This window comes from Mesorhizobium sp. KR1-2 (assembly GCF_040045035.1).
Classification (GTDB): domain Bacteria; phylum Pseudomonadota; class Alphaproteobacteria; order Rhizobiales; family Rhizobiaceae; genus Pseudaminobacter.
Map to the genome: position 1 here is coordinate 166,890 of NZ_JBDZDS010000010.1, position 45,409 is coordinate 212,298.

Below are 45,409 nucleotides of genomic sequence, written 5' to 3' on the forward strand. Positions count from 1 at the left end.
CTGGCCTCGGATAGGCTGATACCTTCGTTCAAAATCGGCGACACAGTTTGTGCCAGGAAGTCCACGTTGGTGCGGAACTCCTTGCAGCGTACAGGTCATCTAGCCGCACCCGCCCGCCCCGCTGTCCACATGCCGCTAGGATAATATTCCTTTTCCCTTGACACCGCACCCTGATGAGAACATGTTGAGAACATCGCCAGCCAACAGGTCGGCGATGCACCTCTGCACATCATGATTCTCGCGCCTGTCTGGCGCCACGGGAGAGCTTTGCCTTGCGTAAACCGGAGACCATCGAAAGGCTGTATCTGGATTTCGACGGATTCTTTGCCTCGGTCGAGCAGCAGGCAGACCGGCGCCTTCGGGGCCGTCCGGTCGGCGTCGTTCCATTCGAAGGCACCGACCGAACCTGCGTCATCGCCTGCTCGCGCGAAGCCAGGGCATTCGGCGTCAAGAATGTGATGAATATCGCGGAGGCGCGCGCGCTGTGTCCCGACCTGGTGCTGGTGCCGCAAAAGCCTGACCTCTATCGCCGCGCGCACAACACACTCTTGGCGGAAATTGAAACGGTGATCCCGATCGACACCGTGAAGTCGATCGACGAACTCACCTGCCGTCTGGACGAAGCCGGCCGGAACGAGCCGCTGCAGCTGGCCGCGCGGCTGAAAGGCACGCTGGCGCGCAATGTCGGCCCCTACCTGACCTGCTCGATCGGTTTTGCTGCCAACCGCCAACTCGCCAAGATGGCTTGCAAGGCCGGCAAAAGCGCCGGCGAGAATTACGGCGACGGCTGCATGGTGTGGCGGCCGGAAGACCTGCCCGCCCCTCTCCTCGCCCTGAAGCTTTCGGACATTCCCGGTGTCGGTGGCAACATGGAACGTCGACTGATCCGCGCGGGCATCGATACCGTCGAGGATCTATACCGGCTGCAGCCGAAACACATGCGCAAGCTCTGGAACAATGTCACGGGCGAACGGCTCTGGTACGCCCTGCATGGCTATGACGCGCAGGCGCCGGAGGCCGAGCGCGGTATGTTCGGGCATGGGCGCGTGCTACCACCCGAAAGCCGATCCCTGCCCGGCGCCTATGAAATCTGCCGACTGCTGCTAACCAAAGCCGCTCGACGATTGCGCCGCGCTGGCTACTACTGCAACGGCCTCTGGCTGTGGCTATCCGTGCGCGACGGCGAATGGTCGGGCAAGCTGAAGCTTCCAGTGGTCAACGACGATCAGGCTATGCTCGCTGGGCTAGCAAAGCTTTGGCTGCTGGTGAAGGACAAGTTTCCACGCGGCGTGACCGTGTTCCGTGTCGGCGTGACCCTCTTCGAGCTGAGCCCGGCCGACCAACGTCAGATCGACATGCTGCTCAACGACGATCGGTCGCGCAAGCGATGGGAGAATGCCAGCGGCGCGATCGACAATCTCAACACCCGCTATGGTCGCACCGTCGTCAGTCTCGGCATAGGAAGCCACCGGCCGGAGGCCATGTTGGCGGCAAGATCAGCTACACGCGCATTCCGTCTGCGGAGGATTTCTGGTGAGCACCTGGAAAGAAAACTTGCAGGTCCGCGACTTAGACGATGGCCAGCGGCTGGAAATCACCTGCAAGAGCTGTGGCCACGTCCACTATCTGACGCGCAAGCTGATCGGCACGTCGCCCGAGCGCGAATTCCTCTAACCTCGACGAGATCGAGCGAGAGACCGCTTGCAAGGCGCGCGGTTGCCGCGGTGCTGTCCGGCTGGCGATGGTTCGCAGTGGCGACACCAGCGCGTTCGTCGGCGGCCTTGCCTAGCATCCGAAGTTGCCATGAGCGGCCAGGGAAGCCCACACGACACGCATGCGCATGCGCCGCATCTTACACCGTCGACATCTTATGGTCACGAAATGACCCGGAAAGTGGTCGGCTCTGGACGCATTGTCGTTGTGAGGTAGTCGGCTGGCGGGGGCCAATTGGAAAGGGATACCCATGCGTAAAGCTATCATGCTGGCAGCGAGCATCACCTTCATCAGCGTCTTGGCGGCGAACGCGCAAGAGACACGAGAACCACAGCCGCCGAAGCAAGCACCGGTAGCTACCGAGGCACCAGCGATTCAGCGCATCAATGTTATCGATGTCAGCGAATTGCCTCAGGAGGCACAAAAGCAGGTCGAACAAGTTGCGGCACAGGCCGGGGACGCCAATCTCCAGCAGCTGCGCACTAGCATCGATGCCACCCCGGAAGCGAAAGCCGCGCTCGACGCCAAAGGGGCGACATCTGCACAAGTGGTAGGCACAAGCATGAACACAGATGGAACGCTGACGCTAATCACGAAGAAAAATACCTAATTCGGTTCTCTACGGCCCCGGTTTCTGCCGGGGCCTTTTTTGAGCTTAGCCAGCGCGGGCTCGAAGTTCACGATCTGCTTACGGCGCGATCCATCTGGCGGCAGGACGCCCCAGCGGCAAGCCCTCACTCTCGCCTTTCTGCGCGGGTATGCCTATTCTTTCAACAGAGGCTCGACGGGCAACGAGCCTCAAGAACGGGCTGCAAACATTCCTCAAAGAGGCGCTGCTCCGAGACGCTGAGGTCATTCATGGAGCGAAACATAAGGCTCTGCGCAAGGTGATCTTCTGGCCGATGCTCGTTGAACAGTCCCTCGTCGATTAAGTCTCGAAGGACATCGAGATAGTCCATATGAAATTGCCAATCCCAGACGTCGTCGTCCTGACGAAACACGGACACAGCGGCTTGGGTTTCGCGCGGTACATGGGTGGTCGCCGTATCGGGTTCCTCAACACTGCCTTCCCTATAGAACAAACTGAGAACAAATGAGTCAAGAGGAACGTAGCGGAGCGTTCCTAGCGAGGTCGGCGTGGATCAAGCATTGTGTCGCCGCAGCAACCTGACTGCTTCCAGGGTCCAAGTAGCCGGATCGCCTGTAGGGGTCTTTACCTCGAAGAGCGGTCCGCCACGGGGGCAGGACGCGGAAGTCGTGCCTTCATCGTGTTGCTTCGACGAGAGTGTCAGACAACGCCGCCCTTCGATGAATTTCGGAGGTCATTTCCCGAGAAATAGCCTCCCCGGGGACCTGTCTCGGGCATGCGGCGGTTGCGAACGAACCGGAAACAGAGTTCATTCCGAGACATGAACGTTGCCCTTCGCGATTCGTCAGAACTGACCGCCGACGGCGAGGATTACCTTGCCGCGCTGAATGCCGAGCAGCGTGGCGCGGTCGAGCATGGGGACGGCGAGGTCGCCGGGCCGCTGCTGGTGATCGCCGGCGCTGGCTCCGGCAAGACCAATACGCTGGCGCACCGCGTCGCGCATCTGATCGTCAGGGGCGCTGACCCGCGTCGCATTCTGCTGATGACCTTCTCGAGGCGAGCAGCGTCGGAGATGAGAAGCCGAGTCGAGCGCATCGCCGCGCGAGTGATGGGCGACAAGGCCGCGGTGCTGACCGAAGGCCTCAGCTGGGTCGGTACCTTTCACGCCGTCGGTGCGCGACTGTTGCGTGACTACGCGCCGGAGATCGGGCTCGATCCGGCCTTCACCATTCACGACCGCGAGGATTCCGCCGACCTGATGAACCTGGTGCGGCACGAGCTCGGCCTGTCGAAGACCGAAAGCCGCTTTCCGGCCAAGGGGACCTGCCTTGCGATCTATTCGCGCGTGGTCAATGCACGGACCGAGCTGGAGCCCGTCCTCGCCAAGAGCTTCCCCTGGTGCATCGGCTGGGCCGAGGAGTTGAAGCAGCTGTTTGCGGCCTATGTCGACGCCAAGCAGGCACAGAACGTCCTCGACTACGACGACCTGCTTCTGTGGTGGGCACAGATGTGCGCCGAGCCTGCCATCGCCGAGCATCTCGGCAGCCGCTTCGACCACATCCTCGTCGACGAATATCAGGATACCAACCGACTGCAGGCGTCGATCCTGTTGGCGCTGAAGCCAGCCGGGCGCGGACTGACGGTCGTGGGCGACGATGCCCAGTCGATCTACTCGTTCCGTGCGGCTGAGGTGCGCAACATCCTCGACTTCCCCCGGCACTTTCCGGAGCCTGCCCGGATCGTCACGCTCGACCGCAACTACCGCTCCACCGATGCGATCCTCGAGGCGGCGAATGCCGTCATTGGCGAAGCGCCAGAGCGCTTCACCAAGAACCTGTGGACCGAAAGGCGCTCGGCCGAGAAGCCGCTGCTCGTGACCGTACGCGACGAAGCCGAGCAGGCGAACTATGTCGCCGACAATGTTTTGGAAGCGCGCGAGGAAGGCATAGCACTCAAGCACCAGAGCGTCCTCTTTCGAGCGTCGCACCATTCCGGTCCGCTGGAGATCGAGCTCACCCGCCGCAACATCCCCTTCGTCAAGTTCGGCGGGCTGAAATTCCTCGACTCTGCCCATGTGAAGGATGTGCTCGCCCTGCTGCGGTTTGCCGAAAACCCGAAGGATCGGGTCGCGGCCTTCCGGGTGATGCAACTCATTCCCGGCATTGGCCCGTCGGCCGCCGCGGCAGCCATGGACGCGATGGAGCGGGCGCTCGATCCGGTTCTCGGCCTGCAGTTCTTCCGCGCGCCGGCGCGCGCGAACGCCGACTGGCCGGGCTTCGTCGACCTCTTTTCAGGTCTACGCTCACGCTCGGCCTGGCCTTCCGATCTGGAGGGGGTGCGGCTTTGGTACGAGCCGCATCTGGAACGTCTCCACGAGGAGCCCTCACCCAGGCGAGCCGATCTGCTGCAACTTGAACAGATCGCCGCCGGCTACCCTTCGCGAGAGCGCTTCCTCACCGATCTCACCCTCGACCCGCCGGACGCGACGAGCGACGAAGCCGGGCCGCCGCATCTCGACGAGGACTACCTGATCCTCTCGACCATCCACTCCGCCAAGGGCCAGGAATGGACCAAAGTTTTCGTGCTCAACGGCGTTGACGGCTGCATTCCGAGCGATCTTGCCGTTGGCGAGCGCGACGAGCTGGAGGAAGAACGCCGGCTGCTCTACGTCGCGATGACGCGTGCGAAGGACAGCCTTCACCTGATCACGCCGCAGCGCTTCTTTGTCCACGGTCAGGCTTCTCGCGGCGACAGGCATGTCTACGCCTCGCGCACGCGGTTCATTCCAGACCACATCCTCGACCGCTTCACGCGGACATCCTGGCCGCCACCCTCTCAAGCTGCCGGCGGTAGCGCACCGCAGCCCGACATGCGCGTCGACCTCAAGGCCAAGATGCGCGGCATGTGGCGGTAGGGTCGGTTGCTTGGCGTCGGACCATTTGTAGATGTCAAGCTCGAGGAGCCGACACTTTCCTCGAAGGAGCCCGTCCAGGCGTTGCTGTAATAGCTACGGGTCCCGCGAACGTGAATGTTCGGATTTCTCCGGCAGCTTAGCGGCCGAAACCTGCCGTTCCGCTTTCGAAAGAGATTTGGCTAAAGCGGACGCTCGGCTAACGGCCCGCTGTGGCCGGTCAGCAGGCAATCTCGCGGCAGACTTATCATGGGCCATGGGCGTTCGGGAGAAAGAGCTACTGGCCGTCGATCTTGTAGGCGGCGATTGCGGCTTCTCCCTCGGGGAGATCAGCCAATCGACGAATGCCTGCCCGAGTTCCGCTTTTTGCATCGGGATGTTTGGCCGGGTTGACCAGCATGAAACCGTATTGGTTGAACAACCGCTTGTCGCCCTCGACTGCAATGTCGAGATCACCTTTGATTCGTCTCGAATTGTTCCAACATCAAAAGTAGATCAGTCAGTTTCTCGCGGCCTCCGGTTCACAATCTTCCCCGGATTCAGCAGGTTTTTCGGATCAAGCAGCGCCTTTACCGAGCGTGCCAACTCTAGTTTGACGGGATCGGCGTGACGCTCATAGGCGTCTCGCTTGTCGATCCCCACACCATGCTCCGCCGAGAACGAGCCACCCATATCGCGCAGACCTGCATAGAGCACTTCCTCGATGGCCGAATGCCGGTCGGGTGCAAGCGGCCCGTCCGTGTTGATGACGATGTGCAGGTTCCCATCCGCCAGATGGCCGAACACATAAGCGTCAAGGCGTGCATCAAGGGTGCTCAGGCCTGTGCGAATTCTACTGACATAGTCATCCAACGCCCCGCCCGGCACCGAAACATCGAAGGAGGGCGGATGGCTGTGACGCCGCTCAAGTTGTTCAGTCTCTTCGCGCAGACGCCAGATGGTCTGGGCTTGCTGCAGCGAATTGGCGATGATCCCGTCGCGGATATGCGCCTCGCTCCAGATCTCCGCCAGCCCCTCTTCCAGTTCGCGCGCCGCATTTTCGGGTGTGTCGCTTTCCAATTCCAAAATGAGCAGACAGGGCGCATCAAGCGGCAGCGAAGTCGGGTCGATGCCGAGCATCATGGCCATGGTCTGGGAGAACTTCTGCCACATGATCTCGGCTGCGCGCAGGCTGGCTCTGCCAAGGAAATGCCCCACGACCCGTTGGGCACTTGCAGCGTCATCAACGGCAATCAAAGCGATTGCCGAAGCGCCGGGAACCGGCTCCAGCCGGATCGCAGCCCGGGTAACAATGCCCAAAGTGCCCTCGGCGCCAACAAAAACTTGCTTGAGATCATAACCCGCGCTCACCTTCAGAACGCGCGTGAGATCGTCAAAAACGCGGCCATCCGGCAGCACGACTTCCAGGCCAAGGATGCGATGGCGCATAGTGCCGTTGCGGAATGCCATGATTCCCCCCGCATTGGTCGAGATCATGCCGCCAATGGTGCAGCTGCCGCGTGCGGCCAGATCAATCCCCGGATCTAGCCCGTAGGCGCGAGCCGCCTCTTGCACCGCAGCCAGTGATGCCCCTGCTTGCACCACCGCAACGCGGGCAAGCGGGTCGATGTGCTCGATGCGGTTCATTGCACCAAGATCGCAGATGATCTGGTCGCCGGTTGTCGCGGCGCCGCCCGCAAGCCCGGTGCGCCCACCCTGCGCCACCAGCGAAATTCCGTTCTCCGTACAGTAACGCAGAAGCGCCACGACGCCTTCGACATTGGCTGGCCGCACCAGCGCCAGCGCTTCGAAATTGCGGCTGTCAAAACCGGGGTCCCGGCTCGCCAGTTCCGCACGATCCCAGACTACTGCGGCTCCCACAGCCGCTTTTAATGCGTCGATGCTCATGGCCAGAGACGTCACCGTTCCGTTTCATCTGCGGCCTCGCAGGCAAGACACCCGCGAGGACGCATTTAACCTCTCCTCAAAGCATTCAGCCTCGTCGCCACTGGCGAAAACCGAAATGCCCTGCATTCAAAAAGTGCTCAAATCGCCTTCTCAAGCTGGGGCAGCACAGAGAACAGATCATCAACGATGCCATAGTCCGCGACCTCGAAGATCGGCGCCTCGGCATCCTTGTTAATCGCCACGATGATCTTGGCATCCTTCATGCCTGCAAGGTGCTGGATCGCGCCGGAGATTCCGCAGGCGATATAAAGCTCGGGTGCGACCACCTTACCGGTTTGACCGATCTGTAGATCATTCGGCGCATAGCCAGCGTCAACTGCCGCACGGCTGGCGCCCACGGCAGCCCCAAGCTTGTCGGCAAGCGGCAGCAACACTTCCTGGAACTTCTCAGCAGAGCCAAGCGCCCGCCCACCAGAGACGATGATCTTCGCCGAGGTCAGATCGGGGCGATCATTCTGCGACAGCTTGTTTTGAACGAAGGCCGAGAGGTCCGGATTTGGGCCTGCCGCGATGCGCTCCACCGCGGCGGCACCGCCCCCGGCGGCGGCCTCGAACGAGGCCGTGCGCACGGTGATCACCCTCTTCGGATCGGTCGTCTGCACGGTCTGGATCGCATTGCCCGCATAGATCGCGCGCTTGAATGTATCTGGAGAGACGACCGCGATGATCTCGGAGACCTGCGCCACATCCAGCAAAGCCGCGACGCGCGGCGCGATGTTCTTGCCGGATGAGGTAGCCGGAGCAACGATCGCGTCATAGCCTCCGGCCAGCGAAACAATCAGCTCGGCCATCGGCTCGGCCAGTCGTTCGGCCAATTCATCGGCCTCGGCCAAGAGAACCTTGCGGATACCCTTCAGCTTCGCGGCCTCATCGGCGGCATTGGCCGCACCCTTGCCTGCAACCAGGACGTCAATGTCAGAGCCCATTAGCAAGGCCGCGCTCAAGGCATTGGCGGTCTGCTCTGAAAGCGAGGCGTTGTTATGTTCGGCGATAAGAAGAATTGCCATGTCTATGTCCTTTCCGCTCGCTTACAACACGCCGGCTTCGTTGCGCAGTTTCTCGACCAGCTCGGCGACCGAGCCGACCTTGATACCTGCCTTGCGGGTGCCGGGGTCTTCGGTTTTCAGCACCTTCAGGCGGGGAGCGAAATCGGCCGTGAAATCTGCCGGGGTCTTTTCTTCAAGCGGCTTCTTCTTAGCCTTCATGATATTGGGAAGCGTCGCATAACGCGGCTCATTCAGCCGCAGATCTGCGGTCACGATGGCAGGCAACTTCAGTTGCAGCGTCTGGAGGCCGCCATCGACTTCGCGGGTCACATTGACGAGTTTGCCGTCGAGTTCGACTTTGGAGGCAAAGGTCCCCTGTGCCCAACCCAACAAGGCCGCAAGCATCTGGCCGGTCTGGTTCGCATCATCGTCGATGGCCTGTTTGCCAAGAATGACAAGACCAGGGGCTTCGGCCGCGACCACGCCCTTCAGAACCTTTCCAACTGCCAGAGGCTCTACGGCCTCATCAGTCGCGACCAGGATGGCACGATCAGCGCCCATCGCCAGAGCTGTCCGAAGGGTCTCTTGCGCAGCCTGCGGACCGATGGTGACCACGACGATTTCATCAACCTTGCCCGCTTCCTTCAGACGGATCGCCTCTTCGACGGCGATTTCGTCGAAGGGGTTCATCGACATCTTCACATTGGCAAGCTCGACACCCGAGCCATCTGCTTTGACACGAACCTTAACATTCGCGTCCACAACCCGTTTGACTGGGACAAGAACCTTCATTCTACCCTCTATGATTGGAAGCACCCCTTGGCCCCTCGGTCCGGCAAGGTCCGGCGGCATTGGGTTGGTTTGCTGTTCGATGCGCCGTGTTACCGGCGCACCTTAAGGATTGAGCGATCGGGAGTTGAATGCATTCGCAGCCGGCGATCAGTTCGGGCTGAGATAGATCGTTTTCTTGCGCATATAGGTTTCAAAGCCGTAGCGCCCATCATCGCCGCCAATGCCGCTTAGACGGTATCCGGTGTGATAGCCGTTGATCGCTTCCGGGCCGACGCGGTTGACGTAAACCTCGCCGAACTCCAGCTCATTCATCGCGCGCATGACGTTCTGGTAGCTCCGCGTAAAGAGATAGGCCGAAAGCCCATAGTCGGAATCATTGGCCTGCTTGAGCGCATCGTCGAAATCCGAGAAGGATAGAAGGCTAGCCACGGGACCGAACACTTCTTGGCGCACGATATCCATCGACGGCGTGAGGTTGGTGAGAACGGTAGGCTGGAACCAATAGCCACGCTCAAATTCGGCGCCCTCCATCCTGGAACCGCCGGTAAGCACCTCGGCCCCCTGCTCTACCGCGCGGGCGACCATCATCTCGACTTTCTCAAGCTCGGGCCGGCTCACCTTCGGGCCGACATCCGGATCGTTACGGGGATCACCGACGCGCAAAGACTGTACGCGGGCCAGAAACTTCTCTTTGAATTGCTCGAAGATCGAGTGATGTACGTAGGTCCGCTCGTTCGAGGTGCAGACCTGACCGCAATTGCGGAAGCGGGCAAAGACCGCGCGTTCAACGGCATAGTCCAAATCGGCATCGTCGCAGACGATAAACGGGGCCTTGCCGCCAAGTTCCAGCGAAACCTGGCTGATATGATCGGCGGCGCGGCGCATTACTTCGCGCCCTGCCCGCACACTGCCCGTCAGCGTTATGAGGTTTGTCTTGCTGCTGCCAACCAATGCTTCACCAAGCTCAAGGCCGGTGCCGGTCACTACGTTGAGAACGCCGCGCGGCAGGCCGACTTCCTCGAAAAGGGCCGCCAGCCGCAGTGCCGAAAGCGGAGTGACTTCATGGGGCTTGATGACGACCGTGTTTCCGGCAACCAGCGCCGGAGCAAGTTTCCGCGCAGTCACCGTCAAAGGATAGTTCCACGGGATCAGCCCCACGACCACGCCGTAAGGCACACGCAGCATCAGGATATGCTCGCCCGCATTGTCCGAGGCGACCGTATCGCCTTCGATACGGCGCGCCCATTGCGCGTGATACTCCAGTTGCACCGCGGCCCCGGCCACTTCTCCGCGCGCCTGGGTCAGGGGCTTGCCCTGTTCGGCCATGATGGTCTCGGCAAAGCTCTCGCTGCGTTCGCGAAGCAGGGTGGCCACCTTCTGCACGTAAGCAGCGCGCTCGACGGCCGGGGTCCGTGCCCAGGCCTTGGCAGCCTCCGAGGCGGCATCCAGCGCGCGTTCTGCCTCGGCGCGGCCGCCGGCGGGAACGGTCGCGATGATTTCGCAATTTGCCGGGTTCTCGACCGGAATAACGCTATCCGGCTTCGCCACACACCATTCGCCGGCGATAAAATGACCGGTGTTCATTTCACGTCCCATAACAGGTTCCTTTCATTGCCGCATGCCGGGTTTCCCGGAGGTGTCGCCGCCTGTCCGCAATGGGGTGCTGTCGTCGCACCCCGGTTGTGGACATCAAACTTTTCGCCTTCCCGGAAAGGCACGAATTGGGCGTCACGATGCAGCCGCCGCTCATCTGGCGCTCGATGGCCAGACCGGAAGAGAATTCTGCGGAAAAGTGTCGTGACACCAGGGAGTTGCCACGTGGCGTGGCGTCGGACCTAGTGCTTCCTTCAGGGGTTAGCTAGTCATGCCTCACGCCCTTTGACGAGACGCATGACCAGCAGCAAGAACAGGCTGAAAAGGATCAGGATCGTCGCAACTGCAGCAATCGAGGGGCTGATATTCTCGCGAATGCCGTCCCACATACGCCGCGGCAAGGTGAAGATACCGCGGCTTGTGATGAAAAGGGTGACGACCAATTCATCCCATGAAGTGATGAAGGCAAACACCGATCCAGCCAACACTCCCGAGCGGATATTGGGAAGGACAACCTGGAAATGCGTCCTTGCCCATCCCGCGCCAAGATTGCGGGCGGCCATCGCGATGCTGGGGTCAAGCCGCGACAGAGCCGCCGAAACCGTGATGAACACGTAAGGCACGCTGAGGATCGCATGGGCCAGGATGGTTCCCGCCCAGCTGTCGAATAGGCCCAGCCATACCCAGCTGCGGTAAAGCGCCAGCGCCGAAACGACGGGCGGAACCATCAGTGGCAGCAGCGCAAGGACACGCACCGCCGTGGCAGCCGCAGTGCTCAGCTTCGAGGCCCCGATCGCAGCGGAGGTTCCCACGGCTGCCGCAACTATGGTCGAGCAAAGTGCGATGATCACGCTCTGCCCCATGGAGCGATACCAGTCCGGGTCCAGAAAGAGCTGATGATAGTGACGCAGGGACAAGCCACCTTCCGGGAAGGAAAGGTAGCTTGTCGGCGTCAGTGAAACCGGCACCACCACGAAGATGGGGGCAATCAGGAACAGGAGGGAGCACCAGGCTATGATGTTGAATGGGATGGAATAGCGAGAGCGTATCGTCATGCGGAGAAGATCCGGCGAAGGTCGACGGCGCGGGCCGCGAGCGCGATTGTCACGAGCACTGTCAGCATCAGCAGCATGGCAAGAACCGAGCCAATGCCCCAGCGGGAGATGAGAAGGATCTGCGTGCTGATATATTCACCGATCATCACCACACGCCCGCCGCCGAGAATGATCGGCGTCACGTAGAAGCCAAGCGCGAGCACAAGGACGAGTACAGTGCCGGCAAAGACCCCAGGCAAAGTCAGAGGTAAGTAGACCTTAAGGAAGGTATACACCGGTCCGGCACCCAGTCCGCGCGACGCCATCATCAGCCGCTCATCGATACCCGCCATGCCTGCAAGAATGGTCAGTGCCGCATAGGGCACCATGTAATGCGCCATGCCGATAATGACGCCTATTTCACTGTGCATCATGGCAAGCGGGCTGAAGCCCAACGCTTGTATCGCCGAATTGACCGGCCCGTTGTCACCCAGGATCATCAGCCACGCGAAGGTCCGGATAAGAACCGAAGTCCAGAGCGGCACCACGATGAAGAGCATCATCAGGCGCTGCGAACCTTGCGATGCATTGTTGTAAGCATAGGCCAGAATGTAGCCGATCACGATACTGATGATCGTGGTCAGAAGGCAGATTCTCAAAGTGGTAAGCGCCACCTTCCCGATCGCTACATTCTGTAGCACCTTTTGGTAGTTGCCGAGCCCCAGTTGGGGCTCGGTAACGCTGATTGTCAAAACCCCGAAAAGCGGGACCAGATAGACGACCCCCAGAAGAATGATAATGGGGACGACAAGTGCTGCGTAGCGGGGTTGATCATTCATTGCTGAGGTCCTTAGCCAGCAATCAAGTCGGTATAGGCCGCCAATGCGTCGTCGTAATTTTCCGACCACCATTGCGCATCCATCAGGACCTGAAGCTTCCAGTTCTCCGGATCGGTCGGATTAAGCCGCCGCAGATCATTTGGAACCTGGCCGTTGGCTTCCGTCGTGACCGGGCCCGCCGCATTCACCGCCAGCAGACCGATCTGCTTATCGACGTCCTGCATCGAGGCGATGAAGGGCCAGACCAGATCGCCAGCCGGATTGTCCTTGGGAACGCTCCAGGTGTCGCCATAGGCCACGGCTTCGTTCCAGTGGAAGGTAATGCGGCCCTCGGTCTCCTTCTCCAGGGCGAAGGCTCGGCTGCTCCAGATACAGGCCATCGAGACATCGCCGTTGCGCAGAAGTTGTTGGCTTTCGGCGCCGGAATCCCAATACACTAGGTGATCCTTGATCTGTTCGATCTTGGCCAAGGCGCGCGGAATATCGATGGGGTAGACTTGCTCCTTGGACACGCCATCCGCCAGTAGCGCAGCGTCAAGTGCGCCGGTGAGCCACTTGTAGAGCGCGCGCTTGCCGGGGAACCTTTCAACATCCCAGAAATCAGCCCAGGTCTGCGGCGGGCCATCGGGGAACTTCGACTTGTCGTAAGCGATGACATAGGACATGACGTAGGCAGCGACGCCATGATCAAACGAGGTACCTGGAACGGTATCGCGGTTGACGATCGAGTAGTCGATGGGCCGCAGATAGCCTTCCTTTCCAAGCTTGATCGCCGAGAAATTGTCGATATCCATCACATCCCAGATGACATTGCCGGCATCGACCATCGCCTTGATACGGCCTTCCAGCGGGCTGGTGTCGACATGGATCGGGATGCCCGTCTTCTCGGTATAGGGAAGTGCAAAGACCTGTTCCTGAGCTTTGCCCGAATCCCCACCCCAATTCGACAGAATGATTTCCCGTGCTTCGGCCCAGCCTTTCCGGCCGGTCAGCCCAAGAAGCGTTGGGGCAATACCAGCCACCGCACAGCTTTTGATAAAATTGCGGCGGGTTAGCTCGTTGCGCAGCATCTTGCTGGCAACGCCCAGTTGCTGGGCCTTTAACGTCTGAAACCTAGTCGGTCGCATTTCTTCCTCCCTCATGCGATTTGCTAATCTTTTACGACCCGCCAGACAGCGCTGGCGTTGCACCGGACCCAGACCTGATCGCCCTGGGAGGGTGCTCTTGGAACTTCTGAGGTGCGCCGGCGTGAAATGATCACGCCCGCATCCGTCGCGATCTGAACGCGGTAGTCCGCCCCGACGAACGTCACATCCGTGACACTCCCCTCGAGCAGGAGATCGCCGTTTTCTTGGGCCGGTTCGACAAATTCGAACGCGACATGCTCGGGCCGGATGCTCAGGCAGGCCTCGCCTATCCCCGTCTCCGCGCCGTCCGCCACGAATTGACGACCGGACAGAGTGATCACGCTCCGCTCGCCTTCCATGGCGACGACCGACGCGTTCAGAATGTTGCTTTCGCCCAGAAAGTTCGCGACGAAACTGGTGCGCGGGCGAGCATAGATGACCGCCGGTTCACCAACCTGGACGATGCGACCGTCCCGCATAACGACGACGCGGTCCGACATCGACATCGCCTCTTCCTGGTCATGCGTGACGCATATGAACGTCGACCCTAGCCGGCGGTGCAGCGCTTTCAACTCATCCTGCAGGCTGGCGCGAAGCTGCCGGTCCAATGCGCCTAGGGGCTCGTCCAGCAACAGGACCTTCGGATCAAAGACCATGGAACGCGCAAGCGCGACCCGCTGCTGTTGGCCTCCCGAAAGCGCCTTGGGCATGCGATTGGCATAAGCATCCATATGGGTCAGCTTCAGCGCGGCCAGCACCTTCTCCCGCACTACCTCTTTGGGCAACTTGCGCAGGCGCAGCGGGAAAGCCACGTTGTCAAACACACTCAGATGCGGGAACAAGGCATAGCCTTGAAACACCATGCCGAAGTTGCGCTTCTCAGGCGGCAAGGCGGCGACATTCGCGCCTGCCATCACCATCTCACCCGATGTCGGCGCGACAAAGCCGGCGATCATCATAAGAAGAGTCGTCTTGCCCGACCCCGAAGGGCCAAGCAATGTCAGGAACTCTCCTTCTTGGATATCCAGGCTGATATCATTGACCGCGTAAACGCTTGCATATTGCTTGACGACGTTACGCACGCCAAGGAGTACTGGCTTCTGACCGTTCAGGCCGGCGGCGCCTGCTGCTTTTCCAGAGCCAAAGTTATGATCTGCTTGCATAATCTCTCGCATTGCTGTGGCCGCCATCGAAGAACGCCCCTCCCCAGACGCGGTGGCTGTTGCCATCACCCCTGCTAAATCCCCGCAGCGATGCGCAGACCATCGTAGATCGCCTCTTCCGCGGTACGCGGGGACAGGCAATCGCCGATGACATGAACCTGAGCAGGATAGCCCTCCAGCGCAGTCGCCAGATCACTGACCGAGCGGTGGCCCGTGCACAGGACCAGAGCGTCAACCTCATCCAAGACGATCGGCTCGTCGTTCACCGTGTCTTGCAGGTAAACCGTTGAATCGTCATGGCCATAGAGACGGGCATAAGGGATGACATTCACGCCAAGCTTGCGCAGTTCGGCATTGGACTGGTCGCGGACATAGACCGGGATGGTTTCGCCCGGGATCGTGCCATTGACCGCCAGATGAACCCGGCTGCCGTTGCGGGCGAAGTTCACGGCCATGCCAATGCCAATCCAGTCACAGCGCCAATCGGCCACAACGATCGACCCGCCAACATTCGCCTTGCCCGTGAGAACGTCCCAGGCATCGACGACCTTGAGGTCGCCACCAGCCTCCATCGGCGGATAATACGGCAGCGCTCCGGTGGCCAGAATGATGGTATCCGGCGCGAAATCTTCGACTACGGCGCGATCGACCGGGCTATTGCGTCGAATCTCGACCCCGGCCAGCTCAAGCTCGCGCTCAAGATTGGTGACAAGGCCGCCGAACTCCATCCGGTCGGGCAGAAGCTGGGCCAGCAGCGCCTGACCGCCCAGACGACCGGACGCCTCGAACAGGGTTACGTCATGACCACGCCCGGCAGCCACGACAGCCGCCTTCATACCGGCCGGCCCGCCTCCGACGACCATCACCCGTTTGCGCTGCTCTGCCGCAGGCATCTTGCCAAAGACAAGCTCGCGGCCGGTGACCGGATGCTGGATACAAGAAATCGGCGCACCCTTGTGGAAGTGACCGATGCAGGCCTGATTACAGCCGATGCAGGCCCGCACATCATCAAGCCGCTGCTCGATAACCTTGTTGGGCATTTCCGGATCGCAGATCAGCGCGCGCGTCATGCCGCAAACATCCGCCTGCCCCGCCGCAATGATGGCATTGGCATCCTGCGGCTGGTTGATGCGGCCCGTCACGAAGACCGGGATCGACACCTGCTTCTTCACCCTTTCCGAGAAAGGGGCGAGATAGCCGTTCGAGATGGACATCGGAGGAACGATATGCACAGCACCGCCGCTGGAGGCTGAGGTCCCCGAGACGACATGCACATAATCGATCTCCCCTTCCAGGGCCTTGATCGATTCAAGCGCCTCATCGGAGGTGATGCCCTGCTGGTCACGCTCGCCGCCCGAGATCCGTAGACCGACGACGAATCCTTCGCGTGTCTTGGCCCGCACATCAGCCAGCACTTCGCGCGTGAAGCGCAACCTGTTTTCCAGGCTGCCGCCATACATGTCCGTCCTGATATTTACGCGCGGGCTCATGAACTGTGCGGGAAGGTAGCCGTGGCTGGCCACGATCTCGACGCCATCCAGACCAGCATCCTGCAGGCGGCGCGCCGCATCCCCAAAACAGGACACGATCTCGCGGATCATCGCCTGCGACAGCGGGCGCGGCATCACATGGTAGCGCTCATTGGGCACTTCAGAGGGCGCATAGGCCACGGCAAGCAACCCACCCTGGGCTTCGGTGATCTCGCGACCGGGATGAAAGAGTTGCCCGAAAATCGTGGTGCCATGGGCATGCACGGCCTCTGCCAACCGCTTGTAGCCCGGTATGCAATCATCGCGCGATGCCATCAGGATGTGATTCGTGTAGCGGGCAGTCTCATGAACCCCAGCCACCTGCACGATGATCAAGCCCGCACCGCCGCGGGCCCGAGCCTCCTGATAGGCAATCAATGCGTCATTCACCAAAGCCTCAGTCGGAAGTGTCGTGTCATGGCCGGTGGACATGATGCGGTTTTTCAGCAGGGCGCCACCAATGGCAAGTGGCTCCAACAACGCGCCACAGCTACTCAACCCCATGCTCATATCCTCCCCCTTCGCACTTGAAAGCCTTTGATGCGGCAGTGCTACAAAATTGTCGACAAGTTTGTCAATGATCTTGTCGACTATCTTTCGGTTGTGTAGAAGCCACCCTGCAGCGAGGTGGTTTGCGTATGGAATGGAATACGAACAGCGAAGAGCGGGTCGACACCGTGGTGATTGGCGCAGGGGTCGTGGGCCTTGCCGTTGCTCGCGCGCTTTCACTGTCCGGACGTGAAGTCATTGTTCTTGAAGCCGAGATAATGATCGGCTCCGCAACAAGTTCGCGAAATTCCGAAGTCATTCATGGGGGCATCTACTATCCGCCTAAGTCACTGAAGGGGCAGCTTTGCATAGAGGGCAAGGCCGCCCTCTATGACTATTGCCGCGAGCGCGGCATCGGCCACGCGAGGCTGGGGAAGCTATTGGTCGCCTGTGGCGAAGATCAGATTTCCAAGCTGCACCAGATCAACGAGAACGCGATCGGTGCCGGTGTATCCGATCTTGTCATGCTTTCTCGGGCGGAAACGCGCGCGCTGGAGCCTGATCTGGAATGCCATGCCGCCCTGCTTTCTCCCTCGACGGGCATCGTCGATGTGCATGAGCTGATGCTCAGCTATCAGGGCGATCTGGAGAACTCGGGCGGCATGCTCATTCTCGGTGCCACTGTCATCGCCGGCAAGGTGACGGATCGCGGCGTCTCGCTGCTGATCGATCAGGATGGTCAGTCGGTGCTGTCGTGCCGCACGGTCGTGAATTGCGCTGGCCTGTCTGCGCAACGGGTGGCCTCTTTGATCGAAGGCTATGCCACAAATGCGATCCCGCGTCAGTATCTGGCAAAGGGAAATTACTTCAAACTCGCGCCCCGCCCACCATTCAAGCATTTGGTCTATCCGATGCCATCCAACGGCGGGATGGGGGTTCACCTGACGCTCGATCTTGCCGGGCGGGCCCGCTTTGGGCCAGATGTGCAATGGGTAGAAAATATCGACTATGGTGTCGACGAAAGCCTTCTGCCGCTGTTCGAAGAGGCAATCCGCACCTATTGGCCGAGCCTGCCCTCGGGCGCGCTGACACCGGACTACAGTGGGGTCAGGCCGAAACTTCACGGCCAGGGCACCCCGGCTGCAGATTTCATGATCCAATCGGGCGCGGAACACGGCACCCCTGGGCTCATCAATCTTTTCGGCATAGAATCACCAGGTATCACCGCTTCACTTGCGATCGGAGAATATGTGTGTCGGCTGGCGAATCGTGATGATCGCCAACACCACTCAACACGGCTAGCATCCCCGTCCGAAGCTCAAGCGGAGGGACGTACATGAGCCAACAATCCAATCAGAAATCCGAAACTGAAGTAGTCGAGACGATCCACGAGGCGATCGTCTTTGGCCGGCTGCGCCCAAGGGAACGCCTTGTTGAGGAAGAACTGAGCGAACAGTTCGGCGTCAGCAGACATGTGGTCAGGGCGGCGATGTCGACACTGGAGCAACGCGGGCTGGTGACGCGCCGTCCGAACCGCGGCGTCGTGGTGCGCGATTTTTCCGTCGAAGAGGTCGATGAGCTGTATGAGTTTCGTGCCATCCTTCAGGCCGAAGCTGCCCGAAGAATTCCTCTGCCGGCCCCGCAAGAGTTGATTGAAGAACTACAGCGTATCCACGCCGAATATTCCGACTGCGTCGACCGGATGGATCTGAAACAAACGGCCGCTCTGAATAACGTCTTCCACGAGACCCTGTTCAAAGCCAGCAACAACCGCTTTCTGGCCGAAGCGATTGAAACATCCTGGACCCGGGCAACGGCAATCCGATGCTATGCCATAGGCGATCCTGTCATGCTTCAGCAATCGCGAGAAGAGCATCGCAGCATGATTGATGCGCTCATCAACCAGGATCGCGACGGCCTCGTCAAGGCCTGTGTCAGCCACATCTATCCGGCTCTTGAAGCGTATAAACGCGCGCATGGTGGATGGAACGCGCGCTAAAAAACGGCGCCGGCGCCGCTGACAGACATAAAAATTCTGACCAGAGAGGAGAATGGATCGCAATGGGGCATGAGCTTCAGTTTTATATTGATGGCGGCTGGGTCGAACCGTTTACGACGACCACGCTGGAAGTCATTGATCCCGCAACGGAAGAGGCATTCACACGGATCGCTGTCGGCACGCCCACGGATGTGGACCACGCCGTTCAGGCCGCACGACGGGCCTTCCCGGAATTTTCGCGGACCAGCCAAACCGAACGCCTTGCCCTGCTACGCCGCATTCTTGATGCCTACAACGCGCGTTACGAAGACATCGCTCAGGCCGTAAGCCGCGAGATGGGTGCCCCCATCGCTTTCGCGCGCGAGGCGCAGGCCTATGCCGGTCAGGCGCATCTGATGGCGACTATTGAGGCGCTCGAAGCCTATGAGTTCGAGCATCAGCGCGGCAGTACCCGCATCGTGCATGACGCCATTGGCGTCGTCGGCATGATCACCCCCTGGAACTGGCCACTGAATCAGATCGTTTGCAAGGTGGCCCCTGCCCTTGCTGCAGGCTGTACCATGGTTCTCAAGCCCAGCGAGATTGCACCGCTGAGCGGCATCCTCTTTGCCGAGATTCTGGACGCCGCCGGGGTTCCAAAGGGGGGTTTCAACCTTGTGAACGGCACCGGCCCGGATGTCGGGCAAGCGATTTCCTCGCATCCCGACGTAGATATGATCTCGTTTACCGGTTCAACCCGCGCGGGCGTGAATGTAGCCAAGCTCGCAGCGGATACCGTCAAGCGCGTGTCGCAGGAACTGGGGGGCAAGTCTGCCAATATCATACTGCCCGACGCCGATCTGGACAGCGCGGTCCGCACCGGCGTATCGTCCTGCTTTGCCAACAGCGGCCAGTCCTGTGATGCGCCGACGCGGATGCTTGTACCCCGCGACCGCCATGCAGAGGTGCTGCAGATTGCAAAGGCTGTAGCCGAGGAAACCATCGTCGGCGATCCGCAAGCCGCGGACTCCGCGCTAGGCCCGGTCATCAGCCGCGTTCAGTTCGACAAGATACAGCGGCTGATCGAAGCCGGCATCGCCGAAGGTGCGGAGCTGGTGGCTGGCGGCACTGGCCGTCCGGCAGGCCTCAATCGGGGCTATTTCGTCAAGCCGACCGTTTTCGGCAATGTCACGCCGGATATGACCGTGGCCCGTGAAGAAATTTTCGGTCCGGTCCTGGTGATCATGCCCTATTCCGACGAGGAAGAGGCAATCCGCATCGCCAACGACACCCCCTACGGTCTGGCAGCCTATGTGCAAAGCGCAGACCTGGATCGGGCGCGTCGTGTCGGGCGGCAGCTTCGCGCCGGGACCATCAACCTCAACTACCCAGATTGGGATCTGCACGCCCCCTTCGGCGGCTACAAGCAATCCGGAAACGGCAGAGAGTACGGCGCCTTTGGGATCGCGGAATTCCTCGAGACCAAGGGAATCGTGGGCTTCGGCCACTGATCCGTCGCAAGCGAGATGAGCTTGCCGGTCACCTACCACGCTCCAGAAAGATAATCTGAATGAAGACCTTTGGTACATACCTGGTTGAATTGCTGCGCGCCTATGATGTCGATACGGTGTTCGGCATTCCCGGAGTGCATACAATCGAACTTTACCGCGGTTTGCCCGGCAGCGGCATCCGCCACATCACCCCGCGCCATGAACAGGGCGCGGGCTTCATGGCCGATGGTTATGCACGGGCAAGCGGTAAGCCGGGTGTCTGCTTCATCATTACTGGCCCCGGGCTGACCAATGCCGCAACGGCAATGGGACAGGCTTACGCCGATTCCGTGCCTATGCTTGTGATTTCCGGCGTCAATGCGCTTGGCCATATGGATTCTGGCGAAGGCTATCTGCATGAACTGCCCGATCAGCGGCAGCTCATGAAACAGATCACCGCCTTCAGCCACACGATCCGGAAAATGGAAGAGCTGGAGCCGGTGCTGGCCCGTGCCTTCGCGGTGTTTGCCTCAGCCAGGCCGCGCCCCGTTCATATCGAAATTCCGATCGATCTGATGGCTCAGGATGCGGACCGCCTGCCCCCGGCCAAGCGTGCGGCAGCCCCCACCCGGCCTGGCCCCATTGCCTCGGCGATCAGCCAGATCGCGGATCTGGCAAAGGGCGCCAGCAAGCCGCTGATCATAGTCGGCGGCGGTGCCGCCGACGCTGCGGCACCGGTGCTTGCACTGGCCGAGGCGCTGGATGCGCCGGTTGTCATGACCGTGAACGGCCGGGGCATCCTGCCCGAAGGCCATCCGCTTGCAGTGCCCTGCACACCCAGCCTGAAGGGCTGTGCCGAATTGGTTGCGGAATCGGATGTGGTCATTGCGGCGGGCACCGAAATGGGTCCCACCGATTTCGACCCGTTCGGAACCGGTCGCCCGGGTTTCAACGGCCGTCTTGTCCGCATCGACATTGATCCCGAACAGGCAATGCGCGGCAACCGCGCCGATGTGGCGCTGATCTCAGATGCGGCCGCAGCGCTTACCGCGCTGAGCGCTGCTGTCACACCGATAGGCGAGCGCAACGGGTCGGCACGGGCTGAACGTGCGCGAAGCGAAGTCCGTCGCAATCTAGATCCCATGATGAGCGCAGGTCTGCAGGTCATGGAAGCGATACGCGAAGCCCTTCCCGATTCGGTCATCGTTGGCGATTCCACCCAACCCGCCTATGCCGGTTGTCTGGCCTACAACGCCCCGCAGCCAAGATCCTGGTTCTGCGCTTCTACCGGCTACGGCACGCTTGGCTACGCATTGCCCGCCGCGATTGGCGCGGCTCTCAGCGTTAAGGATCGCCCAGTGGTCTGCGTGATCGGCGATGGCGGGATCCAGTTCACCCTATCGGAACTGGGCTCTGCCATCGATGCCGAGACGCCGCTGATCGTTCTGCTGTGGAACAATTCCGGCTATGGCGAGATCAAGACCCATATGCGCAATCTCGGTGTCGAGCCGCAGGGCGTTGTTATCTTCACGCCGAACTTCCAGGCGCTGGCTCAGGCGTATGGCTGGAACTCGGTCGTACTTGATCATCCGCAGTCCCTGATCCAGACGCTGAAATCCGCTGCCGAAATGCGACAAAGGATTCTCATCGAGATCAATGAAGCGCAGTTCCTGCAATTGCGGGGCTGACCCGGTCCGAGTTTGCAGCCTCGCCTGCTCGTGCGGCCTGTTGGTCTAGTGCATAACCAAAAAACGGAATCGATTTCTTGGTTATGCGCAGTTTCAAAGTGTCCGTTGCGCGCCCAATTGGGCGAGCGGCGCTGTGACAGTCACGCACCCAAACACGTGATCAGGCGAGACCAGCAAATGGCTTCGACGAATTAGTCCCGCTTTCAAGCCAAGGCCCTCAAAGACACAGGCCCGATCCTTTCGGGCCGCGCAACTTCAGTTTGCGTCAAAGTTGCATGTCCTCAAGCTGTCAGGAGATCGAAATGACTGATGCACTGACGATTGCCGATTTCAAAGAACGCGCACGGCGGCGTGTGCCGAAGCTGTTCTTCGACTATGCGGATTCCGGCTCGTATACGGAAAGCACCTATCGCGCCAACGAAGATGATTTCCAAAAGATAAAGCTGCGTCAGCGCGTGCTGGTAGACATGACCAACCGCGCGCTGGAAAGCGAGATGATCGGCCAAAAGGTCGCGATGCCTGTCGCACTGTCTCCAACCGGTCTGACCGGCATGCAGCGCGCCAACGGCGAGATGCTGGCGGCAAAGGCGGCCGAGGACTTCGGCGTGCCCTTCACCCTTTCGACCATGAGCATCTGCTCGATTGAGGATGTTGCATCGGTGACGAAGAAACCGTTCTGGTTTCAGCTTTATGTGATGCAGGACCGCGACTTCGTGCTGGATCTGATTGATCGCGCCAAGGCCGCCAAGTGCTCTGCACTGATCCTGACGCTTGATCTGCAGATCCTTGGCCAGCGCCACAAAGACTTGCGAAACGGACTGACCGCCCCCCCGAAATTCACGCCAAAGCATATCTGGCAAATGGCCACGCGTCCCCTCTGGTGCCTGGAGATGCTGGGTACCCAGCGCCGCACATTTGGCAATATCTATGGCCATGCAAAGGGCGTCACCGACCTTGCGACACTGAACGCATGGGCTGATGAACAATTCGATCCACAGCTGTCCTGGAAGGACGTCGCCTGGATCAAAGAGCGTTGGGGCGGAAAGTTGATCCTCAAAGGTATCCTGGACGAAGAGGATGCGACAATGGCGCTTTCGACCGGCGCCGATGCGATCATCGTCTCAAATCATGGGGGACGCCAACTGGACGGCGCGCCCTCATCGATCAGCATGCTGCCCCGCATCATCGATGCGGTCGGTGACCAGATGGAAGTTCATCTGGACGGCGGAATTCGATCGGGCCAAGATGTGCTGAAGGCGCTCTGCTATGGCGCGAAGGGCACTTATATTGGACGTCCGTTCCTTTATGGCCTTGGTGCCGAGGGCCAGTCTGGCGTGACAAAAATTCTTGAGATCATCCGTAAAGAGCTTGATGTAACCATGGCCCTTTGTGGTGAACGGAACGTGCGAGATCTGTCCCGCCATAACATCAGCAAAGGTTTAGCTCAAGCATCTGGCAGATAGAAACGTGCGTGCGGCTTACCACCACCTCAGATCACCGACAGTCTTTAACACTTTCCGGTCATGCCCAGCAGGAATGAACTCGCATAAGCTATAAGCGGATTTCGGGAGCTGCCGACCAGGATTGGTGGAGAAGTAGAGGGCGGCTCACGACGATGTGCCGCTCGTATGTCACTGCAGCGATCCGGCGAGAGCAACCAGCGTAATGACGTCCGTTTATGGCGCGACCTCGTCCGTCGGCCTAGCCTTACGTCATGTAGTGTCTGCTTATGGGCAGTGGCAAAGTCGCCCGCTACGGCCAACATCGGGCGCGTTGCCGACTGGCAGCTTCGGGCCGCACAGCGGACGGGGGGAAAATTCTAGCACAGCTCGACCTACCGATTGGCCCTCGCATTTCGCTGAAATGGATCCAAATGCCACCGTTCGCTCCCTCATGTCCGTATCACGAGCGGTGAGTATCGGCGCAGATTCCTTACCAATACCTCACCAGAAGCCGGGGCTGCCGGGGTCGGTTGCGCCTGTGGACGACGGCTGGTTTGCTGCCTTTGCAATTGGTTCGCGCAGCGTTGTCCCGACAAGCGACGGCGGTGTCGGCCCGCCGGTCGCCCAATCGAGCAATTCGACCGTGTGCACGACAGGAATCCGGGAATGGCGCTGGATCTGGATGATGCAGCCGATGTTTCCGGTAACGACGATATCGGGGTCGGTACTGGCTATATGCCCGGCCTTCCTGGCCCCGAGCTGGGCCGCTGTGCCCGGCTGCAAAAGATTATAGGTTCCCGCCGATCCGCAGCAGAAATGCCTTTCCGGGATATCGAGTACCTCGAAGCCGGCCTCGCGTAGCAAGGCCCGCGGCTGGCGTGCCACCTTTTGGCCGTGCTGCATCGAGCAGGGGTCGTGATAGGCGACGCGATAGGCCGGCTTCTTGTCCGCTACCGCGAATCCGAGTTCGGCCAGCACCTCGCTGACATCCCTTGCCAGCGACGCGATTGTGGCCGCAGCACTGCTCAGTTCCGTGTCGCGCGCCAGCAGATGCCCGTAGTCCTTGACCGTGGTTCCGCACCCCGACGCATTGATGACGACGGCGTCTAGGCCATAAAACTCCTTTTCCCGCAGCCACGCCTCGATGTTTTGCCGGGCCAACGCACGCGCGGCATCCTCCTTGCCCATGTGGAGCGAAAGCGAGCCGCAGCATCCCGCATCGGTCGCGACGACGACGTCGCATCCGAGCCGCTGCAGGAGCCGGATGGTCGCGGCGTTGATGTTGCCGTTGAGCGCCTGCTGCGCGCAGCCGGCAAGCAGGGCGACCCGCTTCCTTGCCGGCCTTGTGCCGGCAAAGACGGCGGGGTCGAGGAACTGTCCTGCCGCACGGCTCGGCAGCATGTCGAAGAGCGGCGCGAGGCGGGCCGGCATCAGGCCGCGAAAGGGTTTTGCGGCTTGGCCGAGCGCAAGCGCGGCGCGGAACAGCCGCGGTCTCGTGAGCACAGTGGCGAGGCTTGCGCGCATTAGCCGATCGAAGAACGGGCGGCGGTGATGCCGCTCCACATGGACGCGAGCCCGGTCGATCAAATGGGCATAGTCCACCTTGGCCGCACAGGTCGACATGCAGGAAAGGCAGGAAAGGCAGCTGTCGAGATGGCGCACCGTTTCGGGCTTCGGCGCACCGCCTTGTTCGAGCATCTCGCGGATCAGGTCGATGCGGCCGCGCGGGGATTCATTCTCGTCGCGCGTCAGCACATAGGTCGGGCAGGTGTTGGTGCAGAAGCCGTAATGCACGCAAGTCTCGAGGATACCGTTTGCCTCCCCGATTTCGGGATCGCGAAGCTGCTCGGGCGTGAAGGAAGTCCGCATGTCGTCCTGCTTGTCCGTGGCGCGGCCTGTGTCGGCCTTTCAGGAATCATTACCCCGGCCAGGGGGAGCGATCTCGGCCCAGCGTGCATCGCGGCTTGTTCGAGCCTGCAAAACCGCCCTTGCGGTTCAGCGGGCTACTTGTTTTAGGTAGGTGCCGTCGCCATAGAGCAGCGGGTCGTGGTCGGGCCGCGTCATCACTTCGACGACACGTCCCAGGATCACGTCGTGCGTGCCGACGGACAGACTGCGGACAACCTCGCAAAAAACGTTCGATTGGGCGTCTTCGAGGAACGGCATCCCGTCGCGCCCCTCTCGCCATCGGCCGGACCGGAAACGACTGTCGCGGTGCCTGGAACTGGTAAAACTCCACATCAGGTCGTGATGCTCCTGATGCATCGCGTTGATACAGAAGCGGCGCGAGGCCAGGACGGCCGAATGGAGCGTGGTGTCTCGGTTAACGCAGATGAGGCAGGTCGGCGGCTGGAGCGAGACGGAGGTCACCGCGGTCGCCGCCATGCCGCGCCATTCGCCATCGGCCGTGCAGCTCGTGACCAGCGATACAATGCCGGTGAACTTTCGCATCGCAGTTCGGAAACGATCCTCCATCGAAGCCGGCAAAGCTGCGGCGTCATCGGGAGAAACCGTCTGCAAGGCGATCGGGGTCATGGTCGCTCCTCCTGCGCTGTCCCGGAACGGCCTGAAGCAACGATCAGGCCCGAGGAAAGCGTCCGTCACCTGGGCGAAAGGGTCAATCGAGGGCGCTGCGCCTGACGCAAGGCATGGCGAAATCGCCGGCAAACGCCTCAAAGCTGGCTGGCACAGCCGCGCCCCTCGCGCTGCAGCGCCTGACGGAAGAGCTGGCGGTCGCTTTCCGAGCGCTGCCTTTCGAAGCTGATGGCGATTGCCAGCTTCTCGTCGCGGTTGCGGTGCCGCAGCGGCGTTGCAAAGCAGCTGAGCTGCAGATCGAGCTCGCCTTCCTCGACATGGATGCCGTCGTGGCGCGCCGCTTCGAGCGCGGCCGACAGCTCCGCCCATCGCGTCTTCGTACGCGGCGTGAAGGCCGGAAACGGGTCCGCCGGCAACAGGGTGGGTCGCAGGACGTTCGGCACGGAGGCCAACAATGCGCGACCGGCCGCCGATGCCCACAGCGGATAGGTCGGCCCGACCTCGACATCGATCATCGCGCGCCGGCCGCCGGCGAGCCGGGCCAGCGTGACCGCCTCGTTGCCGATGAGCTGGACGAGATAGACGGTTTCGCCGCAGGTATCCGCGACGCGTGCCATGGGCGGGGCGGCCACCTGGATCAGCCGGTCGACCCAGGCGGTGGCGAGGCGAAGCGAGCGGGTGCCCAGCGTATAGTCGCGGTTCGGCAAGCGGCTCGCATAGCCATGCGCGACCAGCGTTGCCAGGAGGCGGGAGGCGGTAGCCGGGTCGACCCCGAGCTGGTCGGCCGCGTCGCGCACGCGGATTCCGGCGGGCGCCCGTCGCTGCATGATCTCCAGCAGCTCGAGGGCCCGGCCCACCGAACGTATCTCCGCGCGATCATGTAGCTCGCGCCCCATCCCGCTTCTCCCACCCGTTCCGGCCAGTCCCCTTTTGTCTGGCCGTCCGCCTATTTTCAGGCTGCGGCTTTGTCGGCGAAGCTCGGTATTACTTCTTCGCCGAACAGCCGGATCGTCTCCAGCATCCGCTTCTGCTCGGTAATTCCCCCATACATTATGAAGATCATGTATTCGACGTCCAGTTCCTCCTTCAGGCGCTGGATCTGTTCTCCGACAGCATCCGGCGTTCCCACCAGTTGGAAGCCGCTCTCGACCATCTGCTCGAAGGTCTTCGGGACGGGGCCTTCCTGGCCTTTCATGCGCAAGGCCTCGAAGAACCCGAATTCGCCCAGCCAGTGCGTCCAGAAGGCGGAACCCTGGCGTGCGGTCTCCATCGCTTCCTCATGCGTCCGGCCGACCGCCAGGTTGCGGCACAGCACGACGCCGCCGCCTGTCGAATATTCACCGAAGCGGAGCTCGCGGCCGTGCTTGGCGGCCTCGTCCATGTAGCTCTGGAAGACCCAGCGCACGATATCGAGATTGGCTGCGAGCGTGACGACCGAGCTGCCGATGCGGGCGGACCAGTTGAGCGTCTCCGGGCTCTGCGTCAGCGTGGTGAAGAGCGGCGGGTGCGGCCACTGCCTGGGCTTGGGCACGGTCGCCACCTGATGGAGCGCCCCGTTGCGCACGCCGGCCTCAAGGCGCGCGGAGATCGGATGGTTCCACTGCAGGCCGCGCGGAGGCACGTTGATGAATTCGCCCTCGAAGTCCCAGAGGTCTTCCGTCCAGGAACGCCGCATCACCTCGAACCACTCCTCGACGATCCTGCGGTTGGTGGCCTCGATCTCGGCACGGCCGGTGCCGGCGGCATTGGCATGATAGTGCTGGCCCATGACGCCGACCGAACGCGGCTGGTATCCACGGCTGAGACCGATATCGAGGCGGCCGCCGGTGAGATGATCGGCCATGGCGATATCCTCGGCCAGCCGGAGCGGGTTCCAATTTGGCAGGACGAGCCCCATCTGACCCTGCCGTAGCCGCTTCGTATGCTGGGCAAGGTAGACGTTGAGCATCAGAGGATTGGGCGTGACGTGATAGCCCTCGATTTCGAAGTGGTGCTCGGCGAACATCATCGAGGTCCAGCCGGTTTCGTCGGCGCAGATCGCCTGCTCGCGCAACTCGTCGATGGTGTTGGCATAGCGGCTGCTGTCGAGGCCCCAAAGGCCCTTGCCCAACTCGGCTTCCGACGCGACCGCGACGGGATAGAACATTCCAAATTTCACGGCGACACCTCCCTGGCGGACCGGTTCGCGCGCCCGTCGGCCGCCTCGTCGGTCCATGCCGCCCGAGTAGCGGCTGGGTTGCCGTGAGGGTCAATGTGGGTGATTGCGCCTGCCGCAACGCGTGCTGAAAAATACTTTGGGCGGCGCGATCAGTGCCCAGGCCGCGGAAGCATGCAGGCCCGATGATCCCGGGGGGAAACGCCGTAGCTCCGTTTGAAGGCCTTGCTGAAGTGGGAGATGTCCCGAAAGCCGCAATCGAACGCGATTTCGGAAATGCTCTGCCGGGCTAGCGTCGCGTTTTCGAGGGCGCGCCGGCAGGTTTCCAGCCGCTCGGCGAGAACCCATGCGCCGAATGTCGTGCCCATCTGCTGGAACCGCAGATGGATGGTTCGCACCGACACCCTGAGGTGGAAGGCTGCCATGCGCGGCGAAAGCTCCGGCTGGCGGAGATTTTTGCGGCAGAAGGCCAGCACCGTCTCCGCCGGCACTCCCGCGATCTCCCGGCCAAGCTCGCCAGGTGCGGTTGCCAGAGCCAGCAGGTTGCAGATGTTCTCGACGAGCAGGTCGGCCTCGCTCGAACTGTTCATGGGATGATCGCTCAAGCAGGCCAGATGCTCGCAGGCGAGCCGGCCAAAGACCTCGCCGGCTCCAATCCTGGCCAGCGGCGCACGCCGAAACCATGGCGCTCTCTCTTCGAGCGGGCGTCGCGGGATCAGGGCGAGCGTTCTGCTGACCGGTGTCGGGAAGTCGACGTGGAATGACCGCTCGACATCAATGATGCCGATGTCCCCGGCCTCGAGGCTGATGGACGCATCGCCCTGCATGATCTGGCTGCGGCCTGCCTTTTGCCAGCTAACTAGATAACCGCTTTCGCCGGACCGGGCGACATGGCTGCGATTTCGCACGATCTGGTGAGGTTTAGAGACAAAGCAGGCGAGTTTGGCGCCACCGAGTACGCGGCCGGAGATCTGCGCTTCGAAATTCTCCGCGCCTTGCGGTTCGGCGTCGACGTTCAGGATCGCCTGGCACACGGCGTCGCGCCAATAGGAAAAGCGGTGGCGGCTTTCCACGTCGGATGTCGACCAAACACTCGTCACGGCCTGGAACCTCCCTCCGGGCTGAAGATCGGCAAGCAGGCTAACGCAAAGTGCAGCCTTACTCCACCGCATGGCCGCGACGAAAATGCCCGCAGCGCAACGGATGCCGAAAAGATGCGCGCAGGACCAAGCCGGCTTGCGCGCCAAGACAAGACGTCTCGTTCGCAACGACCTAGCCTCCGGTGATCGCGAGGCCGGGCCAAGGACGGAGCAAGGATGATGAGCAACGGACAGCCGAATCTGGGAGCATTCCTGGCGGAGGCGGAAAAGGCGCTCAGCTCCGGCGGCGTCAACCGGAGTGAGGAGACGCTTCGGCGTTATGGCGAGAACACGCTTCCCGGCGGGGACAGGCTGCCGGCCGCGGTCGTCTATCCCGGTTCCACCGCGGATGTGCAGGCGATCGTGCGCGCGGCGAACGCCTATCACGTCCCGCTTTATCCGATCAGCACCGGCAACAATATCGGGCTTGGAAGCCGCTCATCCAACGCGGCGGGGCAAGTCGTCGTGGACCTCGGCCGCAGGATGAACCGCCTCCTGGAAATCGACGAGACGCTCGCCTATGCCGTGGTGGAGCCGGGCGTGAGCTATCAAGCGATGTATGACGAGCTCGTGCGGCGCGGCAACCGGCTCATGCTCGACGTTACCTCGGGGCCGCCGCAGGGCGGCATGCTGGGCAATGCCCTGGACAAGGGTGCCGGCTACACGCCCTATTTCGACCATTTCGGCTTCGCCTGCGGCATGGAGGTCGTGCTGCCCAACGGCGAGATCCTGCGCACCGGCGACGGGGCGCTCGACAGCACCGACATCTCCAACTGGCACACGTCCAAATATTCGTTCGGGCCGATCCTCGACGGCCTGTTTGCACAATCGAACTACGGCATCGTCACCCGCATGGGCATCTGGCTGCTCCCGAGGCCGCCGGCGATCCGCTCCTTCCACTTCGCCTATGACAACGATGACGACCTCGAGGAAATCATCGATCTTTGCCGGCCGCTAAAGCTCTCGAATTTCGTGCCGACGCTGTTTCGCGTCACCAACGACCTTTATCTGTGCGGCTCCGAGGGCGAGAGCGCCGAATACAGGACTTCTGCCGGCAGACGGTCGATCTCCGACGAAGGCCGCAGGGCCCTGCGCGAAAAGCATGGCGTCGGCGCCTGGACCGTTTCGGGCGCGTTCTACGGCGCCAGTGACGCGGCGATCGAGCCCATGATCCAGCGCGTGCGCAGCCATTTCGGGCAATCCGGCAAGGCCCGCTATATTTCGCACGAGGAGGCGAGCGAGATCGCGCCCCTGCAGGTGGCGATCAACGCGTTTGCCGGCGTGCCCAGCCTCGGCGAGCTCGGGCTCCTGAAATGGCGCCCCGGCGGCGGCAACAGCTGGTTCCTGCCCGGGACGCCGATGGTCGGCAAGGTCGCCAATGAATTCCAGCGCCTCTGTCGCGGCATCTACGAAGAGCATGGGCTCGACTACACGGTCATGAATGTTTGTGCCGCCCGCTTCAGCCGGGGGCTGCACGTACTCTCCTTCAATCGCGAAGACGAAGAGGAGAAGGAACGCGCCAGATCATGCTACCGCAAGATGGCGGAGGAGGTGGCGCGACGCGGCGTATTTGTCGGGCGCTCGCCGGTCGACTTCCAGGAATTCCACATGTCCCAGACGATGCCCTCGTTCAGGGGAGCCTGCGCTTCGATTAAGCAGGCGCTCGACCCGAACGGAATTCTTGCTCCGGGACGTTATGGCATCCATGCGGGATAACACCAGCCACCACAGGAGGCGATGAAGCCGGCGTTGCGAAGCCCCCAGAGCGTGCCGAAGGCCAGCCCGTAGCGTGAGCCTTTCGGCGGTCAGCCCATCGGCGAGCAGCTCGCATCCGAACGGGCCGCAAGTATCTTCATCATAAACTCCGCTGCGGCAAAGGGCGTTGGGCGTCCCTACCGCAGCGCGGCATCGGCGTGATCGACGGCAGCTTGGGGGCCGACAGCGGACCGTCTTGTTTCGGATCGGCCCCATCAGAAAGCAGACATTCCGGCCCGCCCGCATTTCGGACAGAAGCAGCTCTCCGATGTTGCCCAAAGACGGACACTTGAACGCAACGTGCTGTTGTCAGCTTCGCGCCAGATATCGACTTTCTCGCCGCCTGGCAAAATTCTCCTCAGTTCTAGAGGGCGAATTCAGCCCTGCGGTGCCTGTATCCGCCTTCAATTGGACGTGCCTTCGACGAAGATCCGCTTCCAATCCCGCTTCATGCTGATGACCAGCCAGCCATTGGTCGTGGCCTCGTCGTAGAGCTCCTGGGTGAACGTGCCGACCTTGGTGTCGGGCAGGCCCTGCGCGGGCCCATAGGCATATTCGCGCTCCGCATCGTCATGCAGCGCGAGCATGCCGAGCCGTCGCCCCTCGCCTGCCGTGGTGTACTCCAACATCTGCCTGTCGCCCGTAGAATTGCCGACTGCGACCACCGGGCGACGCCCGATCATGAGGTGGATCTTGCCGGCGTCGTTGTCGTTCAACAGGAGCTTCGGCTCCTTCGTCAGGATCGGCCGGCCGTCCTTGTCGTAGCCGAACTTCGTCCCTCCTGCCGTACCGACCACCTGCTCCGGCGGGATGCCGTAGGTGGCCTCCGAGTAGACCCGGACAAAGTCCTGGCCGCCGGTGACGATGTAGGTCTTGTAGCCGTTGGCGCGCATGTAGCTCAGAACCTCCTACATGGGCTGGTAGGTGAGCTCGGTATAGGGGCACTTCCAGCGCGAATCCCTGGCGGACGCGAGCCACTTCTGGACCTCGGCCTTGAAATCGTCGACGGTCATACCTGTCAGTGTGGCTTCAAGGACCTTTTCCAGCTCCGCCATCGCTTGGCGATCGCATCGCGGTCGCCCGTCAGCACCGTTTTGAACGGCTCGACCTCTTTCAGTTCCGGCTTGGCGGCGACCAGCGCCGGCACGCGGTCGAGGTAGAAGATCACCTGGCTGTACATCGGGTGCTCGACCCATAGCGTGCCGTCCTGGTCAAAGGCGGCGATCCGGTCGGCCGGCGGCACGAAGTCCGGACTGCCCTCCTGGCTGGTCGCTGCCACGAAATTGTGGATCGCCTGTTTTACCGGCCCGTTGTTCCAGGACGGCAACGGGTCTTGCTGCGCCTGCGCGGGCCATGCCGACCACATCGCGCCGGTTGAAACCAGCACCGCCGCCAGCGTCATGATCAGCTTGCGTCGAGTGATCTCAAAGCGACGGAGCATTTCCATGTGACGCCTCCCTGTCGGTCGTCTGCGGCCACCCTGGACCTCTCATCCTTCAACCACGCCCCCGGCGGCTTTGATCAGGTGCGGTGCGACTACAACGCCCCTCGCCCGCTGGCGATCGCGGGGCATGGCTGCACGCCAGCACACGTCTGGTGAAACAGGTTCTTTATAATTGTCCCAGGTCGACGCGGGCAGGTTGGCGACCACGAGCGCCGAGCAAACGGAAATCTAGTCAGCTCTCACGAAGCCCATATTGTCACCGATGACGGTCGTCGGGCCAATCGGCAGTGGCTCGGGATTGCTGATCTCAAGCTCGACGAATTCGAGCTTGTCCTTCCATGCCTTCTTCAGAAAATCCGCGAAAGCAAGAATGGTGAGTTGCTCGCCAGGACACCGCCGGTAGCCGAAGCCAAAGGGCGCAAAACCCGCATAGTCACAGACGACAAGCGGCTTGCCGTCGACCTTCCCAAACACCGTCCCGAAGGCACTGTTTTCCATTGTGCCTTTGCGGCCATCCGTCAATTCGAAGCTCGTCTTCTCGAACGGGCATTTCGCGAAGCCCATGGAAAGCACCTTGGCCTCGTCGATGTCCTGGCTGGTTGGCTGGTGCTCGTAGCGAGACGGATCGAAGTCGGTCGGGTTCTTCCAGTGGACCGGGTCCTTGCTCGTGGATGTGTGCGGGGTCACGATGTAGCCATGCCGATCATAGTAGGGCGGCCGGGTTTCGGTGAGTGCGGAAATGCTGCCGCCATTGGGCGAGATGGTGCGAAACAGCTCCATCGTGAAGCGCTCCAGCGGCGTGAACGGAGCGCCGTTGGCGTTGTCGAAATCGCCCTCCATGGTGGACTTGAACCATGACCTGGCTTCCGGGTCGCCGGTCCCAGTGCCGAGTTTCCGCATGATGTTGTAGAGCGTGTTTCCCCACTGGCTGAACGCCACGAAGTTATGGAAGCACTCGAAAACGACGTCCTTGGGAGCGAAATACTCGCCGTCCCCGGCGTTCTTGATCCAGTACCAGGCAAAGGTCTTGTCCGGATTCTGGATCTTGCCTCCCTTGATGTCGGCAATCTTCTCGTCGATCCAGGCCTTGAGATAACCCAGGTTCGAATGGACGACCATGTAATTGTCGTAGACGATCCGCGTCGTCGGGTCGCGATAGGCAAGCACGGTATTGAAGGCATTTCCGATCTGGCGGATGCGGTCCGGCACCTGGTCATGCGAGACGCCGAGATGCAGGTCCCAATAGAGATCCCAATAGGCCTCGAGATAGGGCCGCATCAGCGGCTTCCCGGCATTCTCGTCCGACATCAGCCTGTCGAAAAATGCCGTAACTTTCCCACCGTATTTCTCACGATAGAGATCGGGCGTCACGGCCGACATGTAGATGCGCTTTCTGCGATTGTCCGGCCCGCGCTTTTCGAGCCCCTGCAGGAACACCGTCACGCCGTGCTCGGGCGCCGGCTGCCAGGTTTCGCTCAACAGGCCCCAGAGGTCGTAAGGCAGCGCGTTCTCTTTCGTGAGGGCCACCCCGATCATCGGGAGCATCGGCTCTTCGCCGTGATAGGTGCTCACGAGAAAGTATGGAACGATGACGTTTTCAAAATAGGCGGGATCGAAAGTGCTGGCGAACTGGGCGCGCAGACGCGCCGCAGCCGACGCGGCGTCCGCCGGTGACAAGGGTTGGCCTGCTGCTGGCGGTGATTGTGGATGGGCAACATTTGCCGACAAAGCAGCGGCGGCAGCGGTTGCACCGCCGGTGAGGAACGTACGCCTTCTCATGGTCGGCTCCTCTGGGACGAGTGAGAGGTCACATTTCGCCTTGAAAACCTGCCAAGTGCTGTCAGAGAACTAGGCAGCTCTCTCGGTCCGACAAGCTACAACCGCGGTAGCCTCCAAGGGGCGCGACGCCGCCCGGCAGTTTGGGGCCGCTAGCGGCTGGGCCGCTTTTGAATGACAAGGCTTACAAGCAGACGTTCGGATCATAAGGCGTCATGACGGAGGCTGCCACTGATAGGCGATAAGAGCCTCGGATGAGACGACGGGCCCGTCAGCATTTGCGCGCACCCGCGAAAACTCGCTAAACGGCACGAGCCGACTCACTTCGCCGGCGTCCCGAGGCGGGAGGCCGATTCAGTACAGTTGCGGCACCGCCACAGGGGCCGCCGAGCCTCAATGAAGATTGCGGCCGTATGCATGGGGACGATCTACGGCATGCACGTTCGAGTGAGAGGGTCGGGGGCGCGTGATGCCGTGGGTTCTTTTGTATGTCTTGCCGTATGTCCTACCGCCTACTGTGCGGCCATTATGGTAATTGGTGGAAGCCGTGATCCCCGTTGCGCCGCCAACTCCCGTCGTCGACGTAAGAGCCATGAGGTTTATGAAAAGCGAGAAAAGCAACGTGCGCATGGCCGTCACCTCCTTAGCCTTTGTTCCGCAAAATGTGCCTCGGGCGCGCCAGTCAAGAAAGCGCGCCCGCCCGTCAGGTGGAAGCCGACGGGCGAGAGTTTAGCCATTTGATCGGTTCCAAACGATCGAACTGGAATCAAGGTTCCTGGAGTACGAAAAAAGCCCGCCCAGGGAACCAGAGCAGGCAATTCACGCAGCGAACCAGCTTGTTCGCGGCGACAGTTTAGCTCGAGCTCGTCTGCGGACACTGCGGACAGGTGCGGACACCTCTTTACTGTCCGCACCTGGAGACACTTTGCGCCGCCGTCCCTCCCGCATTGCACTATCGTCCAGGAAAGCCCCCGTTGAAGCCATGGGGCCTGTGTCCAATCCTTCCCCCGGAAGCTTTTGCGTCGATCGGCGAACGTTTTCCGTCGGGCGGAGCGAGCGGAACGATTGAGGCGCGCAGCCGTTCTCCAACCGTGTTGGAGTAGCGTGTCATGAGTACCGTGCGGGCCCTGTGGAAGGGCTTCCTTCGGCTTGGCAACGTCACCTGCGGCGTGAGACTGACAGGTGCTTGGACCGCGGCAGAGGCGACCCACTTCAAGACCCTGAACCGCCAGACCCGGGAGCCGGTGAAAGCCGCCTACGTCGACGAGCAAGATTTTCTGCTCCTCGAGGCCGACGAAATGGTGGCCCTTAAGCCGCTGCCCGAGCACGTCATTATTCTAGAGGGCTTCGTCTTCAGGGCCGAGGTCGACCCGATCGATTTCGAGAAGCCATATTACCTCTCGCCGGTCGACAATCCGTCGACGGAGCCGTTCAGCCTCCTCCGCGATGCCATGAGGAAGAGCGACATGGCCGCGCTTGCAACGGTCGTGCTCTTCCAGCACGAACGCCACGTGCTCCTCGAGCCACTCGACAAGGGCATCCTGTTGACCATCCTGCGCAGCGCCAAGGAAGTCGTGCCGGCATCGAAGGTTGCGCCGCCGAAGGGCAAGAAGCCCAAAGCCAAGACGACGCACTAAAACGCGACAAAGTGTTTATCCTGCATGAGGCATGCGAGGGGCGGGGCAACGTGTGACACCCCAGGTCGATGGTGCATGGTTCGGACCGTGGCATTCCCGTAGGGACCAAGGCTGGTCCAGCGTGCATGGGGTAATGATCGCGCCGGCCACTCCATAGATGGATGGTCATGTCCAGCATCACCCCAGCAGAAGATGCCGAAGCTGATCGTGGTCGTGGCGTTCGACCGCGATGAGGACGGCGAGCCGACGACGCTGTTCGTCAGCGGCGAAGTGCCGGATATGGAGTGATGCGGTCAGACTAGCCGACCTTGGCTTCTACCGCAGATCGGCTTCCGTCAGGACATAGAAGCTCTTGTCGCAACGAGCATATGCCTTCTGTGCTGCATCAAGGATTGGAACTCGCGCGGCGTCGAAGGCCGCCAGACACTTTTCTTCGGTGTCGATCAATGGAACTATCTTCAAGAGTGCTCCAACTTCGATCGAGAAAGGTATTTGGAACGTTCCGTCATATCCAACGAAGCGTACGCGTTTAGCGGCTCCATCATAGCTTCGGCTGCGATTGGGAAAGTTGAGCATCATGAGCCCCCCGGACCTGATCGAACGACCTCTGCCTCCCTTGCTGCTTTGCACTTTTGAGCATTGCGCGCATTGAGATGAACCATGGTGGCGGTGGCTTCCGTCCGTTCCAGTCCGGTCATAGGCCGACCTTCCAAGACCGCAGGGACGCCCGTGAATACGTGGTAGATCGTCCACGATCCATCCGCCTCAACGCGGCGGCCATAGTTGTGGTAGATGCTGTGCTGCGCCAGCGCGCCACCCTCATTTTCCCAGACGGCGATATCGAAAGCGTCTCGGCCTCTCTTGGTTTTTTGCTCGTTCACCTGCATGGCGACGCTCCTAACGATCAGAGGGTCGTTCAATTGTTCTCTGTCGGCGACCTCTTCGTCCGCCTACAGCAGCCTGTTGCGCTCCACGAGTTCACGAATACGCCGAAGGGTGCCGTCACAGTCGGATTTCTTGCGGCGCAAAAGCTCGGCATTATCGCCAGGTTGGATGCGGCCATCAGGCATAAGATCCGGTGTCGGGTATGGTATAGGCCGCTTCGGGCCGGAGGCTATTGTGATGTGTGTCATTGTTGCTGCCCTTCGCGAATGAACTGCCGTTTGGATAAAGCCGCTTCCTTCCAGACTGGCCTCACTGTCGCGCAGTAGAGTTTGCACCCCAGATCGTGGTTGATGCTGACGATGTCCGGATCCTGCGGCATATCGAGCGTACGCAAGAGCGATCTGGCCATTCCGATCGCCGCGTCAGTATCGAGCACGTCGCAGGTCACGCGACCGAGAAGCGCGTGCGCGTTGTCCAGTTCCCGAAGTCGATAGAATTCAATGACGACTTTCATCTGGGTTACCTGTCGTAAGAGATTGCGCGCACAACGCTCATTTCTTGGGCGGGCGCTGCCCTGCTTTGCCGTTGTCAGCGAGCCTGATTTGCGAGCCAAACGGCGTCTCGACCTTGGCTGGCGCCTTTGTCTTCTTTGGTTTCCTGATTTCGCGGTTACCGCGCAGCTGGCCTTTTGCCATGGCACTCTCCTGTCAGTTGACACAGATTGCGACCGGCGGCGTGTCGACGAGCACAAGGGTGTTCTCGGTTGTCACACGCTCATGCCGCTCGCCATCGTTGCGAATGCGGTATTGAGGCGAGTTGTCCCGTTCCGGCAGCGTCGCGATGATGCGGTAGGTCCCTGCCGTCGTGTCTGACTGGTTGAACCTGTTCTTGAGGTGAACCGACTGTCCTATGGCGAAACGATGGGGTGACATTTTCTTCTGTCCTTTGGTTTCACCCGTGCCAGATTTCAGCGCGAGCTTGGAACTTCATGGTTCCTGTTCATGATCCTGCTTGAGTACGGCTTCCAATTCAGAGGGATCGATCTCTACCAGTTGTGCGGTCATCTTGTTTGTTGAGACGGCTGGCAGGTGGATGAAGGTTGCGACGCGGCGCCAGGCGAGCCAGGACGCGCCGTCGATGAGATCCTCATCTTGATCGATGGCGTAGTCACCCGGCGGCTGCACCTCGTCGACGCCCCTCAATGCGAAGGGCGCGAAGAAGTGGACAATGGATTGGATCGTGCGTGTCGACATGTTCATGTCCTCGCGAAACAAAAGACTGGGATTTGAACCCGCTTCCTTGCTCCGCCGTTTTCGGACCTCGATTGAGATCAAGAGCTGTCGGTACCGTCCGTTTGGCCCTCGACGATCCGCCAGGCCGGTGCGCTCTAGCACTGGCATGGACGAAAACATCCGTGTTGCCATCGCGAAGCAAAGCCGTGCCACGCGCTCAAGCATCGTAAATCTGGATAGAGATTGGCGGGTCGAGAACGACTGACGCCGCGAGAGGCCAAATCAGGCCAAATAGACGAACAAACACCCTATAAGGAGATTACGGTTTATCTAAGGCAGGAAACTCTCGAGGCTCCACCATGTCTTTCCGGTATGCTTTTGGTATGCTGTCGATGTCAGGCATGAGTGTGAAGGCGTATAGCTGCTCGTTTGGCAATGACCGTTGCGGATACGGATGTTGTGGAGGACGTCGGCGACGACGTCACCGTGCAGCAGTCCACAATCCTCCGATCTCGCCTATGCTTCGCCGCCAGCCAGCCATTCTGTCGCCTTGGGCTCGATGTGGGTGCCAATTGCCGTGTCGGCCGCAAGCTCACGGGATCTCCGGCGGCGATTTGGGCGCGTTACACCCAAAGCCCGCTGGTTGCGATCGACGGGCGAACACTCGGCGGCCGCTTGTTTTGCCCCAGATCTGGTGCCGTGCCGTCTGTGCGTATTATGGCGTGGCGCCGTACATGGCCTGCAGTTGGCCATGGGCGAAGGCGAGAGCCGGTGGCATGTCCATCTTGCCGGCCATGATTTCGATATAGGCGCCGGATTTGCTGGCGCGGGCCGACTTCATCGCTTCATCAAGTTCGCCGAGCGTGGTCACACGAGCAGTGAACCAGTCGGTGCAACCGAGTGCCTTGGGCAGTTCGGCGTAGTTCCAAGGCGCGAGGTCGTTGTAGGTCCAGTTCGGATTTTCCTCCAATGCCCGCTCGACAAGGTAACCACTGTTGTTGAGCACGAAGACGATAACGTTTGCGCCGAACCGCCCCATTGCGCCGATGTCGTTCGCCGTCAGTTGATGCGAGCCTTCGCCCGTGATCAGAATTGTCCGCCGGCTCGGGTCGGCAAGCGCGACACCAAGGGCGGCCGGGGTCGCCCAACCGATGGAACCCCACAGAACTTGCGCTTCCACCCGCACACCATCCGGAAGGATGGTTGGCGTCATGCCGAGGCTTGAACTCCCGGTCTCGAGAACGACCGTGTCCCCGGCGCGCAGGAATGCCGCATAGCGCGGATAGAGCGCCGCCATCGTGATCTTGTCGGACGGGTCGCCGTTTACCGGTGCGAGCCCCTGCGGTTTTCCCCGGTACGGCGCCGATGACCCTTTGAACTTGGCCAACTCAGACAGAACGTCCGCAAGTCGGACATTGGCGATAACTTCGTCTCCGATCCTGACGTCGTCGAGGCCGACGGTAATGAACCGGGACAGATCGAGGTGGCTGGAATAGGCGGCCGTGGTGATGTCGTTCAGATTGACACCACCCAGATCGAGGACGAGCTCGGCGCCTTCAACGATTTGCCGCGTGTTCGGTTCTGACACCGCCCCGGCATACATGCCGGCAAACTGCGGATGACCCTCGTCGATCGAGCATTTTTCCATGAGCGTCGTCACAAAAGGACAGCCCAACGCTTCGATCGCCTTCTGGGCCTGTTTTTGTAGGCCAAGCCGCGAAACTGTGGCCGCCGGAATCGCGACGACGGATTTTGCCTTGTTGAAACGCTCGGCGATGGCCGCCATCGCCTTTTGTAACGCTGCTTCGTTTGATCGAGGCACGATCGGCTTCACGTCAGCCGACACGACCGGGGATAGCGCGTAGTCCGACGGCACGGCGATATAGGCCGGCTGATTGTTGCGGTGCGCCTCCGCGATGAGGCGCTCCATTTCGACGACGCAGTTCTCCGGATTGATGACCGCGTGACAGCAGGCCGCGTCAGCGGACAGCGCAACGAAATTGCCGAACACGCCGTCGCCGAGCGTGTGATGGGCGATCTTGTGTACGCGCTGGTTCTGATAGGATGGCATTCCGACGATGTGAAAAACCAGGGAACGTTCCGCCTTGGCCCCCATTACGCCGTTTATGGCCGAGAGCTCGCCGACGCCATAGGTCGTGACCAACATCGCTGCGCCCCGGATGCGCGCATAGCCGTCAGCGGCGTAAGCCGCATTCAATTCGTTGGCACAGCCGATCCACTTCACTTTGGGGCTGCTATCAACCGCATTGCAGATCGGGAACACATAGTCGCCGGCAACGCCAAAGCAGTGTTCGATCCCTTCTGCCGCAAGTCGATCGATGATGTAGTCGGCGACACTCATCGCCTTTGCCGTTTTCGACGACGCGTCGGATTGTCGAGCTGGCATGGTCATGCTCCTCTTCGTTTTGCTGACGTCGTTGATTGGGCGAAGGTCCTGGTCTCAGTGTCCCGCCGATGTGCATCGCCAGCGCGTACGTCGCCCCGGAGCATCAAGTTTGGCTGAGCTTCTAAGCCCCGCGGAACATGATGCGGGTGCGCGCCGTAAACGCCACCCGGCTTCGGCGGTTCCAACGGGCACCCGAATTATTCTTGGATTAGCGGTGTTCGATTTCTTACATGCGGCCTAACTTTTGCGGTCGCCATGGAGCCGGTACCGGATTCGGGCTACTGCCATGAAATTGCTGTCACAATCGCCGCAGTCTGCGGGTCCGATGTCGGGCCCCGATCTCGATTGCCTATCGAGACAGGTGGCCCAATTCCCGCAGACCGGTCATCCAATCTTCGGTGTGCCAGGTACGAACGATCTTGCCGTTCTCGATTTCGTGGATATCGACAGCCTGAATCCTCATGGATCGCCCTGTTGCGGGCAGACCGGCGAAAGCTTGGCGCTGGGTTCCAGTGATCGTGGACCGAACAACGACCTTGTTTCCGTCCTGGATGAGATCCTCGATCTTGATGTCGAAATCGGGAAATGCGTTCACCAGCATGGCCATTGCCGCTTTTGCAGCCTCGGGTCCGTGCGGAGCGTCGGAAGGCGAAGGTATGTCGACCCAGCTCGGCGCCAGTATCTTCTCAAGCAGTGCCGCATCATGGTGTGCAAAGGCCTCGTACCACTGCGACGCGATTTGCCTCGGTTCGTTCGCCGCTGGTGTGGCACTCGCCTGAACTGCGAAAAACGAACCGGCGATCGATGCGATGAGCGACTTCATGGCGTCCACCTCAAGCTATGTGTCCGAAAGACCGGCAGCATGCCACATTGGGGGCAGCAAAGTCGCTTCGACATGCGTTAGGCTGCTTTAGCCATTTGGTTGAGGCCGCCCGTCAACACCTTATCGGTCTCGGTCTCTTCCGACAGGGCTTGATCCAAGAGTTTGACTGCATCCTTCAGCCCGAGGTTTGCGCCGCCGAAGAGCACGGAAACGCCAAGTCGCCGGCCTGAAACGCAAAAAGAAGCCCGCCGCCTCGGGTGAGACGACGGGCTGGGGAAAACACCAAGTAGGTCAGCAACCCAAACAGTAATATCGCCCGCGCTGCCGCCTCACCCGCATTGCCTCCTGGCCTTGGAAGGACCCAACACGGTGGTGGAGATGGGCTTGAAGGATTGACGGTTTGTGAGATTCTGCGCACCATTTCCGCACACGGGGAGTGGAGTGGGGGAATGACCGACATTGTCGAGGATCTTCGCGCAATGGCGGCGAACCCTGGCGGCTACGCAAAGGCCGAAGTGGTAGAGCTGCTTATGAAGGCCGCCGACACGATAGAAAATGACAGGGCGGCGCTGGCCAAAGCCAGAGGTGGTATCATCGAGGCGATCGGCCACCTGGACAAAGCAATAGGAAGGCGAGTCGACGAGGGCGCATGACAGCTATCTGGGCGAAGGCGGTCTTGCCTTCATGAAGGTATGCGGACCAGCACCGGACTGAGCCAGGCCACCCATCGTATGAGCGGCCGAAGGCCAATTGACCGGGTGCCATTACCGTCGCCACCGCTGGACTGTTCTTATAAAGACCGGAATATTCCCAAATACCTATCGTGAGATCGATGGCATCGTAGGAATACCCCATCAGGCGCCGATCCGGCCGCCTAGGCCGGCGCGCTTGGGGCATGATCGCGCCGGCCGCTCCACCGAGTGATATCAAGGCTAAGCCGCCTGCCCGGCGCGCACGGGCGCTCGCCGCACCAGACGACCTCGTACGGACCCGTTCCAGCCGACTCGCCCCCGAGGCGGGAACGCGGGAACTCAATGCTATGGATGTGAAGCGCCGATCGTTCAGAAGATAGCCAGGTATTTCAGCAGCGAAACAATGCCGATGATGATGACGATGATTTGAATGATCTGTCGTAGACCGGAATCTATTGGCAGGCGCTGAACAAGGTACAGCACCAGAACCACGACTAGAAAAGTGATCAGTACGCCGATGATTGCTGATGAGCCCACGGCGGAACTCCTTGGAACCTGCAAGCCTGAACTCAGGGCAGAGTTCTCAGCCCCAATAGCTACGGCGGCCTGAACTGTTGGTCGTCATGCCTATGGCGACACCAATCGTGAAACCGAGCAATGCCGCCATTCCAAACACAAAGGTAACTGTGACTGGACTCTCACGAGCGACTTCGGACACTGATTGCGTCTGCGCACTAAGCCGCTTTGCGGCACGCGAAGCTCGGGCCGATGCAGTTTCGATCGCTTCGCGGGCCAGCCTAGCTCCCCTTTCCTCAATAGAATTGTTGATCTTGCCTATCTCGCCGCGCAGTTCTGCGATCTGCTTTTCGAATGTCTTTTGAACGTCTTCGATATTCAGGCCCACTGCCTTGGGAGCATTAGCCATCGCCTTATCCTTCGCACATATCCGCTAGAACGGTGCGGAAAGCCAAACGTTCCGCCGCGTGACAACGAGATCGTCAGGCGCGCGTCCAATGAAGTTTCCGCTCCGGAGCGGAAACTATTCAGTATTTTCAGCCGGGAGAGTCGCGCAGAGAATTCAAGCGGCGAGCGGAGGAGTTGTATTAGGCCTCATGTTGATGCCGCTTGCGGCAAAGCGGCATCAACACCAAGCGTCATGAAGTTCCGGCCTGGAAGCCCTTTTTCTGCGGCCACTCGGCCGCAATCACCGTTTCCAGCGGCCTTCGTACTTGAACTCCGGGGCCGCCTTGAGCTGATCTTTGGACGCGTCCATCGTCGCCATCCACTTCTTGTCGTTCTCGTCGTAGTCGATCTTCACCGCTTTAGGGCTGACCACGACGTAGTGTTCGCCTAGGCCGAGGACTCCACCAACGGAGACGATGTAACCTGACAGCGTGCCATGCGAGAGAACGAGGTCTTTGATCTCCCCCACGTCTTCATTCGCGCCGTTTTTGATTTTGAGCCCAACGAGATTGTAACTGAGCACGTCCGTCGGCTTTGCGGCTACAAAGGTCTCAGCGCTGGTGCTTTCAGCATTTTGCGCGTGAGCCGCGCAGATCAAAGGAACTGTCGTGGCTAATGCGATCAGGATCCTGCGCATGACTTTCGTCCTTTCTTCTCTTCCTGCCAAATGCCAGCGTTAACCCGGACGTCCAGTTGTTGTTCCAAGTCACCTAGGCGACTATCGCTTGAAGGGTCGACTGTTCTCACATCCGGAAGCACGGCCGCGTGCCTTCACACGAGCTACAAAAAACTAGTCACGATCATCGCCATCGCCGTCAGAGTCATCACCGCCGTCGAAAGCCAGCCAACTGCGCGAAGCCAGGCGCCGATGGTGTTCCTGCCCATGATGCGCGATTGCACGGCCATCAGCATCATCATCGCCATGATCGGAGCCGCCACGACGCCATTGATGACGGCACTCCAATACAAGGCCCTGATCGGATTGATCGGACTGAAGTTCAAACCTACGCCGATCAACGTCGCGATCGCAATCGTCGCGTAGAAGGCCTTTGCCTGCCTGGGCTTCCGATCGAGCCCGGTCGGCCACCGCAAGGCATCGCCGACCGCATATGCGGCCGATCCCGCGAGGACTGGCACCGCCAGGAGCCCTGTGCCGACAATTCCCAGGGCGAAAATCGTTTCGGCCATCGCTCCGGCCAGCGGCCTGAGCGCCTGCGCTGCCTTGGCGGAGCTGTCGATCTGGGTAATGCCGTTCACATTGAGCGTCGCAGCGGCCGTCACCATGATCGACAGCGCAACGACGTTCGACAAGCCCATGCCGACGAAGGTGTCCTGATGTATCCGGGCCGTGGCATCTTCCGTCTGCTCGGGTGCGCCCTTGAGCGCTTTCCTTTCGGGCACGGCCCGGATGTCCTCCACCTCCTGGGAAGCCTGCCAGAAAAACAGGTACGGACTGATGGTGGTGCCAAGGATGGCAACGATGGCAGTCAGATAGTTTTTATCGAAGGAGACATGCGGAAAGAAGAAGTTCAGCGCCAGAGTGGACCAGTCGACTTTCACGAAAAACAGGGTGACGACATAGGCAAAGAGCGCGAGCGTCAGCCATTTCAGGACGCCGACATATCGATCGTAGGACAGGTAGACCTGCGTCACGACGCAAATGACGCCGAATGTCAGAACGTAGACGATCTGCGGCCCTCCGATCAGCACCCGCACGGCGTCGGCCATGGCTCCTATGTCGGCGCCGACATTGATGATGTTTGCTACCAGCAGCAGCGCGACACAGACGTAGACGACCGGGTTCCGGTAGAACATTCGCAAATTGCCGGCGATCCCCCGACCCGTGGTGTGGCCGAGCTGTGCGCTGATTATTTGGATGGCGACCATCAGCGGATAGGAGAACAACAGCGTCCAACTGGGCGCATAGCCAAACTGCGCACCCGTCTGGGAATAGGTGGCGATTCCGCTTGGGTCGTCATCCGAGGCGCCGGTAATCAGGCCGGGGCCTAGCACCTTCAGTAGGTGCGGCATGGTCGGCGCCACGGCGTGGACGGCCGCCCGGTTGTCCGCTTTTGCATTCTTGGCCATCGACGAGATTTCAGCGTGGTGGATTGAAGGCAACCAACTCGCCAATCATGCTGTGGTTCCAGCCTTGGCCTGGCTTCTGACAGGCTTCTCGGTCCCGATCTGCTTCGGCGTCTCAGAATGTCGGTCGTCGAGCGTAGCCGTTCCTATGGATATGAACTGCGGTGTCCAGAATCTCTTCCAGGCTGCGGTTGCCCATCGAGTAGAGCGACAGGATCCTTGCCGCGATCTCGTTCCGCTCGCCTGCTTCCACGAGGTGCAGCGTTTTCGCTGCGCGCCGGACCAGTTCATCGAGCCTGTCCAGTTCCTCTGGATAATGAGGGCCGCCTTGATGGGGGTTGTGGGAAAGATATTTGCGCATGGCTCGCCCTCCCGCTCAGGCGTCATGTCTGAGGGCTCTGGCAAGCGCCTCAACTCTGATATAGCCGGCCTTGAAAAGGTCGAGGGCTGTTGATTTCCGCCAGGAACTGACCCGGGATTTCCGCCGAGAATTGACCCGCCTTTCAGGTATGTTTCGGTTCGGTGGTGGTGGTCAAGGTCCTGCTTTTCTCCTTCGTGGTTTTGGTCTCAT

At 60.7% G+C, this 45,409-nt stretch carries 41 protein-coding genes and 1 pseudogene; 11 read left to right on the forward strand and 31 right to left on the reverse strand.

What is annotated here, in order from left to right:
- Positions 1-272 precede the first annotated feature (272 nt).
- The 3 genes from ABLE85_RS19500 to ABLE85_RS19510 all read left to right on the forward strand — a co-directional run bounded on the left by ABLE85_RS19500 (position 273) and on the right by ABLE85_RS19510 (position 5,216).
- Positions 273-2,069, forward strand: coding sequence for a hypothetical protein (locus ABLE85_RS19500; protein WP_348794370.1), 1,797 nt, complete (start codon positions 273-275; stop codon positions 2,067-2,069).
- Entirely contained in the window at positions 1,964-2,323 is a 360-nt protein-coding gene (locus ABLE85_RS19505) for a hypothetical protein (RefSeq protein ID WP_348794371.1), read from the forward strand. The genes ABLE85_RS19500 and ABLE85_RS19505 overlap by 106 nt, the downstream gene beginning before the upstream one ends.
- Before the next feature lie 799 nt (positions 2,324-3,122).
- Positions 3,123-5,216 (forward strand): ATP-dependent helicase, encoded by a 2,094-nt coding sequence (locus ABLE85_RS19510; protein ID WP_348794372.1) that lies wholly within the window; start codon positions 3,123-3,125, stop codon positions 5,214-5,216.
- A gap of 274 nt (positions 5,217-5,490) precedes the next feature.
- On the opposite strand, the pseudogene ABLE85_RS19515 reads toward ABLE85_RS19510, so the two are convergent.
- From ABLE85_RS19515 to ABLE85_RS19560, 10 genes and pseudogenes are all read right to left on the reverse strand, one after another.
- Positions 5,491-5,673 (reverse strand): annotated as a pseudogene (locus tag ABLE85_RS19515) (substrate-binding domain-containing protein); the annotation flags it as partial.
- A gap of 35 nt (positions 5,674-5,708) precedes the next feature.
- A complete protein-coding gene (locus ABLE85_RS19520) occupies positions 5,709-7,100 on the reverse strand; it encodes an FAD-binding oxidoreductase (RefSeq protein WP_348794373.1) in 1,392 nt (463 codons plus the stop codon).
- Between the two features lie 137 nt (positions 7,101-7,237).
- Positions 7,238-8,167 carry an electron transfer flavoprotein subunit alpha/FixB family protein gene (locus tag ABLE85_RS19525; protein ID WP_348794374.1) on the reverse strand — a complete coding sequence of 310 codons (930 nt, stop codon included), beginning with the start codon at positions 8,165-8,167 and terminating at the stop codon, positions 7,238-7,240.
- Between the two features lie 21 nt (positions 8,168-8,188).
- On the reverse strand, positions 8,189-8,938 hold the full coding sequence (locus ABLE85_RS19530) for an electron transfer flavoprotein subunit beta/FixA family protein (protein ID WP_348794375.1): 750 nt from the start codon (positions 8,936-8,938) through the stop codon (positions 8,189-8,191).
- 147 nt (positions 8,939-9,085) lie between these two features.
- Positions 9,086-10,534 (reverse strand): aldehyde dehydrogenase, encoded by a 1,449-nt coding sequence (gene aldA, locus ABLE85_RS19535; protein WP_348794376.1) that lies wholly within the window; start codon positions 10,532-10,534, stop codon positions 9,086-9,088.
- A 266-nt stretch (positions 10,535-10,800) separates the two neighbouring features.
- Positions 10,801-11,586 carry an ABC transporter permease gene (locus ABLE85_RS19540; protein ID WP_348794377.1) on the reverse strand — a complete coding sequence of 262 codons (786 nt, stop codon included), beginning with the start codon at positions 11,584-11,586 and terminating at the stop codon, positions 10,801-10,803.
- Positions 11,583-12,404 (reverse strand): ABC transporter permease, encoded by an 822-nt coding sequence (locus ABLE85_RS19545; protein ID WP_348794378.1) that lies wholly within the window; start codon positions 12,402-12,404, stop codon positions 11,583-11,585. Before ABLE85_RS19545 ends, ABLE85_RS19540 begins: the two co-directional genes overlap by 4 nt.
- Positions 12,405-12,415: 11 nt before the next feature.
- The gene (locus tag ABLE85_RS19550) at positions 12,416-13,546 is read right to left on the reverse strand and encodes an ABC transporter substrate-binding protein (protein ID WP_348794379.1); all 1,131 of its coding nucleotides are present in this window, start codon (positions 13,544-13,546) and stop codon (positions 12,416-12,418) included.
- A gap of 8 nt (positions 13,547-13,554) precedes the next feature.
- The gene (locus ABLE85_RS19555; RefSeq protein ID WP_348794380.1) at positions 13,555-14,721 is read right to left on the reverse strand and encodes an ABC transporter ATP-binding protein; all 1,167 of its coding nucleotides are present in this window, start codon (positions 14,719-14,721) and stop codon (positions 13,555-13,557) included.
- 47 nt (positions 14,722-14,768) lie between these two features.
- Positions 14,769-16,727 carry an FAD-dependent oxidoreductase gene (locus ABLE85_RS19560; RefSeq protein WP_348794381.1) on the reverse strand — a complete coding sequence of 653 codons (1,959 nt, stop codon included), beginning with the start codon at positions 16,725-16,727 and terminating at the stop codon, positions 14,769-14,771.
- A gap of 134 nt (positions 16,728-16,861) precedes the next feature.
- Between ABLE85_RS19560 and ABLE85_RS19565 the strand changes: the two genes are divergently transcribed.
- From ABLE85_RS19565 to ABLE85_RS19585, 5 genes are all read left to right on the forward strand, one after another.
- Complete coding sequence (locus tag ABLE85_RS19565) at positions 16,862-18,052, forward strand: NAD(P)/FAD-dependent oxidoreductase (RefSeq protein WP_348794382.1); 1,191 nt, start codon at positions 16,862-16,864, stop codon at positions 18,050-18,052.
- Positions 18,049-18,711, forward strand: a complete 663-nt coding sequence (locus tag ABLE85_RS19570) for a GntR family transcriptional regulator (RefSeq protein WP_348794383.1) — start codon at positions 18,049-18,051, stop codon at positions 18,709-18,711. Before ABLE85_RS19565 ends, ABLE85_RS19570 begins: the two co-directional genes overlap by 4 nt.
- 62 nt (positions 18,712-18,773) lie before the next feature.
- Entirely contained in the window at positions 18,774-20,201 is a 1,428-nt protein-coding gene (locus tag ABLE85_RS19575) for an aldehyde dehydrogenase family protein (RefSeq protein ID WP_348794384.1), read from the forward strand.
- 59 nt (positions 20,202-20,260) lie between these two features.
- Positions 20,261-21,868: a 5-guanidino-2-oxopentanoate decarboxylase gene (locus tag ABLE85_RS19580; RefSeq protein WP_348794385.1), complete on the forward strand. Its 1,608-nt coding sequence runs from the start codon at positions 20,261-20,263 to the stop codon at positions 21,866-21,868.
- A gap of 302 nt (positions 21,869-22,170) precedes the next feature.
- Positions 22,171-23,331, forward strand: coding sequence for an alpha-hydroxy acid oxidase (locus ABLE85_RS19585; protein WP_348794386.1), 1,161 nt, complete (start codon positions 22,171-22,173; stop codon positions 23,329-23,331).
- Positions 23,332-23,811: 480 nt separating this feature from the next.
- Here ABLE85_RS19585 and glcF read toward each other — a convergent pair whose 3' ends face one another.
- The 5 genes from glcF to ABLE85_RS19610 all read right to left on the reverse strand — a co-directional run bounded on the left by glcF (position 23,812) and on the right by ABLE85_RS19610 (position 29,247).
- Positions 23,812-25,179, reverse strand: a complete 1,368-nt coding sequence (gene glcF, locus ABLE85_RS19590) for a glycolate oxidase subunit GlcF (protein WP_348794387.1) — start codon at positions 25,177-25,179, stop codon at positions 23,812-23,814.
- A 126-nt stretch (positions 25,180-25,305) separates the two neighbouring features.
- Positions 25,306-25,845 (reverse strand): flavin reductase family protein, encoded by a 540-nt coding sequence (locus tag ABLE85_RS19595; RefSeq protein WP_348794388.1) that lies wholly within the window; start codon positions 25,843-25,845, stop codon positions 25,306-25,308.
- A gap of 137 nt (positions 25,846-25,982) precedes the next feature.
- Entirely contained in the window at positions 25,983-26,741 is a 759-nt protein-coding gene (locus ABLE85_RS19600) for an IclR family transcriptional regulator (RefSeq protein ID WP_348794389.1), read from the reverse strand.
- Positions 26,742-26,797: 56 nt separating this feature from the next.
- On the reverse strand, positions 26,798-27,991 hold the full coding sequence (locus ABLE85_RS19605) for an LLM class flavin-dependent oxidoreductase (protein WP_348794390.1): 1,194 nt from the start codon (positions 27,989-27,991) through the stop codon (positions 26,798-26,800).
- A gap of 161 nt (positions 27,992-28,152) precedes the next feature.
- Complete coding sequence (locus ABLE85_RS19610) at positions 28,153-29,247, reverse strand: helix-turn-helix domain-containing protein (protein WP_348794391.1); 1,095 nt, start codon at positions 29,245-29,247, stop codon at positions 28,153-28,155.
- Between the two features lie 72 nt (positions 29,248-29,319).
- On the opposite strand from ABLE85_RS19610, the gene ABLE85_RS19615 reads away from it, so the two are divergent.
- Positions 29,320-30,855: an FAD-binding oxidoreductase gene (locus ABLE85_RS19615; protein WP_348794392.1), complete on the forward strand. Its 1,536-nt coding sequence runs from the start codon at positions 29,320-29,322 to the stop codon at positions 30,853-30,855.
- A 443-nt stretch (positions 30,856-31,298) separates the two neighbouring features.
- Here the strand turns inward: ABLE85_RS19615 and ABLE85_RS19620 are convergent, their stop codons facing one another.
- From ABLE85_RS19620 to ABLE85_RS19630, 3 genes are all read right to left on the reverse strand, one after another.
- Entirely contained in the window at positions 31,299-31,787 is a 489-nt protein-coding gene (locus ABLE85_RS19620; RefSeq protein ID WP_348794393.1) for a hypothetical protein, read from the reverse strand.
- A gap of 125 nt (positions 31,788-31,912) precedes the next feature.
- Positions 31,913-32,341, reverse strand: a complete 429-nt coding sequence (locus ABLE85_RS19625) for a hypothetical protein (RefSeq protein WP_348794394.1) — start codon at positions 32,339-32,341, stop codon at positions 31,913-31,915.
- A gap of 225 nt (positions 32,342-32,566) precedes the next feature.
- The gene (locus ABLE85_RS19630; RefSeq protein WP_348794395.1) at positions 32,567-34,015 is read right to left on the reverse strand and encodes a hypothetical protein; all 1,449 of its coding nucleotides are present in this window, start codon (positions 34,013-34,015) and stop codon (positions 32,567-32,569) included.
- Between the two features lie 1,208 nt (positions 34,016-35,223).
- Here ABLE85_RS19630 and ABLE85_RS19635 point away from each other — a divergent pair.
- A complete protein-coding gene (locus tag ABLE85_RS19635) occupies positions 35,224-35,751 on the forward strand; it encodes a Ku protein (protein WP_348794396.1) in 528 nt (175 codons plus the stop codon).
- A 315-nt stretch (positions 35,752-36,066) separates the two neighbouring features.
- Here ABLE85_RS19635 and ABLE85_RS19640 read toward each other — a convergent pair whose 3' ends face one another.
- The 8 genes from ABLE85_RS19640 to ABLE85_RS19675 form a co-directional block, all read right to left on the reverse strand.
- Positions 36,067-36,330: a DUF1488 domain-containing protein gene (locus ABLE85_RS19640; protein ID WP_348794397.1), complete on the reverse strand. Its 264-nt coding sequence runs from the start codon at positions 36,328-36,330 to the stop codon at positions 36,067-36,069.
- Positions 36,327-36,638 carry a hypothetical protein gene (locus ABLE85_RS19645; protein WP_348794398.1) on the reverse strand — a complete coding sequence of 104 codons (312 nt, stop codon included), beginning with the start codon at positions 36,636-36,638 and terminating at the stop codon, positions 36,327-36,329. Before ABLE85_RS19645 ends, ABLE85_RS19640 begins: the two co-directional genes overlap by 4 nt.
- A gap of 242 nt (positions 36,639-36,880) precedes the next feature.
- Complete coding sequence (locus ABLE85_RS19650; protein WP_348794399.1) at positions 36,881-37,150, reverse strand: hypothetical protein; 270 nt, start codon at positions 37,148-37,150, stop codon at positions 36,881-36,883.
- A 37-nt stretch (positions 37,151-37,187) separates the two neighbouring features.
- Complete coding sequence (locus tag ABLE85_RS19655) at positions 37,188-37,331, reverse strand: hypothetical protein (protein ID WP_348794400.1); 144 nt, start codon at positions 37,329-37,331, stop codon at positions 37,188-37,190.
- A gap of 12 nt (positions 37,332-37,343) precedes the next feature.
- Positions 37,344-37,568 (reverse strand): hypothetical protein, encoded by a 225-nt coding sequence (locus tag ABLE85_RS19660; RefSeq protein WP_348794401.1) that lies wholly within the window; start codon positions 37,566-37,568, stop codon positions 37,344-37,346.
- Positions 37,569-37,622: 54 nt separating this feature from the next.
- Positions 37,623-37,889, reverse strand: a complete 267-nt coding sequence (locus tag ABLE85_RS19665; RefSeq protein ID WP_348794402.1) for a hypothetical protein — start codon at positions 37,887-37,889, stop codon at positions 37,623-37,625.
- A 694-nt stretch (positions 37,890-38,583) separates the two neighbouring features.
- Positions 38,584-40,281 carry a thiamine pyrophosphate-binding protein gene (locus ABLE85_RS19670; RefSeq protein WP_348794403.1) on the reverse strand — a complete coding sequence of 566 codons (1,698 nt, stop codon included), beginning with the start codon at positions 40,279-40,281 and terminating at the stop codon, positions 38,584-38,586.
- A gap of 343 nt (positions 40,282-40,624) precedes the next feature.
- Positions 40,625-41,098, reverse strand: a complete 474-nt coding sequence (locus ABLE85_RS19675) for an ester cyclase (RefSeq protein WP_348794404.1) — start codon at positions 41,096-41,098, stop codon at positions 40,625-40,627.
- A gap of 449 nt (positions 41,099-41,547) precedes the next feature.
- On the opposite strand from ABLE85_RS19675, the gene ABLE85_RS19680 reads away from it, so the two are divergent.
- Entirely contained in the window at positions 41,548-41,751 is a 204-nt protein-coding gene (locus ABLE85_RS19680; protein WP_348794405.1) for a hypothetical protein, read from the forward strand.
- A gap of 408 nt (positions 41,752-42,159) precedes the next feature.
- Here ABLE85_RS19680 and ABLE85_RS19685 read toward each other — a convergent pair whose 3' ends face one another.
- The 5 genes from ABLE85_RS19685 to ABLE85_RS19705 all read right to left on the reverse strand — a co-directional run bounded on the left by ABLE85_RS19685 (position 42,160) and on the right by ABLE85_RS19705 (position 45,199).
- Positions 42,160-42,327 carry a Thivi_2564 family membrane protein gene (locus ABLE85_RS19685; protein WP_348794406.1) on the reverse strand — a complete coding sequence of 56 codons (168 nt, stop codon included), beginning with the start codon at positions 42,325-42,327 and terminating at the stop codon, positions 42,160-42,162.
- A 46-nt stretch (positions 42,328-42,373) separates the two neighbouring features.
- Complete coding sequence (locus ABLE85_RS19690) at positions 42,374-42,715, reverse strand: hypothetical protein (protein ID WP_348794407.1); 342 nt, start codon at positions 42,713-42,715, stop codon at positions 42,374-42,376.
- A 279-nt stretch (positions 42,716-42,994) separates the two neighbouring features.
- The gene (locus ABLE85_RS19695; RefSeq protein ID WP_348794408.1) at positions 42,995-43,390 is read right to left on the reverse strand and encodes a PRC-barrel domain-containing protein; all 396 of its coding nucleotides are present in this window, start codon (positions 43,388-43,390) and stop codon (positions 42,995-42,997) included.
- A 143-nt stretch (positions 43,391-43,533) separates the two neighbouring features.
- Positions 43,534-44,841: an Nramp family divalent metal transporter gene (locus ABLE85_RS19700; RefSeq protein WP_348794409.1), complete on the reverse strand. Its 1,308-nt coding sequence runs from the start codon at positions 44,839-44,841 to the stop codon at positions 43,534-43,536.
- Between the two features lie 112 nt (positions 44,842-44,953).
- On the reverse strand, positions 44,954-45,199 hold the full coding sequence (locus ABLE85_RS19705) for a hypothetical protein (protein WP_348794410.1): 246 nt from the start codon (positions 45,197-45,199) through the stop codon (positions 44,954-44,956).
- Positions 45,200-45,409 lie beyond the last annotated feature (210 nt).

Excerpts from the sequence above, each read along its gene's own strand:
- ABLE85_RS19505 (WP_348794371.1), top strand. The coding sequence starts at position 1,964 with ATGCGTAAAGCTATCATGCTGGCAGCGAGCATCACCTTCATCAGCGTC.
- ABLE85_RS19510 (WP_348794372.1), top strand. The coding sequence starts at position 3,123 with ATGAACGTTGCCCTTCGCGATTCGTCAGAACTGACCGCCGACGGCGAG.
- ABLE85_RS19520 (WP_348794373.1), bottom strand. The coding sequence starts at position 7,100 with ATGAGCATCGACGCATTAAAAGCGGCTGTGGGAGCCGCAGTAGTCTGG.
- ABLE85_RS19525 (WP_348794374.1), bottom strand. The coding sequence starts at position 8,167 with ATGGCAATTCTTCTTATCGCCGAACATAACAACGCCTCGCTTTCAGAG.
- ABLE85_RS19530 (WP_348794375.1), bottom strand. The coding sequence starts at position 8,938 with ATGAAGGTTCTTGTCCCAGTCAAACGGGTTGTGGACGCGAATGTTAAG.
- aldA (WP_348794376.1), bottom strand. The coding sequence starts at position 10,534 with ATGGGACGTGAAATGAACACCGGTCATTTTATCGCCGGCGAATGGTGT.
- ABLE85_RS19540 (WP_348794377.1), bottom strand. The coding sequence starts at position 11,586 with ATGACGATACGCTCTCGCTATTCCATCCCATTCAACATCATAGCCTGG.
- ABLE85_RS19545 (WP_348794378.1), bottom strand. The coding sequence starts at position 12,404 with ATGAATGATCAACCCCGCTACGCAGCACTTGTCGTCCCCATTATCATT.
- ABLE85_RS19550 (WP_348794379.1), bottom strand. The coding sequence starts at position 13,546 with ATGAGGGAGGAAGAAATGCGACCGACTAGGTTTCAGACGTTAAAGGCC.
- ABLE85_RS19555 (WP_348794380.1), bottom strand. The coding sequence starts at position 14,721 with ATGGCGGCCACAGCAATGCGAGAGATTATGCAAGCAGATCATAACTTT.
- ABLE85_RS19560 (WP_348794381.1), bottom strand. The coding sequence starts at position 16,727 with ATGGGGTTGAGTAGCTGTGGCGCGTTGTTGGAGCCACTTGCCATTGGT.
- ABLE85_RS19565 (WP_348794382.1), top strand. The coding sequence starts at position 16,862 with ATGGAATGGAATACGAACAGCGAAGAGCGGGTCGACACCGTGGTGATT.
- ABLE85_RS19570 (WP_348794383.1), top strand. The coding sequence starts at position 18,049 with ATGAGCCAACAATCCAATCAGAAATCCGAAACTGAAGTAGTCGAGACG.
- ABLE85_RS19575 (WP_348794384.1), top strand. The coding sequence starts at position 18,774 with ATGGGGCATGAGCTTCAGTTTTATATTGATGGCGGCTGGGTCGAACCG.
- ABLE85_RS19580 (WP_348794385.1), top strand. The coding sequence starts at position 20,261 with ATGAAGACCTTTGGTACATACCTGGTTGAATTGCTGCGCGCCTATGAT.
- ABLE85_RS19585 (WP_348794386.1), top strand. The coding sequence starts at position 22,171 with ATGACTGATGCACTGACGATTGCCGATTTCAAAGAACGCGCACGGCGG.
- glcF (WP_348794387.1), bottom strand. The coding sequence starts at position 25,179 with ATGCGGACTTCCTTCACGCCCGAGCAGCTTCGCGATCCCGAAATCGGG.
- ABLE85_RS19595 (WP_348794388.1), bottom strand. The coding sequence starts at position 25,845 with ATGACCCCGATCGCCTTGCAGACGGTTTCTCCCGATGACGCCGCAGCT.
- ABLE85_RS19600 (WP_348794389.1), bottom strand. The coding sequence starts at position 26,741 with ATGGGGCGCGAGCTACATGATCGCGCGGAGATACGTTCGGTGGGCCGG.
- ABLE85_RS19605 (WP_348794390.1), bottom strand. The coding sequence starts at position 27,991 with ATGTTCTATCCCGTCGCGGTCGCGTCGGAAGCCGAGTTGGGCAAGGGC.
- ABLE85_RS19615 (WP_348794392.1), top strand. The coding sequence starts at position 29,320 with ATGAGCAACGGACAGCCGAATCTGGGAGCATTCCTGGCGGAGGCGGAA.
- ABLE85_RS19620 (WP_348794393.1), bottom strand. The coding sequence starts at position 31,787 with ATGCGCGCCAACGGCTACAAGACCTACATCGTCACCGGCGGCCAGGAC.
- ABLE85_RS19625 (WP_348794394.1), bottom strand. The coding sequence starts at position 32,341 with ATGGAAATGCTCCGTCGCTTTGAGATCACTCGACGCAAGCTGATCATG.
- ABLE85_RS19635 (WP_348794396.1), top strand. The coding sequence starts at position 35,224 with ATGAGTACCGTGCGGGCCCTGTGGAAGGGCTTCCTTCGGCTTGGCAAC.
- ABLE85_RS19640 (WP_348794397.1), bottom strand. The coding sequence starts at position 36,330 with ATGATGCTCAACTTTCCCAATCGCAGCCGAAGCTATGATGGAGCCGCT.
- ABLE85_RS19645 (WP_348794398.1), bottom strand. The coding sequence starts at position 36,638 with ATGCAGGTGAACGAGCAAAAAACCAAGAGAGGCCGAGACGCTTTCGAT.
- ABLE85_RS19650 (WP_348794399.1), bottom strand. The coding sequence starts at position 37,150 with ATGAAAGTCGTCATTGAATTCTATCGACTTCGGGAACTGGACAACGCG.
- ABLE85_RS19655 (WP_348794400.1), bottom strand. The coding sequence starts at position 37,331 with ATGGCAAAAGGCCAGCTGCGCGGTAACCGCGAAATCAGGAAACCAAAG.
- ABLE85_RS19660 (WP_348794401.1), bottom strand. The coding sequence starts at position 37,568 with ATGTCACCCCATCGTTTCGCCATAGGACAGTCGGTTCACCTCAAGAAC.
- ABLE85_RS19665 (WP_348794402.1), bottom strand. The coding sequence starts at position 37,889 with ATGTCGACACGCACGATCCAATCCATTGTCCACTTCTTCGCGCCCTTC.
- ABLE85_RS19670 (WP_348794403.1), bottom strand. The coding sequence starts at position 40,281 with ATGACCATGCCAGCTCGACAATCCGACGCGTCGTCGAAAACGGCAAAG.
- ABLE85_RS19675 (WP_348794404.1), bottom strand. The coding sequence starts at position 41,098 with ATGAAGTCGCTCATCGCATCGATCGCCGGTTCGTTTTTCGCAGTTCAG.
- ABLE85_RS19680 (WP_348794405.1), top strand. The coding sequence starts at position 41,548 with ATGACCGACATTGTCGAGGATCTTCGCGCAATGGCGGCGAACCCTGGC.
- ABLE85_RS19690 (WP_348794407.1), bottom strand. The coding sequence starts at position 42,715 with ATGGCTAATGCTCCCAAGGCAGTGGGCCTGAATATCGAAGACGTTCAA.
- ABLE85_RS19695 (WP_348794408.1), bottom strand. The coding sequence starts at position 43,390 with ATGCGCAGGATCCTGATCGCATTAGCCACGACAGTTCCTTTGATCTGC.
- ABLE85_RS19700 (WP_348794409.1), bottom strand. The coding sequence starts at position 44,841 with ATGGCCAAGAATGCAAAAGCGGACAACCGGGCGGCCGTCCACGCCGTG.
- ABLE85_RS19705 (WP_348794410.1), bottom strand. The coding sequence starts at position 45,199 with ATGCGCAAATATCTTTCCCACAACCCCCATCAAGGCGGCCCTCATTAT.